Raw genomic sequence first — 57671 nt, 5'->3', positions numbered from 1 at the left:
GCGGCCGCCGCGTTGCTGCCCGGAGCGGCTGCGCTTGCCGAAGCCTGATTGGGTGCCGATGCGGCCGGTGTGTTGCCCGGTGCATCGCTGCCTGGTGGCAGATTCGACAGGTCAGGTGGACGCTCTCCCGGATTGCCACGCGGTGGCAATCCGCTCATCAGCGCGGCCACGCCCTCCGGGGTCGCGTATGCATCGACCAGCGGGCCGATCAATGCCGACCCGATCAGTGCACCGAGCACCGCGAACGGATTGCTCTTCTTCACCGCATCGATCCGGCGCATCAGCTCTTCCGTGACCTGCTGCTTCAGGCTGATGCGCAGCGACGGAAAATCGACATATTCACTGATGGCCTGCGCATCACGCGCATCGATCGCCGTTTTCAGGCGGCCGAGCGCGACGTACGGCGATGCGTAGGCATAGCCGATCGCCGCAATGGCGGCGATGGCCAGCACGATGATCAGCAGGGGTTTGAGCCGCCATGCGCGGCCCGAAGATCCGGTCACGTTGCCTCCGGTGCGGGGATGTTCCGCAATCAGAGACCGCCTGGCGTGGCCGATCGTTCCTCTGCAATGCAGCGATCGATCATCCGGCACACGGCATCGATCGTGCCGACCATGATCAGGCGCGAGCGACCGTGATAGACGCGCACCGGCGCGCGGCGCGCGGGTTCCGCGTGATTCAGGCCGGCGTTCAGCGACACCCGCGCGAAAGCGGGGAGCGCCGACGGCAGCAGGGACGCCTGCCGTTCGACTGCGACTTCTTCTTGCACAGGCGCCGCCGCGGACAGCGGTGCGCAGGGCGTGCGGCCGCGCAGGTGACGCAGGCGACCGAATTGACGGAAAGGCAGCAGGCGGGCAAGGCGTTCCATGATGTTCTCCTCAGCGAGACGGAATGTCAGAGTTCGCCCGAGCGGATCAGCCCGACGGCGATGCCTTCCAGCGCGAATTCCGCGCTGCCGGCCTTGACGAAGATGTTTTCGTAATCCGGGTTCTCCGCGATCAGCTCGAGACCGCCCGGCCGGCGCATCAGGCGCTTGACCGTGACGTCGTCGCCGAGACGCGCGACGATGATCTGGCCGTCCTTCGCTTCCGTGCGCTTCTGCACGGCGAGCAGGTCGCCATCGAGGATGCCGGCGTCGCGCATCGACAGGCCGCGCACCTTCAGCAGGTAGTCGGGCTTGCTGGTGAACAGCGCGGGATCGCACGCGTAATGCTGCGAGATGTGCTCCTGCGCGAGGATCGGGCTACCGGCTGCCACACGGCCGACGAGCGGCAGCGACAGCTGCATCAGGCCGGCGTGCGGGAGCGTGAACTGGTGCGGGGCATCGTCGATGCCGAGCAGGCGGATGCCGCGCGACGCGCCGGCGGCCAGCTCGATCACACCCTTGCGCGCCAGCGCGCGCAGGTGCTCTTCGGCCGCATTCGGCGAGCTGAAGCCCAGTTCGGCCGCGATCTCGGCACGGGTGGGCGGGAATCCGGAGCGCTCGATCGCGCGACGGATCAAGTCGAACACTTGCTGCTGACGGGCGGTGAGTTTGGTCATGGCTCAACTGTATGGATAGACAGTGAGCTGTATTTTTATACAGTAGTTCGCGAATTTCAAGTGTTACGTGAGGTTCGACGCGATCACGCCGGTTCCGGCGTGATTTTGCGACGTCCGGACGCCGGTTTATCTGCCGCAACCGTCCATCCCGTCTGCGTTAGCACTTTTGAGTATTAAAAAATGAGGAACGATTATTTTTAATCATGTAACCCGTTCGCTAGACTGGCCCGACATCGCAATACCGACAACACTGGAGAACCAAGGATGGGCAAGCGCAATACGGGGCTGGTGGGCGGAGTGGGCCGCCTGATCGCAACACTCGCGCTGGGCGCGGCGGCGGCGCTGGGCGTCGCGACGCACGCGCAGGCCGATACGACCTTCCTGAACGTGTCGTACGACCCGACGCGCGAGCTGTATCAGGACTTCAACCAGGCGTTCGGCAAGGAGTGGAAGGCGAAGACGGGCGAGACCGTCAACTTCAAGCAGTCGCACGGCGGTTCGGGCGCGCAGGCGCGCTCGGTGCTCGACGGCCTGCAGGCCGACGTCGTCACGCTGGCGCTGGCGTACGACATCGACGCGCTCGCGAACAAGGGCCTCGTCAACAAGGATTGGCAGAAGCGCCTGCCCGACAACGCGTCGCCGTATACGTCGACGATCGTGTTCCTGGTGCGCAAGGGCAACCCGAAGGGGATCAAGGACTGGGACGACCTGACCAAGCCGGGCATCTCGATCGTCACGCCGAACCCGAAGACGTCGGGCGGCGCACGCTGGAACTACCTGGCCGCATGGGCGTACGCGCAGCACAAGCCGGGCGGTAACGAGCAGACGGCGAAGGACTTCGTCACGAAGCTCTACAAGAATGCCGGCGTGCTCGATTCCGGCGCGCGCGGCGCGACCACGAGCTTCGTGCAGCGCGGGATCGGCGACGTGCTGATCGCATGGGAAAACGAGGCGTTCCTGTCGGTCAAGGAATTCGGTACCGACAAGTTCGAGATCGTCGTGCCGTCGGTGAGCATCCTGGCCGAGCCGCCCGTCGCGGTGGTCGACAAGGTGGTCGACAAGAAGGGCACGCGCAAGCTGGCCGAGGCGTATCTGAACTTCCTGTACAGCCCGCAGGGCCAGGAGATCGCGGCACGCAACTACTACCGGCCGCGTTCGAAGAACGTGCCGGCGGAGCTGACCAAGCAGTTCCCGAAGCTGAAGCTGTACACGGTCGACGATACCTTCGGCGGCTGGACGAATGCGCAGAAGACGCATTTCGCGGACGGCGGCGTGTTCGATTCGATCTACAAGCCGCAGTAAGACCATAACGACAGCGGCGCGCCACGACAGCGCGCCGCACCCTCGACGGGCCGCCGGCGCAAAGCATCGCGCCGGCGTTTGCGTCGGACCCATGAGCAGCATCGACCCAGCAAGAGCATCCGATGACGACGTACACCTTTCGCAAGCCGAGCGCGCTGCCCGGTTTCGGCGTGACGCTAGGCATCACGGTGGCCTATTTGAGCCTCGTGGTGCTGATACCGCTCGCCGCCACGTTCCTGAAGACCGCGACGCTGTCGTGGGACCAGTTCGTCACCGCCGTCGCGTCGCCGCGCGTGCTCGCGTCGTACCGGCTGACGTTCACGTCCGCACTCGGCGGCGCGCTGATCAACGCCGTGTTCGGCTTCCTCGTCGCGTGGGTGCTCGTGCGCTACACGTTCCCGTTCAAGCGCCTCGTCGATGCGATCGTCGACCTGCCGTTCGCGCTGCCGACGTCGGTTGCCGGCATCTCGCTCGCGGCCGTCTACGCGACCAACGGCTGGGTCGGCCAGTATCTCGCGCCGCTCGGCATCAAGATCGCGTTCACGCCGGCCGGCGTGCTGGTCGCGCTGACCTTCATCGGGCTGCCGTTCGTCGTGCGCACCGTGCAGCCGGTGCTCGAGGATTTCGAGCGCGAGCAGGAAGAGGCGGCCGCGTGCCTGGGCGCGTCGCGCTGGCTGACGTTCCGCCGCGTCGTGCTGCCGGCCGTGCTGCCGGCGCTCCTCACCGGGTTCGCGCTCGCGTTCGCGCGTGCACTCGGCGAATACGGCTCGGTGATCTTCATCGCCGGCAACGTGCCGATGAAATCCGAGATCACGTCGCTGCTCATCATCACGAAGCTCGAGCAGTACGACTACGCGGGCGCGACCGCGCTGGCGGTCGTGATGCTGGTCGTGTCGTTCCTGATGCTGCTGCTGATCAACACGCTGCAGTGGTATCTGCAGCGCCGCACGAGCAAGGGCGCGAGCGGTCCCGCGCCTGCTGCCGTCACCGCCGCCGCAGCAGGAGGCCAGCAATGAGCCAGGAGGCCACCGTCGTGCTGAAAACCCCGTCTTCGGCCGCGCAAGGGCGCGCCGCGAAGCGGCTCGACCCCGTCAGCGAGTCGCGCGTCGTGCGCTGGCTGCTCACGGGCATCGCGCTGGCGTTCCTTGCGTTCTTCCTCGTCGTGCCGCTCGCCGCGGTGTTCGTCGAGGCGCTGAGAAAAGGCATCGGCTTCTATCTCGAATCGCTGGCCGATCCCGACGCGTGGTCGGCGATCAAGCTGACGCTGACCGTCGCCGTGATCGCCGTACCGCTGAACCTCGTGTTCGGCGTGTGCGCGTCGTGGGCGATCGCGAAATTCGAATTCCGCGGCAAGGCGCTGCTGACGACGCTGATCGACCTGCCGTTCTCGGTGTCGCCGGTGATCTCGGGTCTCGTGTACGTGCTGCTGTTCGGTGCGCAGGGCTGGCTCGGGCCGTGGTTGCAGGCGCACGACGTGCAGATCATCTTCGCGGTGCCGGGCATCGTGCTCGCGACGATCTTCGTCACGTTCCCGTTCGTCGCGCGCGAGCTGATTCCGCTGATGCAGGCGCAAGGCACCGACGAGGAAGAAGCCGCGCGCGTGCTCGGCGCGTCGGGCTGGCAGATCTTCCGCCGCGTGACGCTGCCGAACGTGAAGTGGGGGCTGCTGTACGGCGTGATCCTGTGCAACGCGCGTGCGATGGGCGAGTTCGGCGCGGTGTCGGTCGTATCGGGCCACATCCGCGGCGTGACCGACACGATGCCGCTGCACGTCGAGATCCTGTACAACGAATACAACTTCGCGGCAGCGTTCGCGGTGGCGTCGGTGCTCGCGCTGCTCGCGCTCGTCACGCTCGCGCTGAAACTGATCGCCGAGCGTCATCTCGCCGCCGAACTGGCCGGCGCGAGCGACACCGTTCCCGCACACGCCGGCCCCGCCGCCGTTTCGTCGAAATCGTAAAGAGGCAACCAGAATGGGTATCACCGTCCGTAACCTTCAGAAGCGCTTCGGCGATTTCACGGCGCTCGACAACGTGTCGCTCGACTTCCCGCCCGGCGAACTGGTCGCGCTGCTCGGGCCGTCCGGCTGCGGCAAGACCACGCTGCTGCGCGTGATCGCGGGCCTCGAGCACGCGGATGCCGGCCAGGTCGTGCTGCAGGGGCTCGACGTCGCGTCGGTCGGCGCGCGCGATCGGCAGGTCGGGTTCGTGTTCCAGCACTACGCGCTGTTCCGCCACATGACCGTGTTCGAGAACGTCGCGTTCGGGCTGCGCGTGAAGCCGCGCCGCGAGCGGCCGTCGGAAAGCGTGATCCGCGACAAGGTGCACGAGCTGCTGAAGCTCGTGCAGCTCGACTGGCTCGCGCAGCGTTATCCGTCGGAGCTGTCGGGCGGCCAGCGCCAGCGCATCGCGCTCGCCCGCGCGCTCGCGGTCGAGCCGAAGGTGCTGCTGCTCGACGAGCCGTTCGGCGCGCTCGACGCGAAGGTCCGCAAGGAACTGCGCGGCTGGCTGCGCCGCCTGCACGACGACCTGCACATCTCGACGATCTTCGTCACGCACGACCAGGAGGAGGCGCTGGAAGTCGCGGACCGCATCGTCGTGCTGAACCGCGGCCACGTCGAGCAGGTCGGCAGCCCGCAGGACGTCTACGATCATCCGCAGAGCGCGTTCGTCTACGAGTTCCTCGGCGCGGCCAACCGGCTGCCGGGCACGGTCGCCGGGCGCGGCTTCGTGGCCGAGGGCGCGGCTGCGCCGATCGAGGTCGATGCCGATTTCGCGGGCCCTGCGAACGCGTACGTGCGGCCGCACGACCTGCAGCTCTGGCCGGCCGGTGAAGGGCATCGCGACGGCATCGCGGTGGACGTGCGCCGTGTGATTCCGCTCGGCGGTTCGGTGCGCGTGGAGCTCGAGGCGCGCGCGGGCGGCGCGCTCGAGGCGGAACTCGATCGCGACGCATGGCGCGCGCTGTCGCTGCAGGTCGGCGACGGTGCAACGGCCGTGCCGCGCGCGGTGCGTGTGTTTCCCGCGCGTTGACGCCAGAATGCAGGGCAGGGGGCGGAGCGCGCTCCGATCAGACAATCAAACAACGACAGCCTAAGAGGCATACCCATGAATTTTCAGCAATTGCGGTTCGTGCGCGAAGCGGTGCGCCAGAACATGAACCTGACGGAAGTCGCGAACGTGCTGTACACGTCGCAGTCCGGCGTGTCGAAGCAGATCAAGGATCTCGAGGATGAGCTGGGCGTCGACATCTTCATCCGGCGCGGCAAGCGGCTGACGGGGCTCACGGAGCCCGGCAAGGCCGTGCACCAGCTGATCGAGCGGATGCTGCTCGATGCCGAGAACCTGCGCCGCGTCGCGCGCCAGTTCGCCGACCAGGACAGCGGCCACCTCGTCGTCGCGACGACGCACACGCAGGCGCGCTACGCGCTGCCGAAGGTGATCCGGCAGTTTACCGACGTGTTCCCGAAGGTGCATCTCGCGCTGCGCCAGGGCAGCCCGCAGCAGATCGCGCAGATGATCCTGAACGGCGAGGCCGATCTCGGCATCTCGACCGAAGCGCTCGACCGCTATCCGGACATCGTCACGTTCCCGTGCTATTCGTGGCACCACACGGTCGTCGTGCCGAAGGGCCATCCGCTCGTCGGTCGCGAGAACCTGACGCTCGAGGAAATCGCCGAGTACCCGATCATCACGTACGACCAGGACTTCACGGGGCGCTCGCACATCGACCAGGCCTTCACGCAGGCGGGTGCCGTGCCCGACGTCGTGCTGACCGCGATCGACGCCGACGTGATCAAGACCTATGTCGAGCTCGGGATGGGGATCGGCGTCGTCGCGGCGATGGCCTACGATCCGCAGCGCGACACGGGGCTCGTCGCGCTCGATACGCAGCACCTGTTCGAGGCGAGCACGACGCGGGTCGGCCTGCGCAAGGGCGCATTCCTGCGTGCATATGCGTACCGGCTGATCGAGATGTTCGCGCCGCACCTGAACGAAGCGGAAATCGCGGGGCTGTTGCGCGAAGCCGTTTGACGCTAGCACGTCGTGCGCCGTCCGCGCGATCACCGCGGATGGCGCGACGTCTCCTCATGCACCAGGCGGCGCAGGCGATCTGCCGCCTGCCTGGTTGTTCGACCCAGACTCACCGAATCACCGGCCGCAATCGCGGTTTCCTGCCGATTCATCTCCGCACTCGGCGCACGACATGCGCTCGCCTGCCAGCGAGAAATCAAGACGGCACGTTCGAGCGCCTCGCATCGGGCCTTGCCATCCTGCATACTGTCCGCCCCATTTCTCCTTGCATGTGATTCAATGCGCGTGAATGCCGGCTGACGGGTGTTGACGCGACTCTCCGGCACCATCCCGATCGGCCGGCTGCACCAACACCCTGCGCGACGCCGGAACGAAGCGCGGGGCACATGGCCGGCAGCCCGTTCGCATTCGCCACACAACGCACGCGGATTGCCCGTTCAGGCACATTCGGCGACATGGCGCACAGCACGCAACACGCGTGACGAAGAGGTAAACAATGAACCTGAAATGGTTTCTCTTTTCCTTCGAAGGCCGGATCGGACGCCTGCCGTGGTGGATCTACGCACTGGTTTCCGCGTTGCTCAGCGTGTTTTTCGATGCGGATTCGCACCGCTCGCCGGATGACGAGCTGCCGCTGCTGGCGATGCTGGTGCTCGTCGTGGTGGCCGTCGTCGCGGCCTGGTCGTCGATCGCGGTCGGTGTGAAGCGGCTGCACGACATCGACAAGTCGGGATGGTGGATGCTGTTGCTGTTCGTGCCGATCGTCGGCGCGCTCGCGTTGTTCGTGATGAACGGCTTCATCGCCGGCACGCCGCATGCGAACCGATTCGGCGAGCCGCCGTCAGCCGATGAAGACGAGCCGGCGCCGCGGGATCCGGCGTGACACGCGCTCCGAATAAACCCTTAAATATTGATCAGACAGGTTGCGCGCCGGCGCGAATCGGTACAGCATAGCCTTCACTCCGCCGGCTTCCCGCCGGCGGAGGCGCGTAAACAACAGCACGCGTCAGGCAGTCGGCCGTCTGCCTCGCTTCCATTCCGTGGTACCGACAGCAGCATCGATGGCCATTGCCCGGGTAGTGTGGCGCAAACGTTTGCTCACATTAAAACAACAGTCAAACAATAGTCCGGCCCCTGGGGCCGGTCGCCAGGAGATGTGTATGAATGTCCTCTTTCGCCGTCGTTTCCTGACCGCCGCGCTCGCCGCCGTCGCGGTTGCCGCCGCACCGGCCGTCCATGCGCAATCATCGGCCAAGCCGAAGGTCGCGCTCGTGATGAAGTCGCTCGCCAACGAGTTCTTCCTGACGATGGAAACGGGCGCGAAGGAATACCAGAAGCACAACGCGAACCAGTTCGACCTGATCACCAACGGCATCAAGGACGAGACCGACACCGCGAACCAGATCCGCATCGTCGAGCAGATGATCGTGTCGAAGGTCGACGCGATCGTGCTCGCGCCGGCCGATTCGAAGGCGCTCGTGCCGGTCGTGAAGAAGGCGGTCGACGCCGGCATCATCGTCGTGAACATCGACAACCGGCTCGATCCCGACGTGCTGAAATCGAAGAACCTGAACGTACCGTTCGTCGGCCCGGACAACCGCAAGGGCGCGCGCAAGATCGGCGATTACCTCGCGAAGCGGCTGAAGGCGGGCGACCAGGTCGGCATCGTCGAAGGCGTGTCGACGACGACCAATGCGCAGCAGCGCACGGCCGGCTTCCAGGACGCGATGAAAGCGGGCGGGATGAAGGTCGTATCGGTGCAGTCCGGTGAATGGGAGATCGACAAGGGCAATGCGGTCGCGGCCGCGATGCTCAATGAATACCCGAACCTGAAGGCGTTGCTGTGCGGCAACGACAACATGGCGATCGGCGCCGTGTCGGCCGTGCGCGCGGCCGGCAAGCAGGGCAAGGTGTTCGTGGTCGGCTACGACAACATCAACGCGATCAAGCCGATGCTGAAGGACGGCCGCGTGCTCGCGACGGCCGATCAGTACGCGGCGAAGCAGGCCGTGTTCGGCATCGACACGGCGCTCAAGGCGATCTCCGAGCATCGCAAGCAGGCCGACATGTCGGGCGTGGTCGAGACGCCGGTGGATCTCGTGACGAAGTGACGCAACCCCGATACGGCCGCCGCCCTCAAGAATCGGGTGCGGCGGCCGTTATCAGGGGTGAGCGCGATCACGGCCACTGCATGCACATGCACTTGTGAGCGTCATACCCGCGCGCCGCGTGCGCGCGGCCGCAACCAGGATCGCGATGGACCCGACTTCCCAACCCTCCCGCGCAGCCGCTCCCGTGCTGTCCGTATCCGGCATCGGCAAGACCTATGCCGAACCCGTGCTCGCCGAGGTCACGCTGACGCTCGACGCGGGCCACGCGCTTGCGTTGACGGGCGAGAACGGCGCCGGCAAGAGCACGCTGTCGAAGATCATCGGCGGGCTCGTCGAGCCGACCGCCGGCACGATGCAGCTGGGCGGCCAGCCCTATGCGCCGGCGAGCCGGACGCAGGCCGAGGCGCTCGGCGTGCGCATGGTGATGCAGGAGCTGAACCTGCTGCCGACCCTGACGGTCGCCGAAAACCTGTTCCTGAACCGCCTGCCGCGGCGCTTCGGGATCATCGATCGCGCGCGGTTGCGCGACGACGCACGGGCCGCGATGGCCCAGGTCGGGCTCGACATGGTCGATCCCGATACGCCGGTGGGCGCGCTCGGCATCGGCCATCAGCAGATGGTCGAGATCGCGCGCAACCTGATCGGCGACTGCCGCGTGCTGATTCTCGACGAACCGACCGCGATGCTGACCGCGCGTGAAGTCGAGCTGCTGTTCGAGCAGATCGACCGGCTGAAGGCACGCGGAGTCGCGATCATCTACATCTCGCACCGGCTCGAGGAACTCGCGCGTGTCGCCGAGCGGGTCGCCGTGCTGCGCGACGGCCGGCTCGTCCATGCGGACGACATGGCGGCGACGACGTCCGACGGGCTCGTCACGCTGATGGTCGGGCGCGAGATCGGCGAGCACATCGATCTCGGCGAGCGCCGTATCGGCGCACCGCGGCTCGTCGTGTCGGGCCTCGCCCGCGGGACGGCGGTGCGCGACGTGTCGCTCGAGGTGCGCGCGGGCGAGATCTTCGGGATCTCGGGGCTGATCGGCGCGGGACGTACCGAACTGCTGCGGCTGATCTACGGCGCGGATGCGCCGGATGCGGGAACGATCGCGATCGGCCAGCCGCCGAAGCCGGTGCGGATCGGCTCGCCCGTCGAGGCGGTGAAGCACGGCATCGCGCTGATCACCGAGGATCGCAAGGGCGAGGGGTTGCTGCTCACGCAGTCGATCACCGCGAACGTGTCGCTCGGCCAGCTCGACCGGCTGGCGCGCGGCGGCATTGTCGACAGCGCGCGTGAAACGGCGCTCGCCGAGCAGCAGATCGACGCGCTGCGAATCCGCACGCACGGTGCGGCGCAGGCGGTCGGCGAGTTGTCGGGCGGCAACCAGCAGAAGGTCGTGATCGGCCGCTGGCTCGCGCGCGACATGGGCGTGCTGCTGTTCGACGAGCCGACGCGCGGGATCGACGTCGGCGCGAAATTCGAGATCTACACTTTGATGGGCGCGCTCGCGCGCGAAGGCCGCGCGCTCGTCGTCGTGTCGAGCGACCTGCGTGAGCTGATGCTGATCTGCGACCGGATCGGCGTGATGTCGGCCGGCCGCATGACCGCCGTGTTCGAGCGCGGCAACTGGACCCAGGATGCACTGCTGGCCGCGGCGTTCGCCGGCTTCGGCCGCGAGACGCCGCCGGACGGCGCACGGCATCCGGACGCGGGGCAGGCGCAAGGCGCCGCTCCGGGCACTTCGACGACAGGACGACAGCAATGACCCAGCCTCCCGTATCCCCGACCGACGCAGGCGCGCAGCAGGACGTGACGGGGCGCCGCGCGCGCACGCTGTCCGGCACGCGGCTCGGCCTGTCGAACTATCTCGGGCTCGCCGGCGCGCTTGCCGCGATGATCGTGCTGTTTTCGACGCTGAGCTCGCATTTCCTGACCTACGATACGTTCAGCACGATCGCGAACCAGATTCCCGATCTCGTCGTGATGTCGGTCGGGATGACCTTCGTGCTGATCATCGCCGGGATCGACCTGTCGGTCGGCTCGGTGCTCGCGCTCGCCGCGTCGATGGTCAGCGTCGCCGCGCTGAAATGGCAGTGGGGTCCGCTGCCGGCCGCGCTGATCGGCATCGCGGTCGCGACCGTCACGGGCGCGCTGACGGGGGCGGTCACGGTCGGCTGGCGGATCCCGTCGTTCATCGTGTCGCTCGGCGTGCTGGAGGCCGCACGCGGCCTCGCGTACCAGCTGACGAATTCGCGCACCGCCTATATCGGCGACGCGTTCGATTTCCTGTCGAACCCGATCGCGCTCGGCATCTCGCCGGCGTTCCTGATCGCGGTCGCGGTGATGATCGCGGCCCAGTTCGTGCTGACGCGCACCGTGTTCGGACGCTATCTCGTCGGGATCGGCACGAACGAAGAAGCCGTCCGACTTGCCGGGGTTAACCCGAGGCCGTATAAAATTCTCGTATTCGCGCTGATGGGTGCGCTCGCGGGGCTCGCGTCGCTGTTCCAGATTTCGCGGCTCGAGGCGGCCGACCCGAACGCGGGCGTCGGCCTCGAACTGCAGGTGATCGCGGCCGTCGTGATCGGCGGCACGAGCCTGATGGGCGGGCGCGGTTCGGTGATCAGCACGTTCTTTGGCGTGTTGATCATCTCCGTGCTGGCCGCGGGGCTGGCGCAGATCGGTGCGAACGAGCCGACGAAACGGATCATCACCGGCGCGGTGATCGTGGTGGCGGTCGTGCTCGATACGTATCGCAGCCGTCGCACGCGCGTGCGGTAGAAATACAGACAGAACAGACCAGAGAGAAACGGGAAATGGCGACGATCAAGGATGTGGCGGCCATGGCGGGCGTGTCGTTTACGACCGTCTCGCACGTGGTGAACAACTCGCGGCCGGTGTCTGCGGATGTGCGTGCGAAGGTCGAGGGCGCGATCCGCGAGCTGAATTACGTGCCGTCGGCCGTGGCACGCTCGCTGAAGGCGCGTGCGACGGCGACCATCGGCCTCGTCGTGCCGAACAGCACGAATCCGTATTTCGCGGAGCTTGCGCGCGGCATCGAGGATCAGTGCGCGGCCAATGGCTATTGCGTGTTCTTCTGCAACTCGGACGACGATCCCGTGAAGCAGCGCAACTACCTGCGCGTGCTGCAGGAAAAGCGCATCGACGGGCTGATCGTCGCGTCGGCGGGCGAGGATGCGGTGCTCGCGCAGACGCTTGCGGACATCCATGCGCCGCTCGTCGTCGTCGATCGCAACATCGAGGGGCTCGCGGCCGACCTCGTGCAGATCGACCACGAGCGCGGCGCGTACCTGGCGACGCGCCACCTGCTCGAGCTCGGGCACGCGAAGATCGGCTGCATCACGGGGCCGACCGACACGGCGGTCAGCGCGATGCGCGTGCACGGTTTCATCCGTGCGATGGCCGAGCGCGGTGTCGACATCGTGCCGGGCGCGATCGCGGAAAGCGACTTCTCGTGCCTCGGCGGTTATCACGCGGCGTCGCGGCTGTTCGAATCGGTGCGGCCGAGCGCGATCTTCGCGGGCAACGACCTGATGGGCGTCGGCGCGCTGCGTGCGGCGGCCGAGCGCGGCATGCGCGTGCCCGACGACTGTTCGATCATCGGATTCGACGACATCGAATTCTCCCGCTACACGTATCCGGCGCTGTCGACGGTCGGCCAGTCGGTGCGCGCGCTCGGCGAAATGGCCGCGCAGACGCTGATCGAGCGGATCGGCGGCGGCTCGTCGGCCGTGCCGAGCCGCCGTCGCGTCGTGTCGCCGCGTCTCGTGCTGCGTGAATCGACGGCGATCTACCGCGAGCCGCCGGCTTCCGGCGGTCGCGCATGACGGCGCCCGTGGCGGGCGCCGGCCGCGTGACGGTGGTGGGCAGCCTCAACATGGATCTCGTCGTGCGCGCGCCGCGCCTGCCGCTGCCCGGCGAAACGCTCGCCGGGCATGCGTTCGCGCAGGCGGCGGGCGGCAAGGGCGGCAACCAGGCCGTCGCTGCCGCGCGGCTCGGTGCGCAGGTCGCGATGATCGGCTGCGTCGGCGCGGATGCGCACGGCGCGGCACTGCGTGCGGGCCTCGAAGCCGAGGGGATCGACTGCGCGGGGCTCGCGACGAGCGCATCGGCGTCGACCGGCGTCGCGCTGATCGTCGTCGACGATGCGAGCCAGAACGCGATCGTGATCGTCGCGGGCGGCAACGGCGAGGTCACGACCGATACGGTCGCGCGGCACGAGGCCGCGCTGGCGTCGGCCGACGTCGTGATCTGCCAGCTCGAGACGCCGCCGGATGCGGTGTTCGCGGCGCTGTCGGCCGGGCGGCGGCTCGGCCGCACGGTGGTGCTCAATCCGGCCCCGGCCGTCGCGCCGCTGCCGGACGGCTGGCTGCCGCTCGTCGATTACCTGATCCCGAACGAGGTCGAGGCGGCCGCGTTGACCGCGCTGCCGGTGCGCGACCCGGCGGAGGCCGAAGCCGCCGCCCGCGCGCTGCAGGCTGGCGGCGCGCGCAACGTGCTGGTCACGCTGGGCGCACGGGGCGTGCTTGCGCTGACGGCCGACGGCGCCGCGCGGCATTATCCGGCGCCGGCCGTGCAGGCCGTCGACACGACGGCGGCCGGCGATACCTTCATCGGCGGCTTTTCCGCGCGGCTCGCGGCCGGCGCGGACGTCGATACGGCGATCCGCTTCGCGCAACGCGCGGCGGCACTGTCGGTCACGCGGGCGGGCGCTCAACCGTCGATTCCCACGCTTGCCGAACTGGCCGGATAGGGCCGGATCACGCATCGCAGCCGGTTCGTCGCAAACGATGGCCGGCCGCGTATCCGCGCTGCACGCCGGCAACGGAGAGCCTCTCATCGCCGTGCACGCCAGTGCACGGTGACGCACGTATTTTCGTTCAGCTATTTGTAATAAACAGACGAATAATTCGAAAAAATAGCGGAAACGCCATCAAGTTGTGCGGTGTCTGGTCGTAAATGCATCAGGTGAAGCAATGCTTCGAAGCGACGGGTCCGTCCCGTCCATCACGACGCAACACAGGAAGGATGATGGCGTTCAAAAACCTGACGATTCGTGCGCGCATCGGTTTTACGATGGCGTTTCTGGCGGTGCTCCTCGGTGTGATCGGTGGGCTCGGCGTGTATGGAATGACGCGCGCGAACGGTACGACGCGCGAGATCTTCACGAATCAGATGCCAAGCGCGGTCGATGTCTCGATTGCCGAGATCTACTCGGCGCGCGAACGCCTGGCCCTCGACCGGGCGGCGCTCCTGGCCGGCACGCCCGATGCGGCGGCTGCCATCGAGCGAAGCCGCGGGATGCGCGCGCAGTCGGACACCTGGTGGCAAAAGTACCTCGCGTTGCCGCGCGGCCCGGAGGAGGATCGCATCGCACAGGACGTCGCCGCGAAGCGGCAGGCGTTGCAGCACGAGTGCGACGCGTTCGCGAGCGTGCTCGGGGCGAATCAGGCCGACCGCATCGGCGACGGCGCCAAGCAGCTCCAGGCGCGCTACACCGACCTCTCGACGGCGAGCGAGGCGTTGCGCAACTACCAGTTCAGTGACGCGCAAGCCAACTTCGATCATGCGGAATCGGTGTACGAGACGCTGCGTGTGTTGGCGATCGTCGCGCTGGCGGCCGGCTTCGCCGCCGCGGTGGTGTCGTGGCTGACGCTGAGCCGCGCGATCGGCCGCCCGATTGCCGACGCGCTCGCGCATTTCGACGCGATTGCCGCCGGCGACCTGCGCCGGCCGATCGTCGTGGACCGGCGTGACGAGATGGGCCAGCTTCTCGAGGGCCTCGGCAAGATGCAGCGCGGGCTCGTCGATACGGTGCGCACCGTGCGCGGCGGCAGCGAGTCGATCGCGACCGCGGCGCGCCAGATTGCGGCCGGCAACATCGACCTGTCGTCGCGCACCGAGGAGCAGGCCGCGGCGCTGCAGGAAACCGCGTCGAGCATGGAGCAGCTGACCGGCACCGTGAAGCAGAACGCAGACAATGCACGCCAGGCGAGTTCGCTGGCCGCGAATGCGTCGGAGATTGCAAACAAGGGCAATACGGTGGTCGGCCAGGTGGTCGGCACGATGGGCGAGATCAACGACAGCTCGGCGAAGATCGCCGACATCATCGCGATCATCGAGGGAATCGCGTTCCAGACCAACATTCTTGCGCTGAATGCAGCAGTGGAAGCCGCGCGGGCCGGCGAGGAAGGCCGCGGTTTCGCGGTCGTCGCGGGCGAGGTGCGCAGCCTGGCGCAGCGTTCGTCGGCCGCGGCCAAGGAGATCAAGGTGCTGATCGACGCGTCGGTGGAGCGCATCCGATCGGGTTCCACGCTGGTCGACGAGGCAGGGCGCACGATGAGCGACGTGATCGGTGCGGTGCAGCGCGTGACGGACATCATGGGCGAGATCGCGGCGGCATCCGAGGAGCAGAGCGGCGGGATCGACCAGGTGGCGCGCGCGGTCGCGCAGATGGACGAGGTCACGCAGCAGAATGCGGCGCTCGTCGAGGAAGCCGCGGCCGCCGCGCAGTCGCTCGACGAACAGGCCGGGCGCCTGCGTGAAACGGCAGCGGTATTCCAGCTCGCCGACGACACGTCGCGGCCGGGTTCCGCGGCACCGGTTGCGGTGCCGGTTGCAGTGCGTCACGCGCCGCGTGCGCCTTCCGCTGCGGTTGCCGTGCCGGTCGCTGCTGCGCGCGACGATCGCGATGCCCCGCCGAAACGCGCGGCTGCGGCGGCACCGGCGCGCAAGCCCGTCGCGGCCGCCGCTGCGCCCGCGCAGGCGGCCGCTACCGGTGGCGCGGACGACTGGGAAACCTTCTGATTCGCGCGTCCCGCGTATCTATCCCCATTTGGTATCCCATTTGGTAGCGAACGACGCCCGCAACACGCGGGCGTCGTCGTTTTTGCGGTGGAGAAATGTGACAGACGACGTACATGAACGACGATCGTGCAAGGTTGCGTGCATCGAACGCTCTGCATCGACTGAGGTGCGCACAGGTGCGAGTGAAGTGCCCGCATCCGTCATACGGGTATTTCCGTAAGGGCGCTGCGAAAAAAATTTGTAACGGCGCGCGCAACGTGTCGTCGCAAACGGCTGCTCGAACGTATAGGGATGAGGGAGGAAGTGACGACGTCGGATGTGTCCAACGCACAAGACGTTCCGTTGTTCGACGAGACGCGACGGATGCAGTTTCTGCGGCTCGGGAGATCGATTGTAAAACGACGAAATGCGTTGTCCAAGCGGTGTTGTCGAGAATGACGAACTTCATACGAAGAGTTCGTGAAAAAAAATAAGAAAGGGTTTAGGATGAATTCGAACGCGCTTGCTTCTGCGCAGTCGTACGAAGGCAGGCACGTCTTCAGACTCAGGCGAGGGAGGTAGCATGGATATTTACAGCAGCTTCGCGAACCGCTTCGAAAAAACGCGAGAGGAAGAGCTCTCGCTGGAGGAGTATCTCGCGCTCTGCAAGAACGATCCATCCGCGTACGCGACGGCTGGTGAACGCATGCTGGCAGCAATCGGGGAACCTGAACACATCGATACCCGCAACGATCCGCGCCTGTCGCGAATCTTCGCGAACAAGGTCATCAAGGTCTATCCCGCATTCCGTGAGTTCTACGGAATGGAGGAAGTGATCGAGCAGGTGGTCGCATATTTCCGTCACGCTGCGCAAGGGCTCGAAGAGAAGAAGCAGATCCTCTATCTGCTTGGCCCGGTGGGCGGCGGCAAGTCGTCGATCGCCGAGCGTCTCAAGCAACTGATGGAGCGCGTGCCGTTCTATTCGCTGAAGGGTTCGCCCGTCAACGAATCGCCGCTCGGGCTGTTCGACTACGACGAAGACGGCCCGATCCTCGAGGAACAGTACGGCATTCCGCGCCGCTACCTGAAAAACATCCTGAGTCCGTGGGCCGTCAAGCGCCTGCACGAATACAACGGCGACATCCGCCAGTTCCGCGTGGTGCGTCGTTATCCGTCGATCCTGCGGCAGATCGGCATCGCGAAGACGGAGCCGGGGGACGAGAACAACCAGGACATCTCGTCGCTGGTCGGCAAGGTCGATATCCGCAAGCTCGAACAGTACGCGCAGGACGACGCCGACGCGTACAGCTACTCCGGTGGCCTGTGCCTCGCGAACCAGGGCCTGCTCGAGTTCGTCGAAATGTTCAAGGCGCCGATCAAGGTGTTGCACCCGCTGCTCACCGCCACGCAGGAAGGCAACTTCAAGGGCACCGAGGGCTTCGGCGCGATTCCGTTCGACGGGATCATCCTCGCGCACTCGAACGAGTCGGAATGGAAGGCGTTCCGCAACAACCGCAACAACGAGGCACTGCTCGACCGGATCTTCGTCGTGAAGGTGCCGTACTGCCTGCGCGTCTCGGAAGAGACGAAGATCTACGAGAAGCTGATCCGCAACTCGTCGCTGGCCGAGGCCGTCTGCGCACCGGGCACGCTGAAGATGATGTCGCAGTTCTCGGTGCTGTCGCGCCTGCACGAGCCGGAGAATTCGAGCCTGTTCTCGAAGATGCAGGTGTACGACGGCGAAAACCTCAAGGATACCGATCCGAAGGCGAAGTCGTACCAGGAATACCGCGACTACGCGGGCGTGGACGAAGGGATGACGGGCGTGTCGACACGCTTCGCGTTCAAGATCCTGTCGCGCGTGTTCAACTTCGATTCGAGCGAAGTCGCGGCCAACCCCGTGCACCTGATGTACGTGCTCGAGCAGCAGATCGAGCGCGAGCAGTTCCCGCCGGAAACCGAGCAGAAGTATCTGTCCTTCGTGAAGGACGTACTGGCGTCGCGCTACGCGGATTTCATCGGCAAGGAGATCCAGACGGCCTACCTCGAGTCGTACTCGGAGTACGGCCAGAACATCTTCGACCGCTACGTCACGTATGCGGACTTCTGGATCCAGGACCAGGAATTCCGCGATCACGATACGGGCGAGAGCTTCGACCGCGCCGCGCTGAACGCGGAGCTGGAGAAGATCGAGAAGCCGGCCGGCATCAGTAATCCGAAGGATTACCGCAACGAGATCGTGAACTTCGTGTTGCGTGCACGGGCGGCGAACGCCGGCAAGAACCCCGTGTGGACGAGCTACGAGAAGTTGCGCGTCGTGATCGAGAAGAAGATGTTCTCGAACACCGAGGAACTGTTGCCGGTGATTTCGTTCAACGCGAAGGGTTCGGCGGAGGAGCAGCGCAAGCATGAGGACTTTGTGAACCGGATGGTCGCGAAGGGCTATACGCCGAAGCAGGTGAGGCTGCTTTGCGACTGGTACCTGCGCGTGCGCAAGTCATCATGACGCGCGCGGTACCGCGCCCGTACGGCGAGACCGTACGGGCGCCTTCAGAGGCGCCGCCCGCATGACGGCAGACGGCATGCGCGGCGAGTGCCCCGGCAGATCGACTTTCGAGCGGGAGACCGGGAGTGCTTCATCAAATCATCGACCGCAGGCTGGCCGGCAAGAACAAGAGCATCGCCAACCGCGAACGCTTTCTGCGTCGCGTCAAGAACTACATTCGTCGTGCCGTGTCCGACGCGGTGCGCGACCGTAGCATCAAGGATATCCAGAGCACGCAGAGCATCACGATCCCGCGCAAGGACATCGCGGAGCCGAATTTCCGGCACGCGCCTGGCGGGCGTCGTGAATACGTGCACCCCGGCAACGAGGACTACGTGCGCGGCGACAAGATCCCGCGCCCGCAGGGCGGCTCGGGCGGCGGAGGCAGTCAGGCGAGCAACGAGGGCGAAGGGCAGGACGACTTCGTGTTCGAGTTGTCGCGCGACGAGTTCATGCAGTACTTCTTCGACGATCTCGAACTGCCTCGCCTCGTGAAGACGCACCTGCTGACGGTGCCGAGCTGGAAGAACGTGCGCGCGGGCTGGTCGGCGGAAGGCACGCCGAACAACATCGACGTCGTGCGTTCGCTGCGCAGCGCACTCGGGCGTCGCATCGCGCTCGGCTCGCCGCTCGTCAACGAGCTGCGCGAGCTGGAGGCGCAGCTCGAGGCGATGAAGAGCGACCCGGAAGACCGGCGCGCGGAGATCGCGGTGCTCGAGGCCGAGATCCATCACCTGAAGGGGCGCATCTGGCGGATTCCGTTCATCGATCCGTTCGACCTGCGCTACATCAACCGCGTGAAGCAGCCGCAACCGTCGAGCCAGGCCGTGATGTTCTGCCTGATGGACGTGTCGGGCTCGATGGACGAGCAGCGCAAGGATCTGTCGAAGCGCTTCTTCATCCTGCTTTACCTGTTCCTCAAGCGTAACTACGAGCGCATCGAGGTGGTGTTCATCCGCCACCATACGCGTGCCGAGGAAGTCGACGAGGACACCTTCTTCCATTCGACCGAGAGCGGCGGCACGGTGGTGTCGAGTGCGCTCGAGCTGATGCGCAAGGTGATGAACGAGCGCTACTCGCCGACCGAGTGGAACATCTACGGCGCGCAGGCGTCCGACGGCGACAACTGGACTGACGATTCGCCCAAGTGTCGCAAAATCCTGGAAGAGGATATCCTCACGAAGGTGCGTTACTTCGCGTATATCCAGGTCGCGCCGGAAGAGCAGAACCTGTGGCTGGAATACGCGCAACTGGCCCTGTCCCAGCCGCATCTCGCGATGAAAAAAGTGGAATCGGCTGCCGACATTTACCCGGTGTTTCGCGAATTGTTCGAAAAGCAGGTGGAAATGTCATGACGACCCGCCATCTGCACAACGAGTCGCGCGGCTATGCGCCGCGCCCTTCCGGCGACGACACGGCCGGCCCTGCCGCACCGCAGCAAAGCGGGCAGGCCGAACCGCCGCCGCCGGCCGCCGACTTGCCCGGCCCAGGGCAAAAGGAAGCGCGTATGAACGTTGCCGAACGCAAGCCGCTGCCGTGCCCGTCCGACTGGACGTTCGAACTGCTCGAGGAATACGACACGCACATCTCGCAGGTCGCCGAACAATACGAGCTCGACATCTACCCGATCCAGCTCGAACTGATCAGCGCCGAGCAGATGATGGACGCGTATGCGTCGGTCGGGATGCCCGTCAACTACCGTCACTGGTCGTTCGGCAAGCACTTCCTGTCGACCGAGAAGAGCTACCGCCGCGGCCAGATGGGCCTCGCGTACGAAATCGTCATCAACTCGAACCCGTGCATCGCGTACCTGATGGAAGAGAACACGATGACGATGCAGGCGCTCGTCATCGCGCACGCGGCGTACGGACACAACTCGTTCTTCAAGGGCAACTACCTGTTCCGGCTGTGGACCGACGCGCACGCGATCATCGACTATCTCGTGTACGCGAAGAACTACGTCGCGGAATGCGAGGAGCGCTACGGGCTCGATCGTGTCGAGGAACTGCTCGATTCGTGCCATGCGCTGATGAACTACGGCGTCGACCGCTACAAGCGGCCGCAGAAGCCTTCGCTGTCGAAGGAAGCCGCGTTGCGGCGTGAACGCGAGGCGTACCTGCAGTCGCAGGTGAACGAACTGTGGCGCACGCTGCCGGGCAAGAAGCCCGAACTGATGGAGGAGCAGGAAGACCGCTATCCGCCCGAGCCGCAGGAGAACCTGCTGTATTTCGCGGAAAAGAATGCGCCGCTGCTCGAACCGTGGGAGCGGGAAGTGATCCGCATCGTGCGCAAGATCGGCCAGTATTTCTACCCGCAACGGCAGACGCAGGTGATGAACGAAGGCTGGGCGACGTTCTGGCACTACACGCTGCTGAATACGCTGTACAACCAGGGGAAGCTGGAAGACAGCTTCATGATGGAGTTCCTGCATTCGCACAGCAACGTGGTCTACCAGCCGCCCGTCACGAAGCCGTACTACAGCGGGATCAACCCGTACGCGCTCGGCTTTTCGATGATGAGCGACATCCGGCGGATCTGCGAAGCGCCGACGGAGGAAGACTACAAGTGGTTTCCCGAGATCGCGGGCACCCCGTGGCTGCCGGCGATGCACTACGCGATGCGCAACTTCAAGGACGAGAGCTTCATCGCGCAGTACCTGTCGCCGAGCCTGATCCGCGACATGCGGCTCTTTTCGGTGCTCGACGACGACATGCGCGATTCGCTCGAGGTGTCGGCGATCCACGACGATTCGGGCTACCAGTATGTGCGGCAGGCGCTGTCGAGGCAGTACGACATCCATCACCGCGAACCGAACATCCAGGTGTGGGCGGTGAACACGCGCGGCGACCGCAGCCTCACGCTGCGCCACTTCATGACCGACAACCGTCACCTGTCGAACGACAGCGACGAAGTGCTCAAGCACATGGCGCGGCTCTGGCAATTCGACGTGTTCCTGGAAAGCGTCGACGAGGCCGGTACCGTGCGCAAGCGCTACGAGTGCCGCTACGTGCCGCCGGAGGTGCGGATCTGAACGTCGCCTGCGGAAAGTTTGCACCGAGCGCCAGCCTGCGGGCTGGCGTTTTCATATGACGAACGCATGGCGGGAGAAAAATTTTCTACATCCGGACGAACCCGGAGAGCCTGTTACTTTACATTTCGCTAAAATCCCGTAGCGCCGTGCGCCGGAACCGGTGCCACGTTCGATCGCACGCGGCGGCCCAGCCGCCTCGCCCAGAAAGTACTACAAGGAACAGACCAATCCATGGACGTCCAGACCGAACAAGCTGCGCTGTCCGCGCATGACACCCGGCGGCGCGTGTTCGCCATCGTCGGCGCCTCGTCGGGCAACCTCGTCGAGTGGTTCGACTTCTACATCTACTCGTTCTGCGCGCTGTACTTCGCGCCGGCATTCTTCCCGAGCGGCAACACGACGACGCAGCTGCTGAACACGGCGGGGGTGTTCGCGGCCGGCTTCCTGATGCGTCCGATCGGCGGCTGGCTGTTCGGCCGCATCGCCGACCGCCACGGCCGCCGCAACGCGATGATGATCTCGGTGCTGATGATGTGCGGCGGCTCGCTCGTGATCGCGGTGCTGCCGACCTACGCGCAGATCGGCGCGCTCGCGCCGGCGCTGCTGCTGGTCGCGCGGCTGTTCCAGGGGCTGTCGGTGGGCGGCGAATACGGCACGAGCGCGACCTACATGAGCGAGGTCGCGCTGAAGGGCCGCCGCGGCTTCTTCGCGTCCTTCCAGTACGTGACGCTGATCGGCGGCCAGCTGTGCGCGCTGCTCGTGCTCGTGATCCTGCAGCAGACGCTGTCGGGCGACGAACTGAAGGCGTGGGGCTGGCGCATTCCGTTCGTGGTCGGCGCGGCGGCCGCGTTGATCTCGCTGTACCTGCGCAAGTCGCTCGACGAGACGTCGACGTCTGAATCGCGCGACAAGAAAAACGCGGGCACGATCCGCGGCGTGTGGCAGCACAAGGGGGCGTTCTTCACGGTGGTCGGCTTCACGGCCGGCGGCTCGCTGATCTTCTACACGTTCACGACGTACATGCAGAAGTACCTCGTGAACACGGCCGGCATGCATGCGAAGACGGCCAGCAACGTGATGACCGTCGCGCTGCTCGTCTACATGCTGATGCAGCCGGTGTTCGGCGCGCTGTCCGACCGGATCGGCCGCCGCACGTCGATGATCCTGTTCGGCTCGTTCGCGGTGATCGGCACGGTGCCGCTGATGCACGCGCTGAAGGACGTGACGAGCCCGGTGGCGGCATTCGTGCTGATCACGGTCGCGCTCGCGATCGTCAGCTTCTACACGTCGATCAGCGGGCTGATCAAGGCCGAGATGTTCCCGCCGGAAGTGCGCGCGATGGGGGTCGGCCTGTCGTATGCGGTCGCGAACGCGATCTTCGGCGGCTCGGCCGAGTACGTCGCACTGTGGTTCAAGTCGATCGGCAGCGAGGAAACCTTCTACTGGTACGTGACCGTGCTGTGCGCGATCTCGCTGATCGTGTCGTGGCGGATGCGCGATCCGAGCAAGGAAGGGTACCTGCGTCACGAGCCGTGATCGACCGCGCATCGTACGCATTTGCCTCATGACGAACGTCCCGCCAGCCGGCGGGACGTTTTTTTTCGGCGTTCGATTACGCGGGCGGAGGCGGTGCATGGTCGAGCGCCGGGTCGGCCACGCTCGACAGGATGCCTTGCTGGACCAGCCAGTCGAACATCTGCTCGACGATCGGCGAGCGCGACGGGCCTTCCATCCGCGACAGCCACCATGTGGTGCCGGGCAGGCGCGGGTAGTCGGCGAGCACGGTCAGCGTGTGCTGGTCGAGGCCGGCCTGCGCGACGAGGCGCGGCAGGCACGCAATGCCGCGGCCGCGCTGCACGGCGTCCAGCACGAGCCGCTGGTCGTCGTAGATCGCCTGCATCCGGAAATCCGACAACTGCTCGCGAAAGACGGTCGCCATGCGCTCGTCGGTCAGGCTCGTTTCGAGGCAGACGAGCCCCGCGTACCGTGCGTGTTCGGCGCGCGGCACGCGGGCGAGTGTCTCGGCCAGCGGCGTCGCGCATACCGTCACCCATTCGTCCCGCATGAACGGAATATCGACCAGGCCCGGCTGCAGCATCGGCCGCGTGCCGATCGTCATGTCGACGTCGATCTCGTCGACGTAGCGCGCGGTTTCGTCGGTCGACAGCAGCGGGCACAGGTCCGGCAGCGCCTGCTGCAACTGCTCGAGGCGCGGCTGCAGCCAGCCGTGCAGCAACGGCGCCGGACACACCAGCACGACGAGCCCCGGGTTCAGGTAGGTCGCGATGCGGTCGAGCCCGCCGCGCAACGTGTCCATCGCACGCTGGACGCTGCGCTGCAGGACCTCGCCGGCGATGGTCAGCTCGACGCCGCGGCCGCGCCGGCGGAACAGCGGTTGCCCGAGCTGCGCTTCGAGTTGCTGGATCTGATGGCTGATCGCCGACTGCGACAGATGCAGCTCGTCGGCCGCGCGCGAGAAATTGCCCAGCCGGGCCGCGGCTTCGAAGCCGGTCAGTAGTTTCAGGGACGGAACGCGTTGCATCGAGATATGAAGTGAATTGATTGATTCGGCCAAAAAATATCAATATTCATCAAGTTTAACCTGACGGAAAATCGCTCATCAATCACAACGGAGTCGGATCGATGGGTCGCTTTGATGCTCGCCAGCGCGGTTACCGGATGCCAGCCGAATGGGAATCCATGCACGCGACGTGGCTCGGATGGCCGGTGCTCGACAATCGCGAGGACCTGTGGGGAACGCATTACGCGCAGGTCTGCCGCGAATTCGCGCTGGTCGCGCGCACGATCGCGCGCTATCAGCGCTGCGTGGTCGCGGTGCACCACAGCCAGGCCGACGCCGCGCGTGAACTGGTGGGCCCGAGCGTCGACGTGCTGCCGGTCGCGGCCGAGGACAACTGGCTGCGCGATTGCGGGCCGATCTTCCTCGTGAGCGAACGGCGCGGGCTGGGCGCGGCCGTGTTCCGCTTCAACTGCTGGGGCGAGAAGTACCAGCCGTACGACGGCTGCCAGCAGGCCGGACAGGACATCGCGCGCGCGGCCGGCGCCGAGATCTTCAATTCGCACATGGTGCTGGAGGGCGGCTCGTTCTACGTCGACGGGCAGGGCACGCTGGTCACGACCGAGAGCTGCCTGCTGCATCCCAACCGCAATCCGCACCTGAGCCGCGCGGAGATCGAGGCGGAATTGCGCCGCATGCTGGGCGTCGAGAAGATCGTGTGGCTGCCGGGCAACCCCGACGAAGTGGAGACGAACGGGCACGTGGACGGCATCGCGTCGTTCATCGCACCCGGCCGGATGCTGTGCCAGACCGCACTGCCGGAGCAGGGCGACTATTTCCGCGTGATGCGGGAAAACCGCCGCGCGCTGGAGCTCGCGACCGATGCGGCGGGGCGCCGTTTCGAGCTGCTCGACCTGCCGTCGCCGATCGTCAGCGAACGCTTCGGCTCCGAGCGCTACTGCGACTGCTATGCGAACTACATTCTGGTGAACGGCGCGGTGATCGTGACCGCATTCGGCGTCGAGCAGGACGAGGCCGCACGCGACGCTTTCAGCCGGGCGTTCCCGACGCGAAAGGTGCAGATGCTGCCGATCCCGACGCTGTCGATCGGCGGCGGCAGCATCCACTGTTCGACGCAGCAGCAGCCGTCCGTCGCGCACTGAGCGACGTCCCGTCAGCGGTTTCCGGTTCCATCGAGGAGCAATCGCAATGCCGTCCAAACACATCACCGTCGCCGCCGTCCAGATGGCGTCGGGCAGCTGGAATCTCGAAGACAACATGGCCACCGCGGAGCGCCTGATCCGCGCGGCCGCCGCGCAGGGCGCGAATCTCGTGCTGTGCCCGGAGCTGTTCGCGATGCCGTACTTCTGCCTCGACCAGAACGTGCGCCATCTCGAACTCGCGCAGCCGTTCGAAGGCAACGCGCAGATCGCCCGGTTCGCGGCGCTGGCCGGCGAACTCGGCGTCGTGCTGCCGATCGGCTTCTTCGAGCGCGCGGGCAATGCCGCGTACAACTCGATCGCCGTGGCGGACGCGGACGGACGCGTGCTCGGCGTCTATCGCAAGACGCATATCCCGGACGGCCCGGGCTATACGGAGAAGTTCTATTTCACACCGGGCGATACCGGCTTCAAGGTGTGGGATACACGCTTCGGCCGGATCGGCATCGGCATCTGCTGGGACCAGTGGTATCCGGAGACGGCGCGTTGCCTCGCGCTGATGGGCGCCGAGATCCTGTGCTTTCCGACCATCATCGGCTCGGAGCCGTTCAGCAGTGCGTTCGATTCGTCCGGCCACTGGCAGCGCACGATGCAGGGCCACGCGGCCGCCAACATGGTGCCGGTGGTGGCGGCCAACCGGATCGGCCGCGAAGCCGGCTTCGGCAACGGCAATCCGCAGCAGCAGGGGCTCACCGGCGTGTTCTACGGGTCGAGCTTCATCGCGGATCACACCGGCGAGAAGCTGGCCGAGGCGAACCGCACCGACGAGGCGGTGCTCGTGCACACGTTCGATCTCGACGCGATCCGCGCCGACCGGCAATCGTGGGGCTTCTTCCGCGATCGCCGCCCGGAGATGTATCGCACGTTGCTGACCAGCGACGGCGTATCGTCCTGCTATCGATGAGGGAGGCGCGATGAGACGGCAAGGATGGTTGCGTGTCGCGGCGCCGGGCCTCGTGCTGTGCGTGCTGGCGGGAACGGCGCGCGCCGACGAAGAGAAGGTGCTGAACCTCTATAACTGGAGCAATTACTTCGCGCCGGATACGCTGGCGGGCTTCGAGAAGGAAACCGGCATCAAGGTGCGCTACGACGCGTACGACAGCGACGAGACGCTGCAGTCGAAGCTGCTGACCGGCAACAGCGGTTACGACCTCGTGTGGCCGACCAACGACTTCATGGCCAGGCAGATCCAGGCGGGTGTGTTTCGCAAGCTCGACAAGAACCGGCTGCCGAACCTGAAGTATCTTGATCCGTCGCTGCTGAAGCAGATGGCGCAGTCCGATCCCGGCAACCAGTACGGCGTGCCGTACATGTGGGGCACCGTGGGCGTCGGCTACGACCGCACCAGGGTGCGCGCGATCCTCGGCAAGGACATGCCGGCCGACAGCCTCGACCTGCTGTTCAAGCCGGAGATCGCGTCGCGCGTCGCCGCGAAGTGCGGCCTGGGCCTGCAGGACTCCGCGAGCACCGTGCTGCCGCTGGCGCTGCGCTATGTCGGCCGCGATCCGATGCATCCGTCCGCGCAGGACTACGCGGCCGCGCAGGCGATGCTGATGAAGATCCGGCCATTCATCCGCGAGTTCGTGGGTTCGTCCGACGCCAACGAGCTGATCGACGGCGAGCTGTGCGTGACGGTCGGTTTTTCCGGCGCGATCAACCTGGCCGCGCAGAAGGCGAAGGCGCGCGATCCGAAGCGCGACGTCGTGTACGACATTCCGCGGATCGGCACCCTGATGTGGTTCGATGCGATGGTCATTCCGGCATCCGCGAAACATCCGGACAACGCGCATGCGTTCATCAACTACATCCTGCGCCCGGACGTGATCGCGAAGATCTCGAATTCGACGCGCTACGCGAATGCGAACCAGGGCGCGCTGAAGCTGATGGATCCGGCGCTGGTGCGCGATCCGGGTGTCTATCCGGACGAATCGACGCGGCGCACGCTGTTCACGCCGATCGCCGAATCGCCGGCCGCGATGCGTCTCGAAGGCCGGACCTGGCTCGGCTTCAAGACGGCGCGACCGTGACGGCCCGCCCTGAAACAATCGAAGTAACCGGCAAGCGAAAGAGGAATGCCATGACTACACGACGTCAACTGTTGAAACGCGGCCTGTCCGTCTCGGGCGCGGCGCTGGCTGCTGGCGCGATGGGCGGGTTGTTCGGCCGCGCCGCGCACGCGCAGCAGGGCGCCACCTGGCACATGCCGGATGAGGGCGCGCCGCACACGGCGACCTGGATGGCGTTCGGCCCGAGCGCGGACATCTGGGGCGCGCGGCTGCTGCCGGTGGTGCGCGAGAATCTCGCGGCCGTTGCGAAGGCGATCGCCGCGCACGAGCCGCTGAAGATGCTGGTGCGGGAGGAAGACTACGCGGTCGCATCGCGGCTGTGCGGCTCGTCGGTCGAGCTGGTCCAGCACCCGGTCGACGATCTGTGGATGCGCGATACGGGGCCCGTGTTCGTGAAGAACGCGTCGGGCCAGCTTGGCGGCGTGAGCTTCAATTTCAACGGCTGGGGCAACAAGCAGGAACACGACCAGGACGCGGAAGTCGCACCGTTCGTGGCCGAACGCGCCGGCGCGCGGCTGGTCGACACGAAGCTCGTGCTGGAAGGCGGCGGCATCGAGGTGGACGGCGAGGGCACGGCGATCATCACGCGCAGTTGCGTGCTGAATGCGAACCGCAATCCGGGTGCCAGCCAGGCGCAGTGCGAAGCGGAGCTGAGCCGGTTGCTGGGGCTGAAGAAGATCATCTGGTTGCCGGGCATCGCCGGCAAGGACATCACCGACGGGCATACCGATTTCTACGCGCGCTTCACGAGCCCGGGCGTCGTGGTGGCGGGGCTCGACACGGACCCTTCGTCGTACGACCACGCGGTGACGCGGCAGCATCTGGAGATCCTGCGGAAATCCACCGATGCGAAGGGGCGCCCGTTGAAGGTCGTCGTGCTGCCGGGGCCGAAGACCGTCCGGCACGCCTACGAGAACGCGGAGTTCGCGGCCGGCTACATCAATTTCTACGTGTGCAATCGCGCGGTGATCGCGCCGCAATTCGGCGACAGCCGTGCCGACCGCAATACGCGCGACACGCTCGTCGACCTGTTCCCCGGCCGCGAGGTCATCCAGCTGAACATCGACGGCATCGCCGCGGGCGGCGGCGGCATCCACTGCACCACGCAGCAGCAGCCGGCGTGAGCGCGGCCGCGGGCCGGTCCGCGTGACCGGCCCACGAGCGGCTTCAATATCCCAGTCTTTCCGGACTACTGAAAACAACGCGGAATCCGTCCTTCGGGACGGAAGCCGGCGCGCACGCATGCGTGCCGGCCGCGCAACGGAGTTGAAATACATGACGAAGAAAGGAAACAACGCGAGCACGAACCCGCACGCGTCGCAGATGCCGGATGCCGGCCGACGCGGATTCATCCGCTGTTCGGCGGCCTGGCTCGGCATGCCGCTGCTGGGCAACCTGGCCGCATGCGGTGGCGGCGACGGCGGCGGTGCGTCCGACCCAGGAGGCACGTCGCGCCCGACACCGTCGGCACGGCAGGCCGTGTACCGGCTGCCGGCCGAAGAGGCGCCGCACGCGTTGACCTACATGACTTTCGCGTCCGGCGTGGATGGTATCTGGGCGCCAGTGACGCAGCAGAGCACGGATGCCGGCATCGACCGGGTACGGGCCGACCTGATGGACGTCGCGAAGGCGATCGGCGCAACCGAACCGGTCAACATGCTGGTGCTGCCTGCCGACCTCGACGCGGCCCGCGTGCTGCTCGCGAATGCAAGCGTGGCGAATCCCGACCTGCATGCGCGCTATGCGGCGCGCGCCGCGGGCACGGGCGGGATCACCCTCGTGCCGCTCGCCGAAGGCTTCAACGATTTCTGGGTGCGCGACACGGGTTGCGTGTTCGTCCGGGACACGGCGAACGGCAATGCGCTGAACGCGATCGGCTTCAATTTCAACGGCTGGGGTAACGCGAATACCAACGGCGCCGGCCAGGGTGCGGGGACGATTCCACCGGCGATCCTGGCCGCGAGCAACCGGTCGAAAGCGGGCAAGTTCTTCCAGCCGTTCAGCCAGGACAGCAAGGTGGCGGGCTGGATGGCACAGACCAACGGCGCGAACCTGGTCCGCAGCACGTTGACGCTCGAAGGCGGCGCGATCGAATTCGACGGCGACGGGACGGCGATCCTCACCGAATCGTCCGTGCTGCACGTGAACCGCAATCCGCATCTGTTCGACATCCCGAACGGCGCGATCGCCCATGCGACGCTGCTGCCGACGGCCCGGGATACCGTGCTGGCCGAACTGCAGCGCACGCTCGGCGTGCGGAAGATCATCTGGCTGCCGGGCACCGCGACGTTTCCGCGCGGCAGCGGCGTCGGTGGCGCGGGCGGTGCGTCGACGCCGGCCGGCGAAAGCGACATCACGAATGGTCACGTCGATTTTTACGCGCGCTTTCTCGCGCCCGGCGTGGTCGCATGCTGCTACGACGCGTCGAATTCGACCGGCGAACGCGCGTTGACGGACGCGCACCGGCAGCGCCTGGCCGGCCAGACCGATGCGAACGGCCGGCCGCTGAAGATCGTCGAGCTCGTGCCGCCGGTCAGCTACGGCACGTCGGCAGGCACGACGCTGAACGAGCGGCAGATGTCGCACTTCGCGGCCGGCTACATCAACTTCTATACGTGCAACGGTGCGATCGTCATGCCGAAGTTCAACGACGCGGCGGCCGACGCGGCCGCGGTCGCTGCGATCCGGCCTTATGCGGGGAACCGGGCGATCGTGCAGGTCGACATCCTCGGCATCGCGTCGGGCGGCGGCGGCATCCATTGCTCGACGCGGGAAGTGCCGGCGTGAGCGTGCTACGTCATATCGATATGGGAATCGATTCGTTGTCCATCGCACGCGAATTCCTTAATCTGGGCCCGTAGTTCGTGTGACACCTCCTTGACTGGGATTCGCGCCCGCTGCCTGCAGCGGGCGTCTTTTTTTGCGTGCCGCATCTCACGCCGCACGCCGCGCCTCATCACGAAACCCGCTGAGCAAAGCACCATTTGTTGGTTCGGATTCGCCGCACGCGCTGATACGTTAGCGGCTTCGCGACGACACACTCCGTCGCGATGTTCTTCGAACCGGGCCGCCGCGCGATCCGCGGCGGCCTTCATAACAAATCAGGTCGTGCTCATGAAATTCCACACTCTCGCTACGTGGCTCGTCGGGGCTGCGCTCATTACCGCAGGCACCGTCGCGCATGCGGACCGTCTCGACGATATCAAGAAGGCCGGCGTGCTGCGCGTCGCGACGTTCGACAGCAACCCGCCGTTCGGCTATGTCGACGGCAAAAGCAATCACATCGTCGGCCTCGACGTCGACTATGCGAAAGCGCTCGCCGACAAGCTCGGCGTGAAGCTGCAGCTCCAGCCGACCAACCCCGCGAACCGCATTCCGTTCCTGACGTCCGGCAAGGTCGATCTCGTGCTCGCGAACTTCACGATCACCGACGAGCGCGCGAAGCAGGTCGACTTCAGCATCCCGTATTTCTCGTCGGGCCAGCAGTTTCTCGCGAAGAAGGGCGTGCTGAAATCGGCCGACCAGCTGAACGGGCTGCGCGTCGGCGCCGACAAGGGCACGACCAACGAAATCACGCTGCGCGAGAAATTCCCGAAGGCAACGATCGTCGCGTACGACGACACGCCGTTCGTGTTCGCCGCGCTGCGCGCCGGCAACGTGCAGGCGATCACGCAGGACGGCCCGAAGCTGATCGGCCTGCTCGCGAACGTGCCGGACAAGCAGAACTACGAGATCCCGGCGTTCACGATCTCGAACGACTACATGGGCGTCGGCGTGCCGAAAGGCGAGACGCGCCTGCTCGGCTTCGTCAACGACACGCTGAAGGGGCTCGAGGCGAACGGCCGCGCCGTGCAGATCTACGACGCATGGTTCGGGCCGACGACGAAGACGCCGCTCACGCGCATCTTCCGGATCGGCGACAAGACCTGACCGCTCCCGCTCGCGCGCCGCGATCGGCCGGAACACCGGCCGCGCGGCGCTTTTCGCTTTCATCCGACCGCGCGCGTCGTGCGCGCTTCCCAGCATGCTCGGGTTGGCTCCCAAATATCTGTCCTGGCTCTGGCAGGGCTTCCTGCTGACGCTCGGTCTCGCGGCCGCGTCGGCCGCCGCCGCGACCGCCGGCGGGCTGCTGCTCGCGGTCATGCGGCATGCACGCGGCAGGGCGCCGCGCGCGCTCGCCGCCGCATACGTCGTCGCGTTCCGCAACACGCCGCTGCTCGTGCAGCTGCTGTTCTGGTATTTCGGTGTCGCGTCGCTGCTGCCCGACACGTGGATCGCATGGCTCAATGCACGCCATGCGGTGAGCGTGGGCCCATTCGCGCTCGCGTGGCCGTCGTTCGAATTCGTCGCGGGCTGGGTCGGGTTGAGCGCGTATACGGCTGCGTTCGTTGCCGAGGAATGCGAAGCCGGCCTGCGCGGCGTGCGGCGCGCACAGCACGATGCGGCGGCCGCGCTCGGCCTCACGCCGATGCAGTCGCTGCGCTACGTGGTGCTGCCGCAGGCCGTGCGCATCGCGTTGCCGCCGCTGTTCGGCCAGTACATGAATCTCGTGAAGAATTCGTCGCTCGCGATGGCGATCGGCGTGGCCGAGCTGTCGTATGCGTCGCGGCAGGTCGAGACCGAAACGTTCAAGACGTTCGCCGCGTTTGGCGTGGCGACCGTGCTGTACGTCGCGGCGGTGGCCGTGATCGAAGCGGGCGCGTATGCGGCGACGCAATGGCGCGACCGGCTGGGAGCGGGGCGCTGACGATGGATTTCTCGCTGCTGCTTTCGAATCTGCCGTACCTGTTGGTCGGCGCGTTTCCGGACGGCCCGCTCGGCGGTGCCGCGCTGTCGCTGCTGCTCGCGATCGCGTCGGCCGCGGCATCGGCCGTGCTCGGCATCGCGCTCGGCGTTGGCATGGCGCTCGCGCGCGGCCCTGCGCGCGTGCTGCTGCTCGCGTTCATCGGCTTCTTCCGTGCGATTCCCGTGCTGATGCTGATTTTCTGGACCTACTTCCTGATGCCCGTGCTGCTGCACATGGACGTGCCGGGGCTCGCGACGGTCGTGTGCGCGCTGGCGCTGATCGGCGGCGCGTATCTCGCGCATGCGGTGCATGCGGGGATCGTCGCGGCGGGCGACGGCCAATGGCAGGCCGGGCTGTCGCTCGGGCTCACACGCTGGCAGACGGTGCGCCACGTGCTGCTGCCGCAGGCGATCCGGATCATGACGCCTTCGTTCGTCAACCAGTGGGTCGCGCTCGTGAAGGATACGTCGCTCGCGTATATCGTCGGCGTGCCGGAGCTGTCGTTCGTTGCAACGCAGGTGAACAACCGGCTGATGGTGTATCCGGCGCCGATCTTCCTGTTCGTCGCGGTGATCTATCTGGTGCTGTGTACGTCGCTCGACGGCGCGGCGCGGTGGTTGTTGTCGCGGGGGGCGCGGGAGAGGCGTGCGGCGCAGACGACGGCCGAGTACACGGAACCCGCGCGGTAACGGTGGGCCCGCGAGCCGGGTGCGATGCGTGCGCGCGTTCTCGGTGATGAAGATGAATGGTCCGCGACCCTCCGCAGCGGGCTGCGTCGCCGCTATTCGAGCGGCGACGCGCGTGATGTTGCTGCGGTGGTCGGGCGCTTCAGTGCGTCAGCTTCGTTCCGCCGCGTAGTGCGTATCGAAAACCGCCCGCAACGTCGACGGACCAGTCGCAAAATCGCCCCACAGCGGCCCGTCGTTCTGCGCGAACGCGAACGGCGTCTTGTTGATCGACGCGAGGCGGAAGCGCCATTGCGCGGCTTCCTGGCGGAATGCGGTGAGCTGCATGTCGGACAGCCCCGTCTGCGCGCTCGCGAGCGTGACGAGCGGGTCGACCGGATTGTTCGCGACCCGCACCTCGAAGTGCAGGTGCGGGCCCGTCGCGGCGCCGGTCATCCCGACCGAGCCGATGCGCTGGCCCTGCTTCACGGTTTCGCCCGTCTTGAGACCGTGCGCGAACGCCGACAGGTGCGCGTAGTAGGTCGAGTAACCGTCGGCGTGATCGACGATCACGTAGCGGCCGTAGCCGCCCGGATCGGTGCCGACGAACGACACGACGCCGTCGGCCGCCGCGTCGACGGGCGTGCCGGTCGGCGCGGCGAGATCGACGCCCGTGTGGAACGCCATCGCCTGCGACAGCGGATGGATGCGCTCGCCGAAGAACGAGCTGATGCGCGTCCACTTGACCGGCATCGTGAACGCCGCGGCTTCGAGCGGCGAGCCGTCGAGCGCGTAGTACGCGCCGTGTTCGGCGCCCGGCGCGCGGAACCAGATCGCGCCGAACGTGCGGCCGGCGACGCGCAGTTCGAGCGCCGTGAGGCGCGGCGTGCCGTCGTTCGTATCGAACGCGACGCGGTAGTAGTCGCCACGCTGCGCGCTCGCGCGCATCGCGACCTTGCCGCTGACGAGATCGCCGAGCTGGATGCGCACTTCGGGCGGCACGTCGAGACGGTTCAGCGTATCGGACAGCGTGAGCTCGATGTCGCCCGCGCGCATCCCTTGCTGGTGTTCGGGCGGAGCAAGCTGGAACAGGCTGGCATAGCCGAGCATGTCGTTGCGATGTGCGCTGAGCGGCGCGAACAGGCCGGGCTGCAGGCTGCGATCGTTGTTGCGATCGACGTGCTCGTTGCGCTCGCCGATCGTGCGGGCGAGCTCGCTCGTCACGAAATGCTGCGCGGTGGGAAACGGCGTGTCGGACAGCACGCGCTGCGGCAGCGCGGCCGTGCCCGAGTCGACGGCGCCCGGCAGTTGCGACACGGCCGGCAGCGCGGCGAGGCCGAGTGCGGCGAGGGCGCCGAGCACGGCGGCCGGCACGAGCGCGCGCACGACGCGCTGCGCGCGGCCGGGCGCGAAAGCATCAGGGGTAGCGGCAGACTTGACCAAGGTGTCCACATCCAGGAAAGCGGTTCAAAAGGGGTGTGGGCAGGGGCCGCCGGCGGCACATCCGTCGGGCAGCGACGGGGGCGGGCGGCGGGCGTGCAACAAAACAGGCCCCGCCAGGGGCCTGTGTCGTTTCCGTTCGACCCAACGCGCGGGGCGATGCCCGCTTCGAACGGCGGCGTGCATACCGGGTCGAACCCGGTTATCACGAAGACGCTAAAGAAAGATGACAGCGCCAGTCTACCGGTGTTCCGCACAACGTTAAAAATTTTAAAGGGGGTCAGCTCATTCGTTTCGCAGTGCGGTAAATCGGGTTAAATCAGCATTTATTACGACAAATTTCGTCAGTCCGGCAATTTGTGCGTGCGGCCGCGCAACGCATCGGACGTGCGCACGGTGTCGAAGCCGGCGTCGAGCATGGCCTCGGCGTCGTTCCACAGGTTGCCGCGCAGCCGGTTGGTCCAGATCATCGACGCGAACACGCCTTCGAGCAGCGACACGAGATAGACGGCGGCCAGATGCACGTCGAGATCGGCGGCGAGTTCACCGGCCGCGATCGCGCGGCGCAGCAGCGCCTTCGTGATCCGCAGCATCTGCAATTCGAGCAGCATGCGGCGCCGCTGCAGCGCGCCGTTTTCCTCGCTCTGCTCGCACTTCGTATAGAGGATCACGAGCACGCGCTGCATCGGGCCCGGTTCGCCGCATTCCTGCAGATAGTGCGAGGCGGCTCGCCGCAGCGTGGCGAGCGGCGGTAGCCCGTCGCCCGCGTCGAAGCCTTCCGACGTGCGCGCGAACGCGCGGTCGCACATCGCGAGACACACTTCCATCTTGTTGCGGTAGTGGCCGTAGACGGCGCCGCGCGACATCCCGGCGGCCTCGGCGAGATCCGCCATCGCGGTTTGCGCGACGCCTTTCTCGAGCAGCACGAGTTCGGCGGCGTCGAGGATCCGGTGCTTGATGGCGAGCGATTCTTCGCGGGTCTTGCGGGCCATGTCCTGAAATTCCTTACAGTTCGCTGTCGTTTTATTGAGACAGTGTGACGGTCAGATTGAAGCGGCGTGTATTTAATCAATCGTGACTGATTATAATCGACCACCCTGAGCCGCCGCATTGTATCGGCGGCGAACGATCCGAGGTCACATATGAATAACAATCGCTCCCTGTTGCGCCACCGGCTGGCGCCGTTCGCGCTGGCGGCCGTGCTGGCCCTGGCCGGATGTGGAAAGGGCGACAAGGACGCCGCGCCGGAGGCCGCGAAACAGGCGACGGTCGTGACGGTGCGCCCGACGGCCGTGCCGATGACCGTCGAATTGCCGGGCCGGCTCGATGCATACCGGCAGGCGGAAGTGCGCGCGCGGGTCGCGGGCATCGTGACCGCACGCACCTACGAGGAAGGCCAGGAAGTGAAGCAGGGCGCGGTGCTGTTCCGCATCGATCCCGCGCCGCTGAAGGCCGCGCGCGACGCTGCGCAAGGAGCGCTCGCGAAGGCGCAGGCCGCCGCGCTCGCGGCAAGCGACAAGCGCCGCCGTTACGACGATCTCGTGCGCGATCGCGCGGTGAGCGAGCGCGACCACACCGAGGCCGTTGCAGGCGACACGCAGGCGAAGGCCGACGTTGCGTCCGCGAAGGCGGAACTCGCACGGGCGCAGTTGCAGCTCGACTATGCAACGGTCACCGCGCCGATCGCGGGCCGCGCACGGCGGGCGCTCGTGACCGAAGGCGCGCTCGTTGGCCAGGACCAGGCGACGCCGCTCACGACCGTCGAGCAGCTCGACCCGATCTACGTGAACTTCTCGCAGCCCGCCGCCGACGTCGACGCGCTGCGCCGGGCGGTGAAGAGCGGGCGCGCGACGGGCATCGCGCAGCACGACATCACGGTGACGCTGCTGCGCGCCGACGGTACCGCGTATCCGCTGAAGGGCAAGCTGCTGTTCAGCGATCTCGCGGTCGATCCGACCACCGACACCGTCGCGATGCGCGCGCTGTTCCCGAATCCGGAGCGCGAACTGCTGCCGGGCGCGTATGTGCGGATCGCGCTCGACACGGCGGTCGACCAGCGGGCGATCCTCGTGCCGCGCGATGCGCTGCTGCGCACGGCCGACCGCACGTCGGTGCGCGTGGTCGGCACGAACGGCAAGGTCAAGGACGTCGAGGTCACGGCCGACCAGATGAGCGGCCGCGACTGGCGTATCACGCGCGGCCTCGCGGGCGGCGAGCGCGTGATCGTTGACGATGCCGCGCAGTTCGCGCCCGATACGGCCGTCAAGCCCGTCGAGAAGGCGCCGCCGTCGAAAGCGGCGCCGGCAGCGGCCGCTTCGCAGGCGGCCGCCCGTCAAACCTGACCGGTTAACACCACACCACCATGGCACGTTTCTTTATCGATCGCCCCGTCTTCGCGTGGGTGATCGCAATCTTCATCATGCTGGGCGGCGCATTTGCGATCCGCTCGCTGCCCGTTGCGCAGTACCCGGACATCGCGCCGCCCGTCGTCAGCATCTATGCGACGTACCCGGGTGCATCCGCGCAGGTCGTCGAGGAATCGGTGACCGCGCTGATCGAGCGCGAAATGAACGGCGCGCCGGGGCTGATGTATACGTCCGCGACGAGCAGCGCCGGCGCGGCGTCGCTGTACCTGACGTTCAAGCAGGGCGTCAACGCCGATCTCGCGGCCGTCGAAGTGCAGAACCGGTTGAAGACGGTGGATGCGCGGCTGCCGGAACCGGTGCGGCGCGACGGCATCCAGGTCGAGAAGGCCGCCGACAACATCCAGCTCGTGGTGTCGCTGACATCCGACGACGGGCGGATGACCGACGTGCAGCTCGGCGAATATGCGTCGGCGAACGTCGTGCAGGCGCTGCGCCGTGTCGACGGCGTCGGCCGGGTGCAGTTCTGGGGCGCCGAATATGCGATGCGGATCTGGCCCGACCCGGTGAAGATGGCCGGGCACGGCCTCACCGCGTCGGATATCGCGTCGGCGGTGCGCGCGCACAACGCACGCGTGACGATCGGCGACATCGGCCGCGCCGCGGTGCCGGCCAGCGCACCGATCGCGGCGACCGTGTTCGCCGATGCGCCGCTGAAGACGCCGGCCGAGTTCGGCGCGATCGCGCTGCGCACGCAGGCCGACGGCTCCGCGCTGTATCTGCGCGACGTCGCGCGCGTCGAGTTCGGCGGCAACGACTACAACTACCCGTCGTACGTGAACGGCAAGGTCGCGACCGGGATGGGCATCAAGCTCGCGCCGGGCTCGAACGCGGTATCCACCGAGAAACGCGTGCGCGCGACGATGGACGAGCTGTCCGCGTATTTCCCGCCGGGCGTGAAGTACCAGATCCCGTACGAGACGTCGTCGTTCGTGCGCGTGTCGATGAACAAGGTCGTCACGACGCTGATCGAGGCTGGCGTGCTCGTGTTCCTCGTGATGTTCCTGTTCATGCAGAACCTGCGCGCGACGCTGATCCCGACGCTCGTCGTGCCGGTCGCGCTCGCGGGCACGTTCGGCGTGATGTATGCGGCCGGTTTCTCGATCAACGTGCTGACGATGTTCGGGATGGTGCTCGCGATCGGCATCCTCGTCGACGACGCGATCGTCGTGGTCGAGAACGTCGAGCGGCTGATGGTCGAGGAGGGGCTCGGGCCGTACGACGCGACCGTCAAGGCGATGAAGCAGATCAGCGGCGCGATCGTCGGGATCACCGTGGTGCTGACGTCGGTGTTCGTGCCGATGGCGTTCTTCGGCGGCGCGGTGGGCAACATCTACCGGCAGTTCGCGCTGTCGCTCGCGGTGTCGATCGGTTTCTCGGCCTTCCTCGCGCTGTCGCTCACCCCCGCGCTGTGCGCGACGCTGCTCAGGCCCGTGTCCGGCGAACATCACGAGAAGCGCGGCTTCTTCGGCTGGTTCAACCGCTTCGTCGCGCGTTCGACGCAGCGCTACGCGACGCGCGTGGGCAAGATGCTGAAGAAGCCGGTGCGCTGGCTCGTCGTGTACGGCGCGCTGACCGCGGCCGCGGGGCTGATGCTCACGCAACTGCCGACCGCGTTCCTGCCGGACGAGGACCAGGGCAACTTCATGGTGATGGTGATCCGGCCGCAAGGCACGCCGCTCGCGGAAACGATGCAGAGCGTGCGGGAAGTCGAGTCGGCCATCCGCCGTGACGAGCCGACCGCCTATACGTATGCGCTCGGCGGTTTCAACCTGTACGGCGAAGGGCCGAACGGCGGGATGATCTTCGTCACGCTGAAGAACTGGAAGGAGCGCAAGGCCGCGGACGCGCACGTGCAGGCAATCGTCGCGCGCATCAACGAGCGGTTCGCGGGCACGCCGAACACGACGGTGTTCGCGATGAACTCGCCGGCGCTGCCCGATCTCGGTTCGTCGAGCGGTTTCGACTTCCGGCTGCAGAACCGCGGTGGACTCGACTACGCGACGTTCAGCGCCGCGCGCGAGCAACTGCTCGAGGCGGGCCGCAAGGATCCCGCGTTGACCGACCTGATGTTCGCCGGCACGCAGGACGCGCCGCAGCTGAAGCTCGACATCGATCGCGCGAAGGCGTCCGCGCTCGGCGTGTCCATGGATGAGATCAACACGACGCTCGCGGTGATGTTCGGCTCCGACTATATCGGCGATTTCATGCACGGCACGCAGGTGCGGCGCGTGATCGTGCAGGCCGACGGGCTGCACCGGCTCGATCCGGACGACGTGAAGAAGCTGCGCGTGCGCAACTCGCATGGCGAGATGGTGCCGCTCGCGGCGTTCACGACACTGCACTGGACGCTCGGCCCGCCGCAGCTCACGCGCTACAACGGCTTTCCGTCGTTCACGATCAACGGCTCGGCCGCGCAGGGCCACAGCAGCGGCGAGGCGATGGCCGCGATCGAGCAACTCGCGGCGAAGCTGCCGGCCGGTACCGGCCATGCGTGGTCGGGGCAATCGTTCGAGGAACGGCTGTCGGGCGCGCAGGCGCCGATGCTGTTCGCGCTGTCGGTGCTCGTCGTGTTCCTCGCGCTCGCGGCGCTCTACGAGAGCTGGTCGATTCCGTTCGCGGTGATGCTGGTCGTGCCGCTCGGCGTGATCGGCGCGGTGCTCGGCGTCACGCTGCGGATGATGCCGAACGACATCTACTTCAAGGTGGGGCTGATCGCGACGATCGGATTGTCCGCGAAGAACGCGATCCTGATCGTCGAAGTCGCGAAGGACCTGGTCGCGCAGCGCATGTCGCTCGTCGACGCCGCGCTCGAGGCCGCGCGCCTGCGGCTGCGGCCGATCGTGATGACGTCGCTCGCGTTCGGCGTCGGCGTGCTGCCGCTCGCGTTCGCGTCGGGCGCCGCGTCCGGCGCGCAGATGGCGATCGGCACTGGCGTGCTCGGCGGCGTGATCACGGCGACCGTGCTCGCGGTGTTCCTCGTTCCGCTGTTTTTCGTGATCGTCGGCCGCCTGTTCGACGTCGGCCCGCGCCGGCGCGGCGGAGCGCAGCCGGCGGCGATGGAGGGTTCTCAATGATGTTTGCGCTGAATGCACAGGCAGCGCTGCGGGTTCAGGTTGCGCTGGCCGCCGCGCTCGCGCTGGCCGGCTGCACGCTCGCACCGCGTTACGAGCGGCCGGCGGCGCCCGTGCCGGCGACCTATGCGCCGGTCGACGGCGGTGCCGCGCCCACGGCGGCCGCGGCATCGCCCGCCGATGCCGCGCTGCTCGACGACTGGCGCGCGTACTTCACAGATGCCGCGCTGCAGGCGTGGATCGACGCGGCGCTCGCGAACAACCGCGACCTGCGGGTCGCCGCCGGCCGGCTCGAGGAAGCGCGCGCACTGTACGGCGTGCAGCGCGCGGACCTGATGCCGTCGGTCGATGCGAATCTGGGTTATGAGCGTGCGCGCCAGTACGACCCGGTCGTGCGCGAAAGCGCGATCAGCGGGCTGTATCGTGCGGGCGTCGGCATCAGCGCATACGAGCTCGACCTGTTCGGCCGCGTGCGCAGCCTGTCCGACGCGGCGCTCGCCGAGTATTTCGCGACGGCCGACGCGCAACGCACGGTGCGCATCGGCGTGATCGCCGACGTGGCGGGCGCGTACGTGTCGGAGCGCTCGCTGCACGAGCAGCTCGCGCTCGCGCAGCGCACGCTGGACGCGCGCGAACGCATGGCCGCGCTCACGCAGCGTCGTTATGCGGCCGGCACGAGCGACGCGATCGAGCTGCGCTCGGCCGAGATGCTGGTGGCATCCGCGCGCGCATCGCAGGCCGCGCTGCAGCGCGAGCATGCGCAGTCGGTGCGGGCGCTGCAGTTGCTCGCGGGCGACTTCGCGCGCAACGTGCCGGGCGACACGACCGCGCTCGACACGCTGTCGATCGCGCCCGTGGCGCCCGGCGCACCGAGTGCGCTGCTCGAACGGCGGCCGGACATCCGGCAGGCGGAAGCGCGGCTCAAGGCCGCCAACGCGCAGATCGGCGCCGCGCGCGCGGCGTTCTTTCCGCGCATCACGCTGACGAGCGACTACGGCTCGGTCAGCGATGCGTTCTCGAGCCTGTTTGCCGGCGGCACCAGCGTATGGACGTTCGCGCCGCGCATCACGTTGCCGATCTTCGCGGGCGGACGCAACCGCGCGAACCTCGACGTCGCGAACGCGCGCAAGCACATCGCGGTTGCCGATTACGAGAAGACGGTGCAAACCGCGTTCCGCGAAGTGGCCGACGCATTCGCCGCGCGCGACTGGATCGATCGCCAGCTCGCCGCGCAGCAAGACGTGTATGCGGCCGACGGCGCGCGGCTGAAGCTCGCGGAACGCCGCTACGCGGGCGGCGTCGCGACGTATCTCGAACTCCTCGACGCGCAGCGCAGCACGTACGAGTCGGGGCAGGAACTGATCCGGCTCAAGCAGTTGAGGCTCGCGAATGCGATCGCGCTGTATCGCGCGCTCGGCGGCGGCTGGTCGCCGGCGTCGGCGGAGGCCGCGGCTTCCGCGTAGTGCCCGTCGCCTGACGCCGCAGCGCGTCGGGCGGCATGACGGCGGCGGTACGTTTCGACGTGCTGCCGCCGCTTCCCTCGATCCATACCGCTGGTTCCAGCGATATCTTTCCCCATCGACAGGCCGGCCGGGACAGCCGTCATCTTGCGACCGCGCGTGTCGCAATTCCGCGCAAACGTGTGCGGGTCATTTTGACTTCTTTCTCCCATGCGACGAGGTTCCGATATCGGGTTCCGGCGGCCGCTCATGCATGCGATTTGCAATCCGGAATTGAAGATCGAATTAACCATATATCGGAAATAATGAGGGCGGCAAAGTGTCGCGGTAAAACGTTTGTATTCATGTCGCAATCGTTTGCGCGAAAAAATCGTATTGATTGAATCGCCGGTTAATTTCCTGTTTGTTGAAAATGATTTGATATTGGCGTTGTCGTCGGGCAACGATGGCGGCTCCGGACAATGTTTTGTCCTTTTCGAAGATGATTTGCCGGAGCCAATGCCCGCAAGGGTGAGCGGGGTGGTTTCGGCTCTCGATCGGAAATGTCCTTGATCTTCAATTGCTTCCGATGAATAAAAAAGGACTGCGGATAAAAATTTCAGGATTGAGAATTGACAGGAAATAGTGAGGACTTGGAGGGGTAAATCGGACATTGTCAGATGCATTTGACAATGATTTACAGAAAACTTTCATGATTATCTCGATAATGCCGCCTCGTGACGGACGGGAGCCACCACGCGCTGCCGTTTGTATCCGCCACGTCATCTATTCCATTTGCAGTCCTTTCGGGAAACGTCATGAAAAAATCCATCCTGACCGCTGTCGCATTCGCGGCCCTGTCGACCTCGGCCTTCGCAGCGGGCACCGGCACGATCAACTTCACGGGCGAGATCGTCGCGGGCGCATGCGGCATCGATTCGGGCTCGGTCAACCAGACCGTGAACCTCGGCAAGGTGCCGACCAACGTGTTCAAGCAGGCTGGCGACAAGTCCACGCCGACCAACTTCGACATCAAGCTGACCGACTGCGACACGAGCGTCGCGCAGAACGCGTACTTCACGTTCACGGGCACGTCGAGCGCGGGCCAGCCGAAGCTGCTCGCCACGATCGGTTCGGCAACCAACGTCGGCATCCGCCTGCAGGCAGCGTCGGGCGAATACCTCGACAACGGCGCCGAGCAGAAGGCACCGACCGTGCTGCAAAACGGCACGAACGTCGCACGCTTCGCGGCCATGTACGAAGCGACCGCAGCCGGCGTGACGCCGGGTACCGCCGAAGGCGTGGCGAACTTCACCGTCCGCTACCAGTAAGCCGCCGTACCGGGGAAGGGTGCGCGCACCCTTCCTCGTTCGTATTTCCTCATTTCCCCCCTTCGTTGGACTTCCGGTAGCGCCGCGTGCGAATCAGACATTCCTTCCTTTGCGTCTCCGTGCTGGTTGTCGGCAGCCAGAGCCATGCGACGGAATTCAATTCGTCGTTCCTGAACATCGACGGCTCGAACAACGTCGACCTGTCGCAGTTCTCGCAGGCGGACTTCACGCTGCCCGGCGAGTACATGCTCGACGTACAGGTCAACGACCTGTTCTACGGGCTGCAGGCGATCGAGTTCATCGCCGTCGACGCGTCGGGAGCGGGCAAACCGTGCCTGCGCCCGGAACTCGTCGCGCAGTTCGGGCTGAAGCCGTCGCTCGCGAAGGACCTGCCGCGCTTCCAGGGCGGACGTTGCGTCGATCTCGGCGCGATCGAGGGGGCGACCGTGCGCTACCTGAAAAGCGACGGGCGGCTCAAGATCACGATTCCGCAGGCTGCGCTCGAGTTCAGCGATACGACCTACCTGCCGCCGGAGCGCTGGTCGGAAGGGATCCCCGGCGCGATGCTCGACTATCGCGTGATCGCGAACACGAACCGCAACTTCGGCACGGGCGGCGGGCAAACGAATTCGATCCAGGCCTACGGGACGGTTGGCGCGAACTGGGATGCATGGCGCTTTCGCGGCGACTACCAGGCGCAATCGAACGTGGGCAATACGGCCTACGCGGACCGCACGTTCCGCTTCAGCCGGCTTTATGCGTTTCGCGCGCTGCCGTCGATCCAGTCGACGGTGACGTTTGGCGACGACTACCTGACGTCCGACATTTTCGACACGTTCGCGCTGACGGGCGCGTCGATCCGCAGCGACGACCGCATGCTGCCGCCTTCGCTGCGCGGCTATGCGCCGCTGATCTCGGGCGTCGCGCGTACCAACGCGACCGTGACCGTGTCCCAGGCGGGCCGCGTGTTGTACGTGACGCGCGTGTCGCCGGGCGCCTTCGCGCTGCAGAACATCAATACGAGCGTGCAGGGCACGCTCGACGTTGCAGTCGAGGAAGAGGACGGCAGCGTGCAGCGCTTCCAGGTGACGACGGCCGCCGTGCCGTTCCTCGCGCGCGCCGGGCAACTGCGCTACAAGGCCGCCGTCGGCAAGCCGCGGCTCTTTGGCGGCGCCGGCATCACGCCGTTCTTCGGCTTCGGTGAAATCGCCTACGGCCTGCCGTTCGACGTCACCGCGTATGGCGGTTTCATCGCCGCGTCGGGCTACACGTCGATCGCGCTCGGCGTGGGCCGCGACTTCGGCGCGTTCGGCGCGCTGTCGGCCGACGTCACGCATGCGCGGGCACGCCTGTGGTGGAGCGGCGCGACGCGCAACGGCAACTCGTACCGCATCAATTATTCGAAGCACTTCGACGGGCTCGATGCCGACGTGCGTTTCTTCGGTTATCGCTTCTCCGAGCGCGAATACACGAACTTCGCGCAGTTCTCGGGCGACCCGACCGCATACGGCCTCGCCAACAGCAAGCAGCGCTACTCGGCGACGCTGTCGAAGCGTTTCGGCGACACGTCGACTTATTTCTCGTACGACCAGACGACCTACTGGGAACGTGCGAACGAGCAGCGCGTCGGCCTCACGCTGACGCGCGCGTTCTCGATCGGCACGCTGCGCAACCTGAACGTGAGCGTATCGGCCTTCCGCACGCAGAGCGCCGGCGCGAGCGGCAACCAGGTCTCGGTTACCGCGACGCTGCCGATCGGCGGCCGCCACACCGTCACGTCGAACCTGACGACGGGCAGCGGCAGCACGAGCGTGAACGCCGGCTATATCTACGACGATCCGGATGGCCGCACCTACCAGGTCAACGCGGGCGCGACGGACGGACGGGCGTCGGCGAACGCGAGCTACCGCCAGCGCTCGTCGGCGTATCAGCTGACCGCGCAGGCGTCGACGCTCGCCAATGCGTATGCGGCCGCGTCGCTCGAAGTCGACGGCTCATTCGTCGCGACGCAATACGGCGTCGCGGCGCACGCGAACGGCAACGCGGGCGACACGCGGCTGCTGGTGTCGACCGACGGCGTGCCCGACGTGCCGCTGTCCGGCACGCTCTCGCATACCGATTCGCGCGGTTATACGGTGCTCGACGGCATCTCGCCGTACAACGTCTACGACGCGACGGTCAACGTCGAGAAGCTGCCGCTCGAGGTGCAGGTGTCGAACCCGATCCAGCGCATGGTGCTGACCGACGGCGCGATCGGCTTCGTGAAGTTCTCCGCCGCGCGCGGCAGCAACCTGTACCTGACGCTGACCGACCCGGCCGGCAAGCCGCTGCCGTTCGGCGCATCGGTGCAGGACATGGCGAACGGCAAGGAACTCGGCATCGTCGGCGAGGGCGGCGCGGCGTTCCTGACCCAGGTTCAACCGAAATCCACGCTGGCGGTGCGCGCGGGCGAACGCACGCTCTGCACGATCGACACGCTGCCGAACCAGCTCCAACTCGAAGGCACGCCGATTCCGGTGACGTGCCAGACGCCCGGCGAGTCGCATGCGGCGGCCGCACGGGTCGAACGATGAATTCACGGATCCAGCGATGAAAAAAACCTTCTCCCTTTCCTTTCCGCGGCGCGCATGGTGCGCACTCGCGACCGCCGGTGCGCTCCTCGCGGGCGCCGCGCAGGCGGCGATCGTGCCCGATCGCACGCGCGTGATCTTCAACGAAGGCGAACAGGCGGCGGTCGTCACGATCACCAACAAGAGCACGACCTACCCGTATCTCGTGCAGTCGTGGCTCGAGGACGCGCAGGGCAACAAGATCACGTCGCCGCTGATGGTCGTGCCGCCGCTGCAGCGCGTCGAGGCGAACGAGCGCAACGTGCTGCGGATCGCGAAGCTGCCGGGCACCGAGCTGCCGGCCGATCGCGAATCGGTGTTCTACCTGAACATCCGCGAAGTGCCGCCGAAGACCGATACGCCGAACACGCTGCAGATCGCGCTGCATACGCAGATGAAGCTGTTCTACCGGCCGAAGGCCGTGCAGCCCGCGCGCGACGAGGACTGGTCGCTGCCGATGACGTTGCGCGTCGATGCGGCCGCGCACAAGCTCGTGTTCGACAATCCGACGCCGTATCACATCACGATCGTCGACGTGGCGGCGGGTGCGCAGAAGACGCACGTGCCGCTGGAGCCGGTGATGGTCAGCCCGATGAGCACGGCCGACGTGCCGTTCAAGGCCGCGACGCCGGCGACGCTGTTCGTCACGCACATCGACGATTACGGCGGCCAGGTGGCGGTCGAGTATGCGTGCGAGGCCGGTGCTTGCAAGAGCGTGAAGAAATGAGCGGCGCGCGACGAAACGGGATCGCGTTGCGGATGCCGGCGTGGCTCAGGTGGTGGGTGATCGCACTGTTCGTCGTGTTCGCGCAGCCGGCGTGGGCACTGAAATGTATTGCGGACAGCGGCGGCCTGTCGCTGACCGAGGCGATCGGCAATGTCGCGTCGTATCCGACCGACGCGCCAGATGGTTACGTGATCTGGGTGTCGCCGCCGCGTACGACAACGGGCTATTGCTACAAGGATATCGGCGGGTTGCAGAATTTCCCCGAACAGATCTACTTCTACGCGAACCCGGAGAAACAGAATCCGGCCGCGTGGGGGCTCGAAGTCGGCATTCGCTTCGAGGGCACCGACTATTACGGACGCACCAGCCAGCCGGGGGACGGCATTGACACGCACAGCTCCGTGAAAATCTGCAAGCTGGACAACTGGCAGGTCGATGCCGGAATGTGTCCGAAATGGCCCATCAGCATTAGGTATCAGGTCGTCATTCGCAAGCGGGGGGCGTGGACGAGGCCGCCCTCGGATATCTATGCAGTGTTTCAGTTCGACGGCGAGCGCGGGCTGAACAGCAAGGGAAGCTTCCGCTACAAGCTGAGCGGTCTGCAAAATCTCAAGCCGACACCCTGCATGGTCGACGTGAAAGTCACGCCTGAACCCGGCGTCGTGAAGTTCGGCCAGGTTCAGGCCACGGGCAGCGGTTTCTTGCCAGCCGTGCCGCGCAAGTCGTTCAGTCTCGCGCTGACCAAGCAATGCAACGTGCCGGTGCGTGTGGACGGCTACTTCGAGACTTCGCAGACGGTGCAGAACGGGCTGCTCGTGCCGGATCCGAAGAGTAACTTCGGCATCGGCATCGAGGACCGAAACGGCAAGGCGATTGCGTTCAACGAACAGTTCGTGCTCGCCCAGATGCCGGGAAATGTGAACTACCAGAGCGTGACGCTCGATGCCGTTCTGAAGGCGTTCGGGCCGCCGAAGATCGGTCCGTTCAACGGCACGGCGACGATTCGGTTGTTTATCTACTGACGCATGCGAGCGCGGTCTGTGCGGGCATTTACCGTGCAAGGCAGGCCGGCGGCCGAGCGTCTTTTTCGGGGGAGACGGAGATGCATCTGAAGGGCACCATGGCAGCGACATTGTTCGTTGCGTCGACGGCAGGCGCGGTTCATGCGCAGACGGTATCGGCGGGTGGTTATTCGCTGACCGTGATCGGCGACCTGGGCGGGCCGCGCGACATGCAGTACAACGGGAATGCCGTCAGCGCGGACGGCAAGACGATCATCGGCTCCTACTGGAGCGACGCGCAGCCCGGTAACTCGATGGCCTTCTCGTGGTCGGCCGCGACGGGCTGGCAGCGGCTGGCGGCGCCGGCGAACGCCTATGACTCGATGGCACAGACGGTGTCGGGCGACGGGCAGGTGATCGGCGGCTCGATCAGTGCGCGTCAGGTGGACAGCAGCAACCTCGATCGATGGGCGGTGCGATGGCCCGGCGACGGTCGTACACAGAAACTCGTTCCGGATACGGCGGGCCGGGACGCATCGGTCGAAGTCGCGAACCTCGCCGGCACGAGGATGACGGGCAGCTTCACGGCGAAAGGCGGCCGGAATGCACGGTTCATTTGGGACCAGCCGAGGGGTTTCCGCGAGTTGCCGCCGGGCGGCGACTATATCGTGCAGCTCCTGTCGATGACCTCGTCCGGGAATGCGGCAGCAGGGTTGGCCGGCAATGTCGATGGCGTGTATGGCACGCGTGCGCTCCTGTGGACCGAACGATTCGGCGAACGACTGTTGCCGACGATCAACGCGGGCGTGGCCAGAATGGATCTGGCCAGTGGTGTGACCGAAGACGAACGGACGATCGTCGGCTCGCTCGGCACCCTGGTAGTCACGCCGGACGGACAGCGGGTCGACTCGGAGGCCGTGCTGTGGACGAACGGCGGCGACAGCATTCAGCGGCTCGGTTTTCTCAACGGTGACGACAGCAGCTACGCGCAAGCGATCAGCACGGACGGGCGGGTCGTCATCGGTACATCGAGCAACGGGCAGACCGGTGCCGAGCGCGTCTTCGTGTGGACGCCGCAAAGCGGCATGCGCAGCCTCGTTGCGTTGCTCGAAGCGGCCGGCCTGTCGGTCGGCACGCTGAACCTGGCCAACGTGATCGGCGTGAGCCCCGACGGGCAGACCATCACGGGGCAGGGTTATCGCGACGGCGATCCCGACTATCGGCCGCAGTTCTGGCAAGTGCACATCGATGCGGCGACCCTGCGCGCGTTGCAGCCGGCGAGCCCGGGCGCCGACGCATTGCGGGTGCGGGCTTCGTCGCGCAAGGCGGCGTCACGCATGCTGGTAGCGAAGCCGAACGCCGTGATGCAGCGAGGTGCCTGCCGCATGCCCGTCAGCCCGGCGCAGCTCGCGCGATGCCTGCCGCGGTTGCCGGCCACGCGCTAACGAGCGCAGCCGCACGCAGGTGAAGCGATGAAACAAGGCGCCGGTTTTCCGGCGCCTTGTTTCGTTTACCGCACCCAGCGACACATCCTGTGATGGTGATGGTCGAAGTGGCACACGCGGTGCGGATGCGCTTCGGCGATGGCCGGCACGAGCACGGCGGCGGCGAGCGCCGCGACGGCGAGCGATTTCAGTAGCGTTTTCATGTTGCAGTCCTGATCGTTGAAAAGTGAATCACGGGAAGCGGGAACGCCTTACCACTGCGGCCGCTGATCGTCGCGTCGGTCGTCGCGTCGGTCGTCCCGGCGGTCATCGCGCCGGTCATCCCGGCGGTCGTCATATCCGCGGGGATGCTGCGCTTCCCAGTCGCGGCGCTCCCAGTAGCGATTGCCGTCCCAGTAACGATCGCCATGCCAGCCGATCGTGACCTGAGCCGGACCGGCAGGATAGGCAACGCACCCGGTCAGCATCACGCTCGACAGCGCGCCAGCCATGACAGCGGACAACACGATGGATTTCATGGTTTTCTCCCTTGGAAACAGCCCCCCGATCGTACGAGCCCCCAAAATTTCACGTAGTAAGAAGTTGCTACCGCACATGACACGTGCAGGCGCGTTGTCAGACGCGTGAAAGGTCGTGTTGGTGGGTCGCAGGCCGGTCGCACCGTTCGGATGGGCCGATGACCACGTACCGAACCAGCCGCCGTGCGTCCCCTCCATCCGGGCAACGATTTCGTCAATTGTTCAGACAAATCCTGTCAACTGAAAGGGTCATTGGGTAATCGGATTGAGAATGATTTGCGTTTACGTTAAATTGCGCTATCTCGGAATTTGACGGAGCAGATCGATGGCGATGGCGGAAGTGCTCGACCGACCGGCGGCGGCAGCGGCGAACCCGTTCCTCGGCAGTCATCCCGACCGGCCGCCGCGTGCGCGCCGCGCCGCGGAGCCCCGTGCGCAGGGCGCATTGCTCGACGTGCTGATCTCGCATCGCGCGATGCTCGTGAACGTCGCGCGCGGCTTCGTCGGCTGCGCGAGCCGTGCCGAGGACGTCGTGCACGACGTGTTCGTGAAGCTCGTCGAATTCCCGAACCAGGATGCGGTGCGCCAGCCGGTCGCGTACGTGACGCGGATGGTGCGCAATGCGTCGATCGACGCGTGCCGCCGGCAAAATCTCGAGAACGTCTATCACACGGAAGAGGACGACGGCTTCGACGTGCCGTCGCCCGAGCCGACGCCGGAAGCCGCACTGCTGACGCGCGATACGCTGCGGCGCGTGTGGGCCGCGCTCGACGACCTGCCGGCGCGCAGCCGCGCGGCCTTCGAGATGGTGCGGCTGCGCGAGGAGACGCTGCAGACCGCGGCGCGCGCGCTGAACGTGTCGCAGACGCTCGTGCATTTCATGGTGCGCGACGCGGAGCGCCACTGCGCGGAATGCCTCGACGCATGCCATCGCGGTGTCGCGTGCCCGGTGTTCCTCGGCGGCCGCACGCGGCGCCGGTGAGCGCGGGTAAAAAAACGCGCCGGCCAATCGTCTATCAGACAGGAGCGGCCGAAACCGCCGCTTTGCCATCCGCTTTGCCACTTTCAACCGCCTCAGCGATTTCCGATCATGACGCAAGCCACGACGCCTTCCGCCGACACCGACGATCTCGTCTATACGGTCGTCATCAATGACGAAGAACAGTATTCGATCTGGCCGACGTTCCGGCCCGTGCCGGCCGGCTGGCGCGAAGTGGGCGTGAGCGGCCCGAAAGCCGACTGCCTCGCGCACATCGAGACCGTCTGGACCGACATGCGCCCCGCAAGCCTGCGCCGCGCGATGGACGGCGAGCGCGCATCGCGCGCGTCGTGACCCGCCGCGCCGCGTGCGCGGCGCGCCACCTGAAGAGGACGTTGCATGACCCTGCTTTCGTTGCCGACGCTCGACGACCTGCGTATCGAGCCGGGGCTGCCCACCGTCGTGTCGCCGCGCGGCAGCGACGGGATGTCGATCGACGACGTCGCGCCGCTGGCGCGCGAGATCGCGGCCGACACGCTCGAACGGGCGGGCGGCGTGCTGTTCACGGGTTTTCACGTGCCGTCGATCGACGCGTTCCAGCAGTTCGCGGCGTCGTTCGGCGATCCGCTGATCGGCTATGAATACGCATCGACACCGCGCAGCCAGGTCGAGGGCGCCGTCTACACGTCGACCGAGTACCCGCCGCACCGCGCGATTCCGCTGCACAACGAGCAGTCGTATACGCGCGAATGGCCGTTGCGGATCTGGTTCCACTGCGCGCTCGCCGCGCCGAAGGGCGGGGCGACGCCGATCGCGGACAGCCGCGCGGTGTATCGCGCGCTCGATCCGGCGCTCGTCGCGCGTTTCGAAGAGCGCGAGCTGCTGTACGTGCGCAATTTCGGGCAGGGGCTCGACCTGCCGTGGCAGCAATCGTTCGGCACCGACGAACCGGCCGAGGTCGAACGGATGTGCGCGGCGCGCGGCATCGAATGCGCGTGGCGCACCGATGACGACGGCGAGCTGCTGCTGCGCACGCGCGAACGCTGCCAGGCCGTCGCGCGCCATCCGCGCACCGGCGACCGCGTGTGGTTCAACCAGGCGAACCTGTTTCACCTGTCGGCGCTCGACGACGACATGCAGGAAGCGCTCGTCGACGCGGTCGGGCTCGAGAACGTGCCGCGCAACGTGTATTACGGCGACGGCGAACCGCTCGAAGCCGACGCGCTCGCGGAGATCCGCGGCGTGCTCGACCAGCAGCGCATCGTGTTCCCGTGGCGCACGGGTGACGTGCTGATGCTCGACAACATGCTGACCGCGCATGCGCGCGACCCGTTCGAGGGGCCGCGCAAGGTCGTCGTCGCGATGGCGCAGAGTTATACGGTCCCGCGCGACCGAACGGAGGATTGATGACGCGTAGTACCGCCGCGCTTGCCGCGCGCGGGCTGTCGGTGGGATATCGCGACCATATCGTGATCGACGGGCTGGACCTGTCGATCGCGGCCGGCCGCGTAACCGCGCTGTGCGGACCGAACGGCTGCGGCAAGAGCACGCTGCTGCGTACGCTCGCGGGCTTGCAGCCCGCGCGTGCCGGCCATGTCGAAGTGAACGGGCAGCCGCTCGCGTCGTTTCGCCGTCGCGCGCTCGCGCGCGAGCTGACGATGCTCGCGCAGTTCAACCAGATTCCGTCGGGCCTGACGGTGCGCGAACTCGTCGCGTACGGGCGCTATGCATACGGCGGCTTCCTGCGCGGCCTGTCGCGGGCCGACCATGCGGCGATCGACGAGGCGCTCGACACGAGCGGCCTCGCCGGCGATGCGGAGCGCGACGTCGGCGCACTGTCGGGCGGCGAGCGCCAGCGCGCGTGGATCGCGATGGCGCTCGCCCAGCAGGCGCCGATCGTGCTGCTGGACGAACCGACGACCTATCTCGACATCCATCACCAGCTCGACATCCTCGATGCGCTGCGCACGCTGAACCGCACGCGCGGGCTGACGATCGTCTGGGTGCTGCACGACCTGAACCAGGCGGCCGCATACAGCGACGAAATCGTGCTGATGCGCGCGGGCCGCCTCGTCGCACAGGGCACGCCCGACGCGATGCTCGATCCGGCGCGGCTACGCGCGGCGTTCGGCGTCGAGATGCTGAAGCTCGCGCATCCGCAGACGGGCGCACCGATGTGCGTGCCGGCCTACGGGCCGACAACCGACGGCGCGCCGCAGGCGGCCGGTGTCTTCGACCGGGATCTCGCCGTATGACCACGTTCGCGATGCGCAAGCGCCTCGCGGCGGCGGGGCGGGGCACGACATCGGGCCGGGCCGGTGCGATCGCGATCGGCCTCGTCGCGCTGATCGCGGCACTGGCGGCGTTGCGCGTCGCCCCCGATCTGCGCGTGTGGTGGAGCGCGGTGCCCGGCAGCGATGCCGCTGCGCTCGCGCACGTGTTCCTGTTCGACCTCAACCTGCCGCGCGTCGCGGCCGCGCTCGTCGCGGGCGGCTGCCTCGGCATCGCGGGCGAGCTGTTCCAGTCGCTCACGCGCAATCCGCTCGCGTCGCCTGATTTGCTCGGCGTGACGGGCGGCGCCCAGCTCGGCCTGCTCGCGGCGATGCTCGTGCCGGCGCTGGCCGGCGTCGCGTCGGTGCCGCTGCTGTTCGTCTGCGGGCTGGCCGCGGCCGCGTGCGCGATCGTCGCGGCGGGCGGCTGGCGCGCGACGCCGTTGCGGCTCGTGCTCGCGGGCAGCGTGTGCATGCTGCTGTTCGCCGCGCTGTCGACGCTCGTGCTCGCGTTCTTCGAGCAGAACATCGCGGGCGCCGCGCTGTGGACCAACGGCAGCCTGTACCAGCCGGGCGCGACGGGCCTCGCGCTCGCCGCGCGCTGGCTCGTCGTGCCGCTGATCGCGTTGCCGTTCGTGATCCGGCCGCTGAATCCGCTCACGCTCGGCGACGACGCGGCGGCCGCGGCCGGCGTGCGCGTCGACGCGACGCGGCTCGCCGCGACGATCGTCGCGGTCGCGTTCACGAGCGTGGCCGTCAGTATCGCGGGCCCGCTGTCGTATGTCGGCCTCGTCGCCCCGAACCTGCTGCGCCAGGTGCGCGGCGCGCGCGCCGCGCGGCTCGGCGTGCTCGTGCCGCTGTCGGCGCTCGCGGGCGGGGCGCTCGTGCTCGTCACCGACAGCGCGGTGCTCGCGTCGGGGCTCGACGCGACGCTGTCGACCGGCGTCGCGATCGCGCTGGTCGGCACGCCGCTGATGCTGGCGATGATCCGGCGCGGCGCCGCGTGGTCGGGCGTGCTGCATGCGGATGCCGAACGCGCGGCGGGCAGCGGCTCGACGCGGCTCGTCGGCTGGCTCGAACGGCTCGGCTGGCCGCTGCGCACGGCGCTGTTCGTCGCGGCGGGCGTGCTGGCCGTGTTCGTCGGCGTGTCGGCCGGCCCCGAGTGGCTGTCGATCGCGCGCTGGTCCGCTGCGCTGTCCGGCCACGATGCGCTCGCGCGGATGCTGATCGACCTGCGCATGCCGCGGCTGCTGTGCGCGCTCCTCGCGGGCGCGCTGCTCGCAGTGAGCGGTGTCGCGATGCAAAGCGTCGTGCGCAATCCGCTCGCGGGCCCCGAAGTGCTCGGCGTCACGCAGGGTGCGGGGCTCGTCACGCTGTTCGCGTTGTCGACGTGGCCGCTGATGGGCCACGTAACGCTCGCGGCGGCCGCGCTGATCGGCGGCGGGCTGTCGCTCGCGATCACGCTCGCGCTGAATCACCGGCATCGCTATGCGCCGCTCGCGGTGGCGCTGACGGGCATCGTGATCGGCGCGCTGTGGACCACGCTCGCGCAATGGCTGATCACGCAGGAAAGCGTGCAGCCCGCGCGCTTCGTCGTGTGGCTCGTCGGCGGGACTTACGGCCGCAGCTGGGGCGAGGTGTCGATGCTGCTGCCGTGGTGCGTGCTCGCGGTGCCCGTGTTCGCATGGCTCGCGAAACCGCTCGACATGCTCGCGCTCGGCGACGATCAGGCGGCCGCGCTCGGCCTGCCGGTGGCCGTGCTGCGGCCGCTCGCGCTGACGATCGCGACGCTCGCCGCCTGTGCGGCCGTCGCGGCGGTCGGGCCGGTCGGCTTCATCGGGTTGATGGCGCCGCACGTCGCGACGATGCTCGGCGCGCGCCGGCACCGTACGCGGCTGTGGCTCGCGGCCGCGTGCGGCGCGCTGATCCTCGGTGTGGCGGATCTCGCGGCGCGCACGGTCGTCGCGCCGCGCGAAGTGCCGGCCGGCGTGCTGACCGCGCTGATCGGCGCGCCGTACCTGCTCGGGCTCCTGATCCTCGAGGGGCGCCGCGCCCGGCGCGCGGGGCGATGACGCCGCCGCTCGACGGCGCGCGCGCCACGCGTTTCTCGGCGTTCGCGCCCGAACCGTTCGCCGATCATCTCGACGTCGTCTGGCTCGGTTTGCCCGACGACGCGCACGCGCCGGGCCGCCTCGTAGTGCCGGTCAGTGCGTTGTCCGCGCACCGCGACATCGTGCTCGACGCGATGGTCCGCCATTACGGCGGCGATCCGGCGCAGCACGCGCGCGCGCTGATGTCGCAATGGAGCAAATACTATTTCGGCCGCGCGGCGCCGGCCGGCGTCGTCGCCGCGCTGACGCTCGGCCGGCCGCTCGACATGACACCCGAGCGCACGTTCGTCGCGCTCGACGACGGGATGCCCGCCGCGCTGTATTTCACGCACGATGCGCTCGGCGAACCCAGCGACGATCCGGCGCCACGCTATGCGGGGCTCGTCGCGCATCTCGGCGCGGTGATCGACCTGCTCGCGGCGATGGGGCGCGTCACGCCGCGCGTGCTGTGGAGCAACGCGGGCAACCTGCTCGACTATCTACTCGATACGTATCGTGCGCTGCCATGCGTGGCCGATCCGGTGCGCGACGCGGGCTGGCTGTTCGGTGCGACGTGCTTTGCGTGCGAACCGAATCCGTTGCGCATGCCCGTGCGCGATGCGGTGCCGCGTTCGGCGCTGCTGCCGACGCCGTTCCGCGCGCGACGCGTGTGCTGCCTGCGCTATGAAATTCCTGGAGAAACGCAACTGTGTGGAAGCTGCCCCCTGCTACTGACGATGGACGACGCGGCGCTGGCCGAGCAGGACGCGATCCGGTGACGGATGCCGGACGCCGGCACGCACTCGGCGCAATCGGCGCACTCGCGGCGCTCGGCGCCGCGTGTTGCGGCGCGCTGTCGGCCCCGTCCGGCGCCGTTGCCGCGGTCCTCGATGCACATCGCGCGCAGGGCGCGCGGGTGCCGGGTGCGCCGGGTTCGATATCGTTGGCCGGGAATCCCGTCGTGTCGCAGGCGAGCGCGACGATGCCGGTGCGGCCGCAGCGCGTGGTCGCGCTCGACTTCATGTTCGCGGAAAGCGTGATCGCGCTCGACCTCGTGCCGGTCGGGATGGCCGATACGGCGTTCTATCCGGGCTGGCTCGGTTATCAAAGCGACCGGCTCGCCAGCGTGACCGACATCGGTTCGCGCCAGGAGCCGGGCCTCGAGGCGATTGCGGCGGTCAAGCCCGATCTCATCATCGGCGTCGGCTTCCGTCATGCGCCGATTTTCGATGCGCTCGACCGGATCGCGCCGACGATCCTGTTCCAGTTCAGCCCGAACGTGTCGGACGGCGGCGTGCCGGTGACGCAGCTCGACTGGATGCGGCAGATCTTCCGGACGATCGGTGCGGTCACGGGGCGCGACGCGCGCGCGCAGGCGGTCGATGCGCAACTCGATGCGGGCATCGCGCGCAATGCGGCGCGGCTCGCGACGGCGGGCAGGAAAGGCGAGCGCATCGCGCTGCTGCAGGATCTCGGCTTGCCCGACCGCTACTGGGCCTATACGGGCAACAGCACGTCGGCGGGCCTCGCGCGGGCGCTCGGGCTCGACCCGTGGCCGAAGAAACCGACGCGGGAAGGCACGCTGTACGTGACGTCGGCCGATCTGCTCAGGCAGCGCGAGCTGGCCGTGCTGTTCGTGACCGCATCGGGCATGGACGTGCCGCTGTCCGCGAAACTCGATTCGCCGGTGTGGCGTTTCGTCCCCGCGATGAAGGAACGCCGGATCGCGCTGATCGAACGCAATATCTGGGGGTTCGGCGGGCCGATGTCGGCGCTGAAACTGGCCGACGTGATGACCGACACGATGCTGAAGCTGCCGGCCGTGCGTTGAGTGTGCGGCGGTCGATGCCGCCCGGGCGGGCAGCGTGTGGCGGTAGACCCGACTCGCGCTGAACGGCCGGAGTGTCGCGACGATCGCGCCGCACGCCACCCACATTTCCTTCTGAAACGAACTTCACCGGTGCGCTGCCATTGCAGCCCACCGGCGAATTTTTCATCGACTGCCGGATTACGCGCTCAGCGCGTCGACGCCATCCTGCGCACGTGACCGAGCGGGCATCGTGTCGCTGACGATGCGTCCGTTGTCGAGCTTCAACAAGCGGTCGGCGAGATCGAAGTAGCGATCGTCGTGCGTGATCACGATCACGGCCTTGCCGCGCGCACGCAGCTCGGGCAGCAGTTGTTCGTAGAACACGGCCTTGAACGACGGATCCTGGTCGGCCGCCCATTCGTCGAACAGGTAGAACGGCCGGTCCTCCAGGTACGCGACGACGAGGGCGAGCCGCTTGCGCTGCCCGGTCGACAGCGCGCGGGTCGAGAACGCGCCGTCGACCACCTTCACCTTGTGATCGAGCGCGAGCTTCGCGACGAGCGCGTTCGCACGTGCATCGGCCTGCGCGCGGGACGGATCGTCGGGGTCGACGATGCCGAGCAGCGCATCGAACAGGTGGAAATCGTTGAACACCGCGCTGAAGCGCTGCCGATAGGCGGCGCGCTCGCGCCAGCCGATCGGGCGGCCGTCGACCTCGATCGTGCCTTCCTCCGGTTCGTAAAGCCCCGTCAGCACCTTCGCGAGCGTCGTCTTGCCGCTGCCGTTGCCGCCGACGATGAACACGAGTTCGCCCGGCCTGATCGTCAGGTCGATCGGCCCGATGCTGAACATCCGTTCGTCGCGTTCGTGGAAGTACGCATGCGTGACGCCGCGCAATGTGACGGCGCCGGCGGGCGGCACGTCTCGTGCTTCGGACGCGGGCGGCACCGTGCGCAGCGCGCCGAATTCGGCCATCACGCCTTCGATCCGCGTCAGCGACACGCGTGCCGCGTTGACGGTCGGCAGGTTGTTCAAGAGCCCGTCGAGCGGCACGAGCATGAACAGGAACACGACGACGTACCCGGCGGCTGCGGCCGGATCGGCATGCACGCCGAGCTGCGGCCAGAACGACGCGACGCCGAGGAACGCATAGAACAGGAAGATGATCCAGCCGACGCCGACCGCGTACGCGCTGAACGCGCGGCGGCGGTGGTCGCGCACTTCGCCGATCGCGGCGCCGAGCTGGCCGTCGACGAACTGGCGTGCGCGTTCGTCGTGCAGCTTCAGCTCCTTCGCGCCGGAAAACAGCGAGCCGAGATAACCGAACAGGCGGTCCTGCGCCTGGCCGGCCGCTTCGAGCGACGCGATCGCGCGGCGGTCGCCGGTGTGATAGCCGAGCGAGCCGGCGACGATCGCGGCCAGCGCCAGCAGGCACACCGGCCACGACAGCCACGCGAGATAACCGAGGCAGCCGAACACGATCGAGCCGTGCATGACCAGGTTCGGCAGCGCGAAGAACAGCATCGACACGTTGGTCGCGTCGTCGGTCAGCACCGACTGCACGGGCGCCGCGCCGATCCGCTCGATGTCGCGCAGCTCGGCCGCGCCGACGCGCCGCGCGAGATGCACGCGCAGCCGCGCCATCGTGTCCTGCGACAGGCGCGCGAACAGCGTGCCCGACACGATCCGGGTGACGAGCGCGATCACCGCGCACAGCGCGAAGCGCCATGCGAGCGACGCGTCGGCCGCGCCCGGCTGCGACAGCGCGCGGTTCAGCGTGGCGACGAGCAGCACGCTCGCGACGCCGTTCAGCACGCACGCGGTGAGCGCCAGCGCGAGCGACGCGCGGCTTTCGCGCAGCAGCGCGAGGATCAGCCGCGCCGCGGGGCGGGCG

Annotated in this window: 48 protein-coding genes (1 of these 48 running past the window's edge); 39 read left to right on the top strand and 9 right to left on the bottom strand. The window is 67.0% G+C overall.

Annotated features, from left to right (window positions below; translation table 11 throughout):
• The 3 genes in view from DPV79_RS30570 to lexA are tightly spaced (at most 29 nt apart) and all read right to left on the bottom strand, a layout consistent with a single transcriptional unit that may run on beyond the window.
• On the bottom strand, positions 1-503 hold the 5' portion of the coding sequence (locus tag DPV79_RS30570) for a DUF2939 domain-containing protein (protein ID WP_113047228.1). It extends 211 nt beyond the left edge of the window; the window shows 503 of its 714 coding nt (coding positions 1-503); its start codon is at positions 501-503; its stop codon lies off the left edge, out of view.
• Between the two features lie 29 nt (positions 504-532).
• A complete protein-coding gene (locus DPV79_RS30565) occupies positions 533-868 on the bottom strand; it encodes a hypothetical protein (protein ID WP_006476078.1) in 336 nt (111 codons plus the stop codon).
• Positions 869-894: 26 nt separating this feature from the next.
• The gene (lexA, locus tag DPV79_RS30560; RefSeq protein WP_006754655.1) at positions 895-1542 is read right to left on the bottom strand and encodes a transcriptional repressor LexA; all 648 of its coding nucleotides are present in this window, start codon (positions 1540-1542) and stop codon (positions 895-897) included.
• 264 nt (positions 1543-1806) lie between these two features.
• On the opposite strand from lexA, the gene DPV79_RS30550 reads away from it, so the two are divergent.
• From DPV79_RS30550 to DPV79_RS30470, 16 genes are all read left to right on the top strand, one after another.
• Positions 1807-2844 carry a sulfate ABC transporter substrate-binding protein gene (locus DPV79_RS30550; RefSeq protein WP_021157012.1) on the top strand — a complete coding sequence of 346 codons (1038 nt, stop codon included), beginning with the start codon at positions 1807-1809 and terminating at the stop codon, positions 2842-2844.
• A gap of 122 nt (positions 2845-2966) precedes the next feature.
• Positions 2967-3860: a sulfate ABC transporter permease subunit CysT gene (cysT, locus tag DPV79_RS30545; RefSeq protein WP_021157013.1), complete on the top strand. Its 894-nt coding sequence runs from the start codon at positions 2967-2969 to the stop codon at positions 3858-3860.
• Positions 3857-4804 carry a sulfate ABC transporter permease subunit CysW gene (cysW, locus tag DPV79_RS30540; RefSeq protein ID WP_021157014.1) on the top strand — a complete coding sequence of 316 codons (948 nt, stop codon included), beginning with the start codon at positions 3857-3859 and terminating at the stop codon, positions 4802-4804. Before cysT ends, cysW begins: the two co-directional genes overlap by 4 nt.
• 13 nt (positions 4805-4817) lie before the next feature.
• A complete protein-coding gene (locus tag DPV79_RS30535; protein ID WP_021157015.1) occupies positions 4818-5876 on the top strand; it encodes a sulfate/molybdate ABC transporter ATP-binding protein in 1059 nt (352 codons plus the stop codon).
• Positions 5877-5951: 75 nt separating this feature from the next.
• Entirely contained in the window at positions 5952-6878 is a 927-nt protein-coding gene (locus DPV79_RS30530; protein WP_006484201.1) for a CysB family HTH-type transcriptional regulator, read from the top strand.
• 496 nt (positions 6879-7374) lie between these two features.
• Positions 7375-7761: a DUF805 domain-containing protein gene (locus tag DPV79_RS30525; protein ID WP_059484544.1), complete on the top strand. Its 387-nt coding sequence runs from the start codon at positions 7375-7377 to the stop codon at positions 7759-7761.
• 277 nt (positions 7762-8038) lie between these two features.
• A complete protein-coding gene (locus DPV79_RS30520; protein ID WP_021157018.1) occupies positions 8039-8989 on the top strand; it encodes a sugar ABC transporter substrate-binding protein in 951 nt (316 codons plus the stop codon).
• A 145-nt stretch (positions 8990-9134) separates the two neighbouring features.
• A complete protein-coding gene (locus tag DPV79_RS30515) occupies positions 9135-10748 on the top strand; it encodes a sugar ABC transporter ATP-binding protein (protein WP_113047227.1) in 1614 nt (537 codons plus the stop codon).
• Entirely contained in the window at positions 10745-11764 is a 1020-nt protein-coding gene (locus tag DPV79_RS30510) for an ABC transporter permease (RefSeq protein WP_027787475.1), read from the top strand. The genes DPV79_RS30515 and DPV79_RS30510 overlap by 4 nt, the downstream gene beginning before the upstream one ends.
• A gap of 35 nt (positions 11765-11799) precedes the next feature.
• The gene (locus tag DPV79_RS30505) at positions 11800-12831 is read left to right on the top strand and encodes a LacI family DNA-binding transcriptional regulator (protein WP_027787474.1); all 1032 of its coding nucleotides are present in this window, start codon (positions 11800-11802) and stop codon (positions 12829-12831) included.
• Complete coding sequence (gene rbsK / locus DPV79_RS30500) at positions 12828-13757, top strand: ribokinase (RefSeq protein WP_113047226.1); 930 nt, start codon at positions 12828-12830, stop codon at positions 13755-13757. Before DPV79_RS30505 ends, rbsK begins: the two co-directional genes overlap by 4 nt.
• A gap of 278 nt (positions 13758-14035) precedes the next feature.
• On the top strand, positions 14036-15811 hold the full coding sequence (locus tag DPV79_RS30495) for a methyl-accepting chemotaxis protein (RefSeq protein WP_113047225.1): 1776 nt from the start codon (positions 14036-14038) through the stop codon (positions 15809-15811).
• 562 nt (positions 15812-16373) lie between these two features.
• Positions 16374-18296 (top strand): PrkA family serine protein kinase, encoded by a 1923-nt coding sequence (locus DPV79_RS30485; RefSeq protein ID WP_021163181.1) that lies wholly within the window; start codon positions 16374-16376, stop codon positions 18294-18296.
• A 125-nt stretch (positions 18297-18421) separates the two neighbouring features.
• Complete coding sequence (locus tag DPV79_RS30480; RefSeq protein WP_021163180.1) at positions 18422-19690, top strand: YeaH/YhbH family protein; 1269 nt, start codon at positions 18422-18424, stop codon at positions 19688-19690.
• Positions 19687-21366 (top strand): SpoVR family protein, encoded by a 1680-nt coding sequence (locus DPV79_RS30475; protein WP_048020644.1) that lies wholly within the window; start codon positions 19687-19689, stop codon positions 21364-21366. Before DPV79_RS30480 ends, DPV79_RS30475 begins: the two co-directional genes overlap by 4 nt.
• 231 nt (positions 21367-21597) lie before the next feature.
• Complete coding sequence (locus DPV79_RS30470) at positions 21598-22902, top strand: MFS family transporter (RefSeq protein ID WP_021163178.1); 1305 nt, start codon at positions 21598-21600, stop codon at positions 22900-22902.
• 76 nt (positions 22903-22978) lie between these two features.
• On the opposite strand, the gene DPV79_RS30465 is transcribed toward DPV79_RS30470, so the two are convergent.
• A complete protein-coding gene (locus tag DPV79_RS30465) occupies positions 22979-23908 on the bottom strand; it encodes a LysR family transcriptional regulator (RefSeq protein ID WP_113047224.1) in 930 nt (309 codons plus the stop codon).
• A 101-nt stretch (positions 23909-24009) separates the two neighbouring features.
• On the opposite strand from DPV79_RS30465, the gene DPV79_RS30460 reads away from it, so the two are divergent.
• The 8 genes from DPV79_RS30460 (at position 24010) to DPV79_RS30425 (ending at position 32645) form a co-directional block, all read left to right on the top strand.
• Entirely contained in the window at positions 24010-25047 is a 1038-nt protein-coding gene (locus DPV79_RS30460) for an agmatine deiminase family protein (protein ID WP_059817137.1), read from the top strand.
• A 46-nt stretch (positions 25048-25093) separates the two neighbouring features.
• Entirely contained in the window at positions 25094-26008 is a 915-nt protein-coding gene (gene aguB, locus DPV79_RS30455) for an N-carbamoylputrescine amidase (RefSeq protein ID WP_021163174.1), read from the top strand.
• A 10-nt stretch (positions 26009-26018) separates the two neighbouring features.
• Positions 26019-27131 (top strand): polyamine ABC transporter substrate-binding protein, encoded by a 1113-nt coding sequence (locus DPV79_RS30450; RefSeq protein WP_113047223.1) that lies wholly within the window; start codon positions 26019-26021, stop codon positions 27129-27131.
• Positions 27132-27181: 50 nt separating this feature from the next.
• Positions 27182-28294, top strand: coding sequence for an agmatine deiminase family protein (locus DPV79_RS30445; protein ID WP_113047222.1), 1113 nt, complete (start codon positions 27182-27184; stop codon positions 28292-28294).
• A gap of 151 nt (positions 28295-28445) precedes the next feature.
• Positions 28446-29957, top strand: a complete 1512-nt coding sequence (locus tag DPV79_RS30440) for an agmatine deiminase family protein (RefSeq protein ID WP_113047247.1) — start codon at positions 28446-28448, stop codon at positions 29955-29957.
• A gap of 327 nt (positions 29958-30284) precedes the next feature.
• Positions 30285-31100: an ABC transporter substrate-binding protein gene (locus DPV79_RS30435; protein ID WP_113047221.1), complete on the top strand. Its 816-nt coding sequence runs from the start codon at positions 30285-30287 to the stop codon at positions 31098-31100.
• 94 nt (positions 31101-31194) lie between these two features.
• Positions 31195-31917, top strand: coding sequence for an amino acid ABC transporter permease (locus DPV79_RS30430; protein WP_113047220.1), 723 nt, complete (start codon positions 31195-31197; stop codon positions 31915-31917).
• 2 nt (positions 31918-31919) lie between these two features.
• Positions 31920-32645 (top strand): amino acid ABC transporter permease, encoded by a 726-nt coding sequence (locus DPV79_RS30425; RefSeq protein ID WP_060225945.1) that lies wholly within the window; start codon positions 31920-31922, stop codon positions 32643-32645.
• 147 nt (positions 32646-32792) lie between these two features.
• Here DPV79_RS30425 and DPV79_RS30420 read toward each other — a convergent pair whose 3' ends face one another.
• Together DPV79_RS30420 and DPV79_RS30415 are read right to left on the bottom strand one after the other, a co-directional pair.
• Positions 32793-34064 carry a M23 family metallopeptidase gene (locus tag DPV79_RS30420; protein ID WP_113047219.1) on the bottom strand — a complete coding sequence of 424 codons (1272 nt, stop codon included), beginning with the start codon at positions 34062-34064 and terminating at the stop codon, positions 32793-32795.
• 341 nt (positions 34065-34405) lie between these two features.
• Positions 34406-35053, bottom strand: a complete 648-nt coding sequence (locus tag DPV79_RS30415) for a TetR family transcriptional regulator (RefSeq protein ID WP_021163589.1) — start codon at positions 35051-35053, stop codon at positions 34406-34408.
• A gap of 150 nt (positions 35054-35203) precedes the next feature.
• Here DPV79_RS30415 and DPV79_RS30410 point away from each other — a divergent pair, with 150 nt between their 5' ends.
• The 8 genes from DPV79_RS30410 (at position 35204) to DPV79_RS30375 (ending at position 48110) form a co-directional block, all read left to right on the top strand.
• Positions 35204-36403 carry a MexX/AxyX family multidrug efflux RND transporter periplasmic adaptor subunit gene (locus DPV79_RS30410; protein WP_060276553.1) on the top strand — a complete coding sequence of 400 codons (1200 nt, stop codon included), beginning with the start codon at positions 35204-35206 and terminating at the stop codon, positions 36401-36403.
• Positions 36404-36423: 20 nt separating this feature from the next.
• Entirely contained in the window at positions 36424-39561 is a 3138-nt protein-coding gene (locus DPV79_RS30405; RefSeq protein ID WP_059623496.1) for a multidrug efflux RND transporter permease subunit, read from the top strand.
• On the top strand, positions 39561-41021 hold the full coding sequence (locus DPV79_RS30400) for an efflux transporter outer membrane subunit (protein ID WP_113047246.1): 1461 nt from the start codon (positions 39561-39563) through the stop codon (positions 41019-41021). The genes DPV79_RS30405 and DPV79_RS30400 overlap by 1 nt, the downstream gene beginning before the upstream one ends.
• Before the next feature lie 794 nt (positions 41022-41815).
• Entirely contained in the window at positions 41816-42328 is a 513-nt protein-coding gene (locus tag DPV79_RS30395) for a fimbrial protein (protein WP_021163594.1), read from the top strand.
• A gap of 86 nt (positions 42329-42414) precedes the next feature.
• Positions 42415-44901, top strand: coding sequence for a fimbria/pilus outer membrane usher protein (locus DPV79_RS30390; protein ID WP_456264165.1), 2487 nt, complete (start codon positions 42415-42417; stop codon positions 44899-44901).
• A gap of 16 nt (positions 44902-44917) precedes the next feature.
• Complete coding sequence (locus tag DPV79_RS30385; RefSeq protein WP_113047245.1) at positions 44918-45664, top strand: fimbrial biogenesis chaperone; 747 nt, start codon at positions 44918-44920, stop codon at positions 45662-45664.
• The gene (locus DPV79_RS30380; RefSeq protein WP_048020614.1) at positions 45661-46686 is read left to right on the top strand and encodes a fimbrial protein; all 1026 of its coding nucleotides are present in this window, start codon (positions 45661-45663) and stop codon (positions 46684-46686) included. The genes DPV79_RS30385 and DPV79_RS30380 overlap by 4 nt, the downstream gene beginning before the upstream one ends.
• A 98-nt stretch (positions 46687-46784) precedes the next feature.
• Positions 46785-48110, top strand: coding sequence for a calcium-binding protein (locus DPV79_RS30375; protein WP_244321836.1), 1326 nt, complete (start codon positions 46785-46787; stop codon positions 48108-48110).
• Between the two features lie 65 nt (positions 48111-48175).
• On the opposite strand, the gene DPV79_RS42835 is transcribed toward DPV79_RS30375, so the two are convergent.
• Both DPV79_RS42835 and DPV79_RS30370 read right to left on the bottom strand, forming a co-directional pair.
• Positions 48176-48313, bottom strand: coding sequence for an HHHH-motif protein (locus tag DPV79_RS42835; RefSeq protein ID WP_021163599.1), 138 nt, complete (start codon positions 48311-48313; stop codon positions 48176-48178).
• Between the two features lie 48 nt (positions 48314-48361).
• The gene (locus DPV79_RS30370; RefSeq protein ID WP_113047217.1) at positions 48362-48628 is read right to left on the bottom strand and encodes a hypothetical protein; all 267 of its coding nucleotides are present in this window, start codon (positions 48626-48628) and stop codon (positions 48362-48364) included.
• A 325-nt stretch (positions 48629-48953) separates the two neighbouring features.
• On the opposite strand from DPV79_RS30370, the gene DPV79_RS30365 reads away from it, so the two are divergent.
• The 7 genes from DPV79_RS30365 to DPV79_RS30335 all read left to right on the top strand — a co-directional run bounded on the left by DPV79_RS30365 (position 48954) and on the right by DPV79_RS30335 (position 55798).
• Positions 48954-49610 carry an RNA polymerase factor sigma-70 gene (locus tag DPV79_RS30365; protein ID WP_059682675.1) on the top strand — a complete coding sequence of 219 codons (657 nt, stop codon included), beginning with the start codon at positions 48954-48956 and terminating at the stop codon, positions 49608-49610.
• A gap of 108 nt (positions 49611-49718) precedes the next feature.
• Positions 49719-49961 carry an MbtH family protein gene (locus tag DPV79_RS30360; protein ID WP_021163602.1) on the top strand — a complete coding sequence of 81 codons (243 nt, stop codon included), beginning with the start codon at positions 49719-49721 and terminating at the stop codon, positions 49959-49961.
• A 45-nt stretch (positions 49962-50006) separates the two neighbouring features.
• Positions 50007-51014: a TauD/TfdA family dioxygenase gene (locus DPV79_RS30355; RefSeq protein WP_113047216.1), complete on the top strand. Its 1008-nt coding sequence runs from the start codon at positions 50007-50009 to the stop codon at positions 51012-51014.
• Positions 51014-51862, top strand: a complete 849-nt coding sequence (locus DPV79_RS30350) for an ABC transporter ATP-binding protein (protein ID WP_113047215.1) — start codon at positions 51014-51016, stop codon at positions 51860-51862. Before DPV79_RS30355 ends, DPV79_RS30350 begins: the two co-directional genes overlap by 1 nt.
• Positions 51859-53949 carry a Fe(3+)-hydroxamate ABC transporter permease FhuB gene (gene fhuB / locus DPV79_RS30345; protein ID WP_113047214.1) on the top strand — a complete coding sequence of 697 codons (2091 nt, stop codon included), beginning with the start codon at positions 51859-51861 and terminating at the stop codon, positions 53947-53949. The genes DPV79_RS30350 and fhuB overlap by 4 nt, the downstream gene beginning before the upstream one ends.
• Entirely contained in the window at positions 53946-54746 is an 801-nt protein-coding gene (gene fhuF, locus DPV79_RS30340) for a siderophore-iron reductase FhuF (protein ID WP_113047213.1), read from the top strand. Before fhuB ends, fhuF begins: the two co-directional genes overlap by 4 nt.
• A complete protein-coding gene (locus DPV79_RS30335) occupies positions 54743-55798 on the top strand; it encodes an ABC transporter substrate-binding protein (protein ID WP_113047212.1) in 1056 nt (351 codons plus the stop codon). Before fhuF ends, DPV79_RS30335 begins: the two co-directional genes overlap by 4 nt.
• A gap of 177 nt (positions 55799-55975) precedes the next feature.
• On the opposite strand, the gene DPV79_RS30330 is transcribed toward DPV79_RS30335, so the two are convergent.
• The coding region (locus DPV79_RS30330; protein WP_244321835.1) for a cyclic peptide export ABC transporter at positions 55976-57671 on the bottom strand (1696 nt) is incomplete at its 5' end.

The organism is Burkholderia reimsis (assembly GCF_003294055.1).
Taxonomy (GTDB): Bacteria; Pseudomonadota; Gammaproteobacteria; order Burkholderiales; family Burkholderiaceae; genus Burkholderia; species Burkholderia cepacia.
Note: the sequence above shows the minus strand (reverse complement) of the source record. Positions and strands in the feature narration are given on the sequence as shown.

What these genes read in the sequence shown, in the direction of transcription:
- fhuF (WP_113047213.1), top strand. Translation starts at nt 53,946, where the DNA reads ATGACGCCGCCGCTCGACGGCGCGCGCGCCACGCGTTTCTCGGCGTTC.
- DPV79_RS30565 (WP_006476078.1), bottom strand. Translation starts at nt 868, where the DNA reads ATGGAACGCCTTGCCCGCCTGCTGCCTTTCCGTCAATTCGGTCGCCTG.
- DPV79_RS30440 (WP_113047247.1), top strand. Translation starts at nt 28,446, where the DNA reads ATGACGAAGAAAGGAAACAACGCGAGCACGAACCCGCACGCGTCGCAG.
- DPV79_RS30380 (WP_048020614.1), top strand. Translation starts at nt 45,661, where the DNA reads ATGAGCGGCGCGCGACGAAACGGGATCGCGTTGCGGATGCCGGCGTGG.
- DPV79_RS30415 (WP_021163589.1), bottom strand. Translation starts at nt 35,053, where the DNA reads ATGGCCCGCAAGACCCGCGAAGAATCGCTCGCCATCAAGCACCGGATC.
- DPV79_RS30505 (WP_027787474.1), top strand. Translation starts at nt 11,800, where the DNA reads ATGGCGACGATCAAGGATGTGGCGGCCATGGCGGGCGTGTCGTTTACG.
- DPV79_RS30525 (WP_059484544.1), top strand. Translation starts at nt 7,375, where the DNA reads ATGAACCTGAAATGGTTTCTCTTTTCCTTCGAAGGCCGGATCGGACGC.
- DPV79_RS30515 (WP_113047227.1), top strand. Translation starts at nt 9,135, where the DNA reads ATGGACCCGACTTCCCAACCCTCCCGCGCAGCCGCTCCCGTGCTGTCC.
- DPV79_RS30530 (WP_006484201.1), top strand. Translation starts at nt 5,952, where the DNA reads ATGAATTTTCAGCAATTGCGGTTCGTGCGCGAAGCGGTGCGCCAGAAC.
- DPV79_RS30425 (WP_060225945.1), top strand. Translation starts at nt 31,920, where the DNA reads ATGGATTTCTCGCTGCTGCTTTCGAATCTGCCGTACCTGTTGGTCGGC.
- DPV79_RS30400 (WP_113047246.1), top strand. Translation starts at nt 39,561, where the DNA reads ATGTTTGCGCTGAATGCACAGGCAGCGCTGCGGGTTCAGGTTGCGCTG.
- DPV79_RS30475 (WP_048020644.1), top strand. Translation starts at nt 19,687, where the DNA reads ATGACGACCCGCCATCTGCACAACGAGTCGCGCGGCTATGCGCCGCGC.
- aguB (WP_021163174.1), top strand. Translation starts at nt 25,094, where the DNA reads ATGCCGTCCAAACACATCACCGTCGCCGCCGTCCAGATGGCGTCGGGC.
- DPV79_RS30445 (WP_113047222.1), top strand. Translation starts at nt 27,182, where the DNA reads ATGACTACACGACGTCAACTGTTGAAACGCGGCCTGTCCGTCTCGGGC.
- DPV79_RS30495 (WP_113047225.1), top strand. Translation starts at nt 14,036, where the DNA reads ATGGCGTTCAAAAACCTGACGATTCGTGCGCGCATCGGTTTTACGATG.
- DPV79_RS30405 (WP_059623496.1), top strand. Translation starts at nt 36,424, where the DNA reads ATGGCACGTTTCTTTATCGATCGCCCCGTCTTCGCGTGGGTGATCGCA.
- DPV79_RS30450 (WP_113047223.1), top strand. Translation starts at nt 26,019, where the DNA reads ATGAGACGGCAAGGATGGTTGCGTGTCGCGGCGCCGGGCCTCGTGCTG.
- DPV79_RS30375 (WP_244321836.1), top strand. Translation starts at nt 46,785, where the DNA reads ATGGCAGCGACATTGTTCGTTGCGTCGACGGCAGGCGCGGTTCATGCG.
- DPV79_RS30470 (WP_021163178.1), top strand. Translation starts at nt 21,598, where the DNA reads ATGGACGTCCAGACCGAACAAGCTGCGCTGTCCGCGCATGACACCCGG.
- DPV79_RS30395 (WP_021163594.1), top strand. Translation starts at nt 41,816, where the DNA reads ATGAAAAAATCCATCCTGACCGCTGTCGCATTCGCGGCCCTGTCGACC.
- DPV79_RS30535 (WP_021157015.1), top strand. Translation starts at nt 4,818, where the DNA reads ATGGGTATCACCGTCCGTAACCTTCAGAAGCGCTTCGGCGATTTCACG.
- DPV79_RS42835 (WP_021163599.1), bottom strand. Translation starts at nt 48,313, where the DNA reads ATGAAAACGCTACTGAAATCGCTCGCCGTCGCGGCGCTCGCCGCCGCC.
- DPV79_RS30350 (WP_113047215.1), top strand. Translation starts at nt 51,014, where the DNA reads ATGACGCGTAGTACCGCCGCGCTTGCCGCGCGCGGGCTGTCGGTGGGA.
- DPV79_RS30355 (WP_113047216.1), top strand. Translation starts at nt 50,007, where the DNA reads ATGACCCTGCTTTCGTTGCCGACGCTCGACGACCTGCGTATCGAGCCG.
- DPV79_RS30510 (WP_027787475.1), top strand. Translation starts at nt 10,745, where the DNA reads ATGACCCAGCCTCCCGTATCCCCGACCGACGCAGGCGCGCAGCAGGAC.
- DPV79_RS30550 (WP_021157012.1), top strand. Translation starts at nt 1,807, where the DNA reads ATGGGCAAGCGCAATACGGGGCTGGTGGGCGGAGTGGGCCGCCTGATC.
- rbsK (WP_113047226.1), top strand. Translation starts at nt 12,828, where the DNA reads ATGACGGCGCCCGTGGCGGGCGCCGGCCGCGTGACGGTGGTGGGCAGC.
- DPV79_RS30435 (WP_113047221.1), top strand. Translation starts at nt 30,285, where the DNA reads ATGAAATTCCACACTCTCGCTACGTGGCTCGTCGGGGCTGCGCTCATT.
- lexA (WP_006754655.1), bottom strand. Translation starts at nt 1,542, where the DNA reads ATGACCAAACTCACCGCCCGTCAGCAGCAAGTGTTCGACTTGATCCGT.
- DPV79_RS30385 (WP_113047245.1), top strand. Translation starts at nt 44,918, where the DNA reads ATGAAAAAAACCTTCTCCCTTTCCTTTCCGCGGCGCGCATGGTGCGCA.
- cysW (WP_021157014.1), top strand. Translation starts at nt 3,857, where the DNA reads ATGAGCCAGGAGGCCACCGTCGTGCTGAAAACCCCGTCTTCGGCCGCG.
- DPV79_RS30460 (WP_059817137.1), top strand. Translation starts at nt 24,010, where the DNA reads ATGGGTCGCTTTGATGCTCGCCAGCGCGGTTACCGGATGCCAGCCGAA.
- DPV79_RS30365 (WP_059682675.1), top strand. Translation starts at nt 48,954, where the DNA reads ATGGCGATGGCGGAAGTGCTCGACCGACCGGCGGCGGCAGCGGCGAAC.
- DPV79_RS30410 (WP_060276553.1), top strand. Translation starts at nt 35,204, where the DNA reads ATGAATAACAATCGCTCCCTGTTGCGCCACCGGCTGGCGCCGTTCGCG.
- DPV79_RS30520 (WP_021157018.1), top strand. Translation starts at nt 8,039, where the DNA reads ATGAATGTCCTCTTTCGCCGTCGTTTCCTGACCGCCGCGCTCGCCGCC.
- DPV79_RS30465 (WP_113047224.1), bottom strand. Translation starts at nt 23,908, where the DNA reads ATGCAACGCGTTCCGTCCCTGAAACTACTGACCGGCTTCGAAGCCGCG.
- cysT (WP_021157013.1), top strand. Translation starts at nt 2,967, where the DNA reads ATGACGACGTACACCTTTCGCAAGCCGAGCGCGCTGCCCGGTTTCGGC.
- DPV79_RS30360 (WP_021163602.1), top strand. Translation starts at nt 49,719, where the DNA reads ATGACGCAAGCCACGACGCCTTCCGCCGACACCGACGATCTCGTCTAT.
- DPV79_RS30370 (WP_113047217.1), bottom strand. Translation starts at nt 48,628, where the DNA reads ATGAAATCCATCGTGTTGTCCGCTGTCATGGCTGGCGCGCTGTCGAGC.
- DPV79_RS30485 (WP_021163181.1), top strand. Translation starts at nt 16,374, where the DNA reads ATGGATATTTACAGCAGCTTCGCGAACCGCTTCGAAAAAACGCGAGAG.
- fhuB (WP_113047214.1), top strand. Translation starts at nt 51,859, where the DNA reads ATGACCACGTTCGCGATGCGCAAGCGCCTCGCGGCGGCGGGGCGGGGC.
- DPV79_RS30430 (WP_113047220.1), top strand. Translation starts at nt 31,195, where the DNA reads ATGCTCGGGTTGGCTCCCAAATATCTGTCCTGGCTCTGGCAGGGCTTC.